At 44.0% G+C, this 57,360-nt stretch carries 53 protein-coding genes and 1 tRNA gene (2 of these 54 running past the window's edge); 24 read left to right on the top strand and 30 right to left on the bottom strand.

From position 1 onward, the window contains the following. The 4 genes in view from pglX to AAA938_RS00945 are tightly spaced (at most 6 nt apart) and all read right to left on the bottom strand, a layout consistent with a single transcriptional unit that may run on beyond the window. Positions 1 to 402 carry the start of a BREX-1 system adenine-specific DNA-methyltransferase PglX gene (gene pglX, locus AAA938_RS00960; RefSeq protein WP_338226772.1) on the bottom strand. 3,084 nt of this gene lie to the left of the window's left edge, so the window shows 402 of its 3,486 coding nt (coding positions 1-402); the start codon lies at positions 400 to 402; its stop codon lies beyond the left edge, outside the window. Between the two features lie 6 nt (positions 403 to 408). Beyond that, a complete protein-coding gene (gene brxC, locus AAA938_RS00955; protein WP_338226771.1) occupies positions 409 to 3,945 on the bottom strand; it encodes a BREX system P-loop protein BrxC in 3,537 nt (1,178 codons plus the stop codon). Beyond that, positions 3,938 to 4,528: a BREX protein BrxB domain-containing protein gene (locus tag AAA938_RS00950; protein ID WP_338226770.1), complete on the bottom strand. Its 591-nt coding sequence runs from the start codon at positions 4,526 to 4,528 to the stop codon at positions 3,938 to 3,940. The genes brxC and AAA938_RS00950 overlap by 8 nt, the downstream gene beginning before the upstream one ends. After that, positions 4,525 to 5,136, bottom strand: coding sequence for a BrxA family protein (locus AAA938_RS00945; RefSeq protein ID WP_338226769.1), 612 nt, complete (start codon positions 5,134 to 5,136; stop codon positions 4,525 to 4,527). The genes AAA938_RS00950 and AAA938_RS00945 overlap by 4 nt, the downstream gene beginning before the upstream one ends. 478 nt (positions 5,137 to 5,614) lie before the next feature. On the opposite strand from AAA938_RS00945, the gene AAA938_RS00940 reads away from it, so the two are divergent. Beyond that, positions 5,615 to 7,771, top strand: coding sequence for a DEAD/DEAH box helicase family protein (locus AAA938_RS00940; RefSeq protein WP_338226768.1), 2,157 nt, complete (start codon positions 5,615 to 5,617; stop codon positions 7,769 to 7,771). Between the two features lie 153 nt (positions 7,772 to 7,924). Here AAA938_RS00940 and AAA938_RS00935 read toward each other — a convergent pair whose 3' ends face one another. The 3 genes from AAA938_RS00935 to AAA938_RS00925 are packed head-to-tail and all read right to left on the bottom strand — an operon-like array spanning position 7,925 to position 10,344. Beyond that, positions 7,925 to 9,082: a hypothetical protein gene (locus AAA938_RS00935; protein WP_338226767.1), complete on the bottom strand. Its 1,158-nt coding sequence runs from the start codon at positions 9,080 to 9,082 to the stop codon at positions 7,925 to 7,927. After that, entirely contained in the window at positions 9,048 to 10,025 is a 978-nt protein-coding gene (locus tag AAA938_RS00930) for a hypothetical protein (RefSeq protein ID WP_338226766.1), read from the bottom strand. Before AAA938_RS00930 ends, AAA938_RS00935 begins: the two co-directional genes overlap by 35 nt. 40 nt (positions 10,026 to 10,065) lie before the next feature. Further along, positions 10,066 to 10,344 (bottom strand): hypothetical protein, encoded by a 279-nt coding sequence (locus tag AAA938_RS00925; RefSeq protein ID WP_338226765.1) that lies wholly within the window; start codon positions 10,342 to 10,344, stop codon positions 10,066 to 10,068. A gap of 652 nt (positions 10,345 to 10,996) precedes the next feature. Here AAA938_RS00925 and AAA938_RS00920 point away from each other — a divergent pair. Then, positions 10,997 to 11,335, top strand: coding sequence for a helix-turn-helix domain-containing protein (locus AAA938_RS00920; RefSeq protein ID WP_338226764.1), 339 nt, complete (start codon positions 10,997 to 10,999; stop codon positions 11,333 to 11,335). 442 nt (positions 11,336 to 11,777) lie between these two features. On the opposite strand, the gene AAA938_RS00915 is transcribed toward AAA938_RS00920, so the two are convergent. Further along, positions 11,778 to 11,850, bottom strand: a tRNA-Met gene (locus AAA938_RS00915). 67 nt (positions 11,851 to 11,917) lie between these two features. On the opposite strand from AAA938_RS00915, the gene era reads away from it, so the two are divergent. The 4 genes from era to AAA938_RS00895 all read left to right on the top strand — a co-directional run bounded on the left by era (position 11,918) and on the right by AAA938_RS00895 (position 15,159). Next, positions 11,918 to 12,811 (top strand): GTPase Era, encoded by an 894-nt coding sequence (gene era, locus AAA938_RS00910; protein WP_338226763.1) that lies wholly within the window; start codon positions 11,918 to 11,920, stop codon positions 12,809 to 12,811. Between the two features lie 2 nt (positions 12,812 to 12,813). Then, positions 12,814 to 14,127, top strand: a complete 1,314-nt coding sequence (der, locus tag AAA938_RS00905) for a ribosome biogenesis GTPase Der (RefSeq protein WP_338226762.1) — start codon at positions 12,814 to 12,816, stop codon at positions 14,125 to 14,127. Positions 14,128 to 14,203: 76 nt separating this feature from the next. After that, on the top strand, positions 14,204 to 14,386 hold the full coding sequence (locus AAA938_RS00900; protein ID WP_338226761.1) for a hypothetical protein: 183 nt from the start codon (positions 14,204 to 14,206) through the stop codon (positions 14,384 to 14,386). A gap of 152 nt (positions 14,387 to 14,538) precedes the next feature. Then, the gene (locus AAA938_RS00895; protein ID WP_338226760.1) at positions 14,539 to 15,159 is read left to right on the top strand and encodes a SprT-like domain-containing protein; all 621 of its coding nucleotides are present in this window, start codon (positions 14,539 to 14,541) and stop codon (positions 15,157 to 15,159) included. Positions 15,160 to 15,161: 2 nt separating this feature from the next. Here AAA938_RS00895 and scpB read toward each other — a convergent pair whose 3' ends face one another. From scpB to AAA938_RS00875, 4 genes are all read right to left on the bottom strand, one after another. Then, positions 15,162 to 15,722 (bottom strand): SMC-Scp complex subunit ScpB, encoded by a 561-nt coding sequence (gene scpB, locus AAA938_RS00890; RefSeq protein WP_338226759.1) that lies wholly within the window; start codon positions 15,720 to 15,722, stop codon positions 15,162 to 15,164. 116 nt (positions 15,723 to 15,838) lie between these two features. Next, positions 15,839 to 16,222 (bottom strand): TraR/DksA family transcriptional regulator, encoded by a 384-nt coding sequence (locus AAA938_RS00885; RefSeq protein ID WP_338226758.1) that lies wholly within the window; start codon positions 16,220 to 16,222, stop codon positions 15,839 to 15,841. A 193-nt stretch (positions 16,223 to 16,415) separates the two neighbouring features. Continuing rightward, positions 16,416 to 16,586 carry a hypothetical protein gene (locus AAA938_RS00880; RefSeq protein WP_338226757.1) on the bottom strand — a complete coding sequence of 57 codons (171 nt, stop codon included), beginning with the start codon at positions 16,584 to 16,586 and terminating at the stop codon, positions 16,416 to 16,418. 67 nt (positions 16,587 to 16,653) lie between these two features. Then, positions 16,654 to 19,164 carry a lamin tail domain-containing protein gene (locus tag AAA938_RS00875; protein WP_338226756.1) on the bottom strand — a complete coding sequence of 837 codons (2,511 nt, stop codon included), beginning with the start codon at positions 19,162 to 19,164 and terminating at the stop codon, positions 16,654 to 16,656. Positions 19,165 to 19,319: 155 nt separating this feature from the next. Between AAA938_RS00875 and AAA938_RS00870 the strand changes: the two genes are divergently transcribed. The 3 genes from AAA938_RS00870 (at position 19,320) to AAA938_RS00860 (ending at position 21,789) form a co-directional block, all read left to right on the top strand. Next, positions 19,320 to 20,312, top strand: coding sequence for an aspartate-semialdehyde dehydrogenase (locus AAA938_RS00870; RefSeq protein WP_338226755.1), 993 nt, complete (start codon positions 19,320 to 19,322; stop codon positions 20,310 to 20,312). Then, entirely contained in the window at positions 20,312 to 21,496 is a 1,185-nt protein-coding gene (locus tag AAA938_RS00865) for a class I SAM-dependent methyltransferase (RefSeq protein ID WP_338226754.1), read from the top strand. Before AAA938_RS00870 ends, AAA938_RS00865 begins: the two co-directional genes overlap by 1 nt. Before the next feature lie 164 nt (positions 21,497 to 21,660). Then, positions 21,661 to 21,789: a hypothetical protein gene (locus tag AAA938_RS00860; protein ID WP_338226753.1), complete on the top strand. Its 129-nt coding sequence runs from the start codon at positions 21,661 to 21,663 to the stop codon at positions 21,787 to 21,789. A gap of 226 nt (positions 21,790 to 22,015) precedes the next feature. On the opposite strand, the gene AAA938_RS00855 is transcribed toward AAA938_RS00860, so the two are convergent. Next, positions 22,016 to 23,275, bottom strand: a complete 1,260-nt coding sequence (locus AAA938_RS00855) for a YncE family protein (protein ID WP_338226752.1) — start codon at positions 23,273 to 23,275, stop codon at positions 22,016 to 22,018. Between the two features lie 184 nt (positions 23,276 to 23,459). On the opposite strand from AAA938_RS00855, the gene AAA938_RS00850 reads away from it, so the two are divergent. Next, positions 23,460 to 25,790, top strand: coding sequence for a TonB-dependent receptor (locus AAA938_RS00850; protein ID WP_338226751.1), 2,331 nt, complete (start codon positions 23,460 to 23,462; stop codon positions 25,788 to 25,790). A 13-nt stretch (positions 25,791 to 25,803) separates the two neighbouring features. Then, positions 25,804 to 26,736 carry a hypothetical protein gene (locus tag AAA938_RS00845; protein ID WP_338226750.1) on the top strand — a complete coding sequence of 311 codons (933 nt, stop codon included), beginning with the start codon at positions 25,804 to 25,806 and terminating at the stop codon, positions 26,734 to 26,736. 87 nt (positions 26,737 to 26,823) lie between these two features. Here AAA938_RS00845 and AAA938_RS00840 read toward each other — a convergent pair whose 3' ends face one another. From AAA938_RS00840 to AAA938_RS00830, 3 genes are all read right to left on the bottom strand, one after another. Then, entirely contained in the window at positions 26,824 to 27,081 is a 258-nt protein-coding gene (locus AAA938_RS00840; protein ID WP_338226749.1) for a DUF4834 family protein, read from the bottom strand. Between the two features lie 25 nt (positions 27,082 to 27,106). Further along, positions 27,107 to 29,926: a carbamoyl-phosphate synthase large subunit gene (carB, locus tag AAA938_RS00835; RefSeq protein ID WP_338226748.1), complete on the bottom strand. Its 2,820-nt coding sequence runs from the start codon at positions 29,924 to 29,926 to the stop codon at positions 27,107 to 27,109. Positions 29,927 to 30,128: 202 nt separating this feature from the next. Next, positions 30,129 to 31,268: an acyl-CoA dehydrogenase family protein gene (locus AAA938_RS00830; RefSeq protein WP_338226747.1), complete on the bottom strand. Its 1,140-nt coding sequence runs from the start codon at positions 31,266 to 31,268 to the stop codon at positions 30,129 to 30,131. Between the two features lie 219 nt (positions 31,269 to 31,487). Here AAA938_RS00830 and AAA938_RS00825 point away from each other — a divergent pair, with 219 nt between their 5' ends. Both AAA938_RS00825 and AAA938_RS00820 read left to right on the top strand, forming a co-directional pair. Next, positions 31,488 to 33,422, top strand: coding sequence for a tetratricopeptide repeat-containing sensor histidine kinase (locus AAA938_RS00825; RefSeq protein WP_338226746.1), 1,935 nt, complete (start codon positions 31,488 to 31,490; stop codon positions 33,420 to 33,422). A gap of 60 nt (positions 33,423 to 33,482) precedes the next feature. Beyond that, positions 33,483 to 33,776 carry a hypothetical protein gene (locus tag AAA938_RS00820; RefSeq protein WP_338226745.1) on the top strand — a complete coding sequence of 98 codons (294 nt, stop codon included), beginning with the start codon at positions 33,483 to 33,485 and terminating at the stop codon, positions 33,774 to 33,776. A 19-nt stretch (positions 33,777 to 33,795) separates the two neighbouring features. On the opposite strand, the gene AAA938_RS00815 is transcribed toward AAA938_RS00820, so the two are convergent. The 3 genes from AAA938_RS00815 to AAA938_RS00805 all read right to left on the bottom strand — a co-directional run bounded on the left by AAA938_RS00815 (position 33,796) and on the right by AAA938_RS00805 (position 39,955). After that, positions 33,796 to 35,226, bottom strand: a complete 1,431-nt coding sequence (locus AAA938_RS00815; RefSeq protein WP_338226744.1) for a M20 family peptidase — start codon at positions 35,224 to 35,226, stop codon at positions 33,796 to 33,798. A 184-nt stretch (positions 35,227 to 35,410) separates the two neighbouring features. After that, the gene (locus AAA938_RS00810) at positions 35,411 to 39,058 is read right to left on the bottom strand and encodes an ABC transporter permease/M1 family aminopeptidase (RefSeq protein WP_338226743.1); all 3,648 of its coding nucleotides are present in this window, start codon (positions 39,056 to 39,058) and stop codon (positions 35,411 to 35,413) included. 9 nt (positions 39,059 to 39,067) lie between these two features. After that, positions 39,068 to 39,955, bottom strand: coding sequence for an ABC transporter ATP-binding protein (locus AAA938_RS00805; protein WP_338226742.1), 888 nt, complete (start codon positions 39,953 to 39,955; stop codon positions 39,068 to 39,070). A gap of 226 nt (positions 39,956 to 40,181) precedes the next feature. On the opposite strand from AAA938_RS00805, the gene AAA938_RS00800 reads away from it, so the two are divergent. The 5 genes from AAA938_RS00800 to AAA938_RS00780 all read left to right on the top strand — a co-directional run bounded on the left by AAA938_RS00800 (position 40,182) and on the right by AAA938_RS00780 (position 44,487). Further along, entirely contained in the window at positions 40,182 to 41,420 is a 1,239-nt protein-coding gene (locus AAA938_RS00800; RefSeq protein ID WP_338226741.1) for a VOC family protein, read from the top strand. 94 nt (positions 41,421 to 41,514) lie between these two features. Beyond that, the gene (locus AAA938_RS00795) at positions 41,515 to 41,682 is read left to right on the top strand and encodes a hypothetical protein (protein ID WP_338226740.1); all 168 of its coding nucleotides are present in this window, start codon (positions 41,515 to 41,517) and stop codon (positions 41,680 to 41,682) included. A gap of 94 nt (positions 41,683 to 41,776) precedes the next feature. Then, positions 41,777 to 41,944, top strand: coding sequence for a hypothetical protein (locus tag AAA938_RS00790; protein ID WP_338226739.1), 168 nt, complete (start codon positions 41,777 to 41,779; stop codon positions 41,942 to 41,944). 260 nt (positions 41,945 to 42,204) lie between these two features. Further along, entirely contained in the window at positions 42,205 to 42,615 is a 411-nt protein-coding gene (locus tag AAA938_RS00785; RefSeq protein WP_338226738.1) for a GxxExxY protein, read from the top strand. Positions 42,616 to 42,804: 189 nt separating this feature from the next. Beyond that, positions 42,805 to 44,487 (top strand): DUF885 family protein, encoded by a 1,683-nt coding sequence (locus AAA938_RS00780; protein ID WP_338226737.1) that lies wholly within the window; start codon positions 42,805 to 42,807, stop codon positions 44,485 to 44,487. 218 nt (positions 44,488 to 44,705) lie between these two features. On the opposite strand, the gene AAA938_RS00775 is transcribed toward AAA938_RS00780, so the two are convergent. The 3 genes from AAA938_RS00775 to AAA938_RS00765 form a co-directional block, all read right to left on the bottom strand. After that, on the bottom strand, positions 44,706 to 45,461 hold the full coding sequence (locus tag AAA938_RS00775) for a Spy/CpxP family protein refolding chaperone (protein WP_338226736.1): 756 nt from the start codon (positions 45,459 to 45,461) through the stop codon (positions 44,706 to 44,708). A 31-nt stretch (positions 45,462 to 45,492) separates the two neighbouring features. Next, a complete protein-coding gene (locus AAA938_RS00770) occupies positions 45,493 to 45,813 on the bottom strand; it encodes a hypothetical protein (protein WP_338226735.1) in 321 nt (106 codons plus the stop codon). 87 nt (positions 45,814 to 45,900) lie between these two features. Further along, on the bottom strand, positions 45,901 to 46,386 hold the full coding sequence (locus AAA938_RS00765; RefSeq protein WP_338226734.1) for an RNA polymerase sigma factor: 486 nt from the start codon (positions 46,384 to 46,386) through the stop codon (positions 45,901 to 45,903). A 279-nt stretch (positions 46,387 to 46,665) separates the two neighbouring features. Between AAA938_RS00765 and xerD the strand changes: the two genes are divergently transcribed. Further along, complete coding sequence (gene xerD / locus AAA938_RS00760; RefSeq protein ID WP_338226733.1) at positions 46,666 to 47,562, top strand: site-specific tyrosine recombinase XerD; 897 nt, start codon at positions 46,666 to 46,668, stop codon at positions 47,560 to 47,562. Positions 47,563 to 47,620: 58 nt separating this feature from the next. On the opposite strand, the gene AAA938_RS00755 is transcribed toward xerD, so the two are convergent. The 8 genes from AAA938_RS00755 to yihA form a co-directional block, all read right to left on the bottom strand. Further along, a complete protein-coding gene (locus tag AAA938_RS00755) occupies positions 47,621 to 48,025 on the bottom strand; it encodes a RidA family protein (RefSeq protein WP_338226732.1) in 405 nt (134 codons plus the stop codon). 527 nt (positions 48,026 to 48,552) lie between these two features. Then, positions 48,553 to 49,080 carry a TetR/AcrR family transcriptional regulator gene (locus tag AAA938_RS00750; RefSeq protein WP_338226731.1) on the bottom strand — a complete coding sequence of 176 codons (528 nt, stop codon included), beginning with the start codon at positions 49,078 to 49,080 and terminating at the stop codon, positions 48,553 to 48,555. A gap of 107 nt (positions 49,081 to 49,187) precedes the next feature. After that, entirely contained in the window at positions 49,188 to 50,045 is an 858-nt protein-coding gene (locus AAA938_RS00745; protein WP_338226730.1) for a S41 family peptidase, read from the bottom strand. Positions 50,046 to 50,443: 398 nt separating this feature from the next. Continuing rightward, a complete protein-coding gene (locus AAA938_RS00740) occupies positions 50,444 to 51,112 on the bottom strand; it encodes a peptidoglycan DD-metalloendopeptidase family protein (RefSeq protein ID WP_338226729.1) in 669 nt (222 codons plus the stop codon). A gap of 181 nt (positions 51,113 to 51,293) precedes the next feature. Next, entirely contained in the window at positions 51,294 to 52,418 is a 1,125-nt protein-coding gene (locus tag AAA938_RS00735) for a sugar phosphate isomerase/epimerase family protein (RefSeq protein WP_338226728.1), read from the bottom strand. Between the two features lie 83 nt (positions 52,419 to 52,501). Then, positions 52,502 to 52,807 (bottom strand): hypothetical protein, encoded by a 306-nt coding sequence (locus AAA938_RS00730; protein WP_338226727.1) that lies wholly within the window; start codon positions 52,805 to 52,807, stop codon positions 52,502 to 52,504. A gap of 35 nt (positions 52,808 to 52,842) precedes the next feature. Next, positions 52,843 to 53,265, bottom strand: a complete 423-nt coding sequence (locus tag AAA938_RS00725) for a DUF5606 family protein (RefSeq protein WP_338226726.1) — start codon at positions 53,263 to 53,265, stop codon at positions 52,843 to 52,845. 38 nt (positions 53,266 to 53,303) lie between these two features. Continuing rightward, positions 53,304 to 53,915, bottom strand: coding sequence for a ribosome biogenesis GTP-binding protein YihA/YsxC (gene yihA / locus AAA938_RS00720; protein WP_338226725.1), 612 nt, complete (start codon positions 53,913 to 53,915; stop codon positions 53,304 to 53,306). 121 nt (positions 53,916 to 54,036) lie between these two features. Between yihA and ubiE the strand changes: the two genes are divergently transcribed. The 5 genes from ubiE to AAA938_RS00695 all read left to right on the top strand — a co-directional run. Then, positions 54,037 to 54,759, top strand: a complete 723-nt coding sequence (gene ubiE, locus AAA938_RS00715; protein ID WP_338226724.1) for a bifunctional demethylmenaquinone methyltransferase/2-methoxy-6-polyprenyl-1,4-benzoquinol methylase UbiE — start codon at positions 54,037 to 54,039, stop codon at positions 54,757 to 54,759. Continuing rightward, positions 54,708 to 55,508: a type IX secretion/gliding motility protein PorT/SprT gene (gene porT, locus AAA938_RS00710; RefSeq protein WP_338226723.1), complete on the top strand. Its 801-nt coding sequence runs from the start codon at positions 54,708 to 54,710 to the stop codon at positions 55,506 to 55,508. The genes ubiE and porT overlap by 52 nt, the downstream gene beginning before the upstream one ends. Positions 55,509 to 55,646: 138 nt before the next feature. After that, positions 55,647 to 55,859, top strand: coding sequence for a hypothetical protein (locus tag AAA938_RS00705; RefSeq protein WP_338226722.1), 213 nt, complete (start codon positions 55,647 to 55,649; stop codon positions 55,857 to 55,859). Continuing rightward, the gene (locus tag AAA938_RS00700) at positions 55,856 to 57,268 is read left to right on the top strand and encodes a sodium:solute symporter family protein (RefSeq protein ID WP_338226721.1); all 1,413 of its coding nucleotides are present in this window, start codon (positions 55,856 to 55,858) and stop codon (positions 57,266 to 57,268) included. The genes AAA938_RS00705 and AAA938_RS00700 overlap by 4 nt, the downstream gene beginning before the upstream one ends. Beyond that, on the top strand, positions 57,258 to 57,360 hold the 5' portion of the coding sequence (locus AAA938_RS00695) for a glycosyl hydrolase (RefSeq protein ID WP_338226720.1). It continues 1,277 nt past the right edge of the window; 103 of the gene's 1,380 nt are visible here — the first part of the coding sequence; it begins with the start codon at positions 57,258 to 57,260; the stop codon falls past the right edge of the window. Before AAA938_RS00700 ends, AAA938_RS00695 begins: the two co-directional genes overlap by 11 nt.

The following is a 57,360-nucleotide window of genomic DNA, read 5'->3' as shown; positions in this document are numbered from 1 at the left end:
GAGTCGGGATTTTTCCGCCGAGTTTAGAAAGTCCGTCTGTCCCCGTCTTGCCCGCACGAGGATGGTGGGAGTTTTGGAGTCTCCTTCGTACTCGAGTTGAGGTCGGTCGTAGCCGTTTTTGGCCAGGATGCGGATGGCCATGATGCGGTTAAACCAGGTGTAAGAAGCCTCTTCGATGACGGTTTCGATTCCTTTTTTGCTTACGGCATCCCGGAGTGCAGTCCACTTGGCTGGCACCGTAGGATCGTCATAAGGCTCCCCGCGCATCAGGTAGCCCCCATCCACAGGAAGCGGCTCCTCCAATACATTTCCTTTGGCATCAAATCCCCAAAACAACAATTTCTTCTCTACTCCTTTGATCAGGCTTCTGCGCGCCAGTTGGGAAAAAGTCTTCAGGTTCATAGGGGCTTATTTGATCAGGATGGTTTTGTTGTTTCGGAGCATTTCGCTCATTTCTTTTCGGATCTGTTGGAGGTATTCTTCCAGTTCGGATTCGGTGGTGATCCGTGCTTTCACCCGAGTCAGGTAGTATTCCTGGGGTTCGTTGACCAGCATCCCGGAACCGGTCTCGGTTTTTTTCTTGCTGGCAAAGCGGATGATCTTTTCGAGTTCGTCCTGCTTGAAGCTGCTGGATTCCGATTGCTTGAGCTTCAGCTGGGTAATGGACTGGATTTTTTTGATGCGATCCAGAGTCGCTTCCCGGGAAGCATAGACATTGGATTCGCTTACCTGAAGGCTTTGAGCTTCAGCTTCCAATTCATCAAAGATGCGATCGTACTCGTTTAGCACTTGCTCGCGGACTTGGTCCAGGTGGGACTTAAGGTCTTCCTTGAGTTCTTTGTAAGCCTTGATGATATGGCGAAGCTCCTGTCGGGGATCATCGCTGAGCAGGAATTCCCCAATTTTCTCCGACCGCTCGATGCTGTCGGGACCGAGTTCGCGTATATTTTCCTGGTTGTTTTTGTAAAAATCCCGGATGGCATCGTATTCCGGCTTGGCCCGGGACATGATGTCCGCCATGCCTTTGGCCAGATCGAAGGCATGCTTGAGTTCTTGACGCTGATCGCTCAGCCTGCGGAAAAGCGACTTGGGATCGCGGGCACCCTGGAGGTCATCCAGTTTTTTGCGCAGGTCATGGAAGGCGTTGCCAAAAGGATAGCTGCCATAGAAGGTGTCTTCCTCCCGTTCGAAGGAGTGGTAGTACTGATTGATTTCTTTTTTCAGGTAGTCAAATAGCTCGTTACCATTTGAGCTTTTGGGAAGGTCCTTGTTGAAGATCAGTTTGAAATGATCCTGTACCTCATCCAAGACTGACTGAGGAATTTCCTCTCCGGCACGGACGATGCACTTGACCCGCTCGGAGGTCTTCATGGCCTGCTCGATAAAGTCCTTGGCCGGATAGCGCGGGGTGTTGTGATATACAAACTCCCTCTTCTTCTTAGCTTCCAACTGCCAGATCGCCTGCAGGACCGCTTCAAACTTCCATCCGAAGGGTTCCTTTTCAAAATGCTTGATCAGGTCATCCACACTGACTTCATCCCCACGCAGGGTGATAAAGTCGTTGACTTCCGTTTCTACCGCATCTAGTTCCAGACTGGCTTGGACACCCCGCTTCATCAAGTCGCGGAGTTCCTGCTGGCTCTTCACATAGGATTGGGCGATTTGGTTTTTATGATAGACCCGCTCCAAGTGTTTGGTGATCGCGTTTTTCAGTCGATCCGGCGGAGTGGAACCGTTGATCTCCGAGGAGTCCACCACCCGCTGACCGAGGATGTAGTCCGTCTCGGCAAACTTGTCATTGAATTTCTTCTCGATCTTGAGTCGCAAGGCATCGTTTCGGACTTTGAAATTGTCAATGGTTCGGGCACGTTCACCGATGGCCGAATCGGAATTGAAGGCGAAGAACTTTTTGGTGCGAACATACCATTCGAAGTCCCGCTGTAGTTCCTTGTCAGCCATGAACCAGAGACTGACGCCCACCATCATGTCCATGGAGGAGTTTTGAAGGGCTTTCACATGGTAGTCGGCTTTGTCCGTGAAGAGGATCTTGATTTTGAAATCCCCGTTACGGAAGATTTCCTTATCATCAACCCAATAGGAGATCTTGAAGTCATTGATTCCAAAGCTGTGTTTGTTGCCCAGATTGGTGATTCTTCTAAAGATATTGTCAAACTCAGTCCAGCGGTCTTCCAGGCTCAGGCTTTGGTTTTTGATGTAGTTCTGGACGTCGATTTCGTCTTCGTTGAAAAAGAAATAAGCCCCTTTTTCTTCCCGGATGATACTTTCTTCCACCAGACGATCCACCACTTCCTTGATTTTGGTCTGGAGCTGAAGCTTGTTCTGATCCAGTGTATCCATCATCAAGATGGTCAGGTGATCCACGTTGGAGGGGAAAGTGACCTTGATCGAATCAGGTAGGTTGGAAATCATAAAGAGGGTCTTGACCACCCGCAGCGCAAATTCATTGTTTTGCACGTAAGGAAGTTGCAGAGCATTGGAGATAGCCCGCTGTCCCCGTTGGGTCAGGTTTTGCTCCAGTTGCTGATTATAAAACTTGTCGAAGGAAATGAACTCGCCTACGGGAAGCTTCGCATTTTGCTTCACTGTAAAGTGGGTGATTCCGAGAAGGGAACGCTCATTGTCCTTGACCTGCTTGATTACATAGCCCAGGTTTTGGAAGGCTTCAAAGACGTGGGAGATCAGCTTGAACTGATATGGGACAAAGGGATATGCCAGCTCAAATGAAGCCAGATCCACATAGCCTTTGTAGAGTTCGTGCTGGATCTTGAACTGGTTTTGAATGTAGTCTGTGTTTTCCCGGTAGATTTTGCCCAAGGCTTCGATTCCTTTGGAGTTTTTGTCCAGGATTCGCTTTTGGGTGATGTATGAGGCATCGTTGCTCTGTAGGGAAATCCGGGTATCGAAGCGGCCGAGGATCTTTCCAAACTCGTCCTTGGTGTCTTCCACACCATCGATGCTTTCGGAGACTTCTTCCAAGGTTTGCTGTGCGGTACAGGCGATCCAGACCTGATTGTTGAGGTCTTGGCTGACCCGCTCGATGATGTTTTGAAAGTTGAGCAGGATTTCCTTGTTGGTCCCGATGTATTGGGAAATCTCATCGACCAAGAAAAGCAGGCGGTAATTTGGGTCTCTATCTTTGAGGTAATCTTTCAATTCTGGAATGAGTACCCCCTCGATGTCGATTTTGAAAGATTCCGGTTCGGTGAGTTTGGTGTGCAGGGCTTTAATGTCCATCTCCGGCACCAGCCTTTTCCCCAATTCCAAGACATTTTCCAGTTCAAATGCAGCAATATTGGCGGCTTCTGAGGTCCAGTCCTCATGCCCAAGTTCCTCAGCCACCAGCTGTTTAAACTCTCCGAGTTTCCCCTTTTTGTCCAAAGGCTTTTCGAAGAGAATTGCAAGGGGGATATCATTGGCATTGTACCCGCGGGTTTTGTTGAGCATGTCCAAAAACACCCGGGTCAATCGCTGCTTGTATTGGTCATCGGAGGTGACATCTTCCACGTTGAAGAGGATGTCTTCCACCTCTATGCTGTTCACCTTTTTCTCAAGCAGCTTGATATTGCTGACCGTGATGGTTTCCAGGTTACCTGCTTTGGTTGTATCGTATTTGGCAGCTGCTTGTGCAAAGTGCTCAAAGGCTTCTGCCGAGGTATCCTTACTGAGGCAGTAGTGGGCGTATTTGATAAAGTGGGATTTACCCGAACCATAATATCCGTTGATCCAGATCCCGGTTTTTCCACTTCGTTTGTTGAGCACCGTATCGAGCAAGGTGTAGAGATGCTCCAGGATTTCATCGGTAAAAATGTACTCCTTGATTTCCTGATTGACGGTTTCTTTCTTTTGGTTGCTGACTACAACCGCCGAGTTGATCTCCCGGTCAATGTCTTTCTCAAAAATCTCATTAATGATCATATCACTCATTGATTAAAGTCGTGGCCCGGTAGAGATTTTCATCATTCACGAGCCCAAAAAGGTTATATCGAGGTTTTACTTTGCCGGGATAGAAGACAATGAGCTTATACTTCCCGACATTTTTTTCAAAGTTGTTTAAGAATTTACTGGTTCGCAGGTAAGGAAAAATAGCCCCCCAACCGTACAAGAAAACGTAGGCCACTTCAAACTTTTCGGATGCTTCCAAGTGATTCGAAATCCGCTTATGAATCCATTCCTGAAACTTGGCATCATTAGCATCCTTGAGCAGGGCCTGATGGACTTTGTCCGGTTTGGAAGATTCATTTTCCAAATAGAACTCCAGTTTGTTTTTCTTGCCAAAAGAACTTGCATCCAGAAAAGCAAGGAATTCCTCAAAGACATCGAGAGTCAGGACATTCAGATACGTGTTGGGCCGATGGAGTCGGTCCCGGATGTCCAGAATTTCCTGCCTGATTTTGTACTCATCTTTTGGGTCATAGCCATACATGTATACTGGCCAAAACAGTTTCGCGGTATTGTAATCCTGAAAGTCCTTATTGGCCAGTTTGGCGTAGAGTTCTGCGATGGTCATACGATCTGTTCACGTTCGTTTTTGGATAAAAGGCAGGCTTCCAAAAACCAGGCTTCATCGATTTGGTGGAAATACCCCCAAAACCATGAAGGCTGATTGGCTGGTTTGGTGAGTTTTCCGTCTTTCAGAAATCCCGTTTCTCGAAGGCAACGCAGAAAGACGGTGACTACCTTGAGCTGAGTGGACTCAGACCAACTTCCGATTTCCTCATTTTTTGATGCCAGTTCGTCCATTCTCATTTTCAGGTCCAAGGTATCCAGGGAGGTTTCGAGTCGCTTCCATTTCTGCAAGACAATCTCAAACTGAAAGTCCTTGGTGACCTCATAATTTTTCAGGACGATGAAAAATAACAAAATTCTTCGTTGGTCAAAATTACAAGTTGAATAGAAGTTCCAGAATTCGTTTGGAAGGTGAGAAATTCTTCTTTTGATTTCAGTAATAATTCTGGTACGGGCTGCCTCCGTTTTTACTTTCATATATCGGTTTTCCTTGGATTCGAGGAGGAGAGCCTCATGGATTCCAGGTTGGCTTAGGATAGGGAGCAGCTGTTCAAACTCATTGATTAGCAAAGCTCCGGAGGTAATCGCTATGTACTTTGGGGATTTCATGGTGATATGGAGTCTTAAAAATAGGCTTTTCGAGGGGAAAAGGAAGGGAAGATTTGGGCATTTCTTCAAAGGAAAATCCCTGGAAGGAAGTGTTTTTGAGATCCGACATCGATTGTCGGTTGATGATTGGACCTAGATTTAAAGAAACCAACTATTTGATAATTTGGAGGGGTAAATAAAATCCCATGGCGCTTTTAGTAATACTATATGCAATTGTGCTGATAGTGATTGGCACGGGAATGATCAAGAAGGGGATCAAAAGGTGATTGAGGTAGTAAGACGAACCCATTCAAAATATAGGCTCTGCTAACAGAGCATGACCTTTTTTGAATTGGGAAATAGGATTAATTCTTTTCCGTGAAAAAAATGGTAAAAACGTTAAAATTCTACCTTGATTGTTAACTATTCAAATTGTTTGAAATGAGAATTACTTTTAAATAAATTCAACAAAAAAGACAAATTCTTTAATTTATCAATAATGACAAGCCTAAGACCTTATCAAATTGATGCCATCAACTCAATAAATACTGCTTGGGAAAGATGCAATCGGGTATTGCTTCAAATGCCAACGGGTCTGGGCAAAACAACGGTATTCTCTGAGATAGTTAAAGATTTCAAGACAAATAGGTTCCCAAGCAAAAGAATTTTGATCCTTGTCCACAGAATTGAGTTATTGGATCAAGTCAAAGACCGATTGGCTCAATTTGGAATCAAAGCAACTTCGATCAGTTCAGATAGAGATTTTGATATCAATAATCAAGTTGCGGTAGCGACAATCCAAACACTGGTCAAAAGACTTGACACAATCGCCAATTTTTCGCTTATCGTAGTCGACGAAGCACATCACAGTACCTCTCCATCTTACCTGAGAATTTTTGAACATTACACTACGGAATCCTTAAAAATTCTTGGTGTGACAGCAACCCCTCAACGATTGGATGGACGTGGGTTCGATCAGATTTATGACGTATTAATCCCTTCTGGACAAATCCGAGATTTTATACCCCAATATCTCTGTGACGTCACTCAACGGGCTAGTTCACATCCAGACTTTTCAACAATAAAAGTTGATTCAATCACTAAGGATTATGAATCAGAATCAGCAAAAAGGATTATGTCTAATTCCAAGGTAATGGCAGATTTGGTCAAAAGCTTTAAAGAGTTTTGCATTGGAAAACGAACCTTAATCTTTGCGGTAAACACAGAACATTCAAAAGATATTGTCAGCAGGTTTCAGAAAGAAGGCATTAAAATCCAACACATTGACTATAAAACTCCAGGTTTTTTAAGAAAACAATTGGTTGATAATTTTAGAGAAGGCAAGCTTGACGCGCTGTGTAATGTGGAAATATTTACTGAAGGATTTGATTGTCCTGACATTGACGTTGTCATCATGGCTAGACCCACTAGATCACTTTCCCTTTACTTACAGCAAGCCGGAAGGTGCTTGCGACCAAAAGCAGACGGTAGAAAAGGCCTAATCTTGGATCATGCGAAACTGTGGATTGAGCATGGCTTAATTAAGGCCAATCGGTATTGGAGTTTGGCTGGCTTAAAATCAAATCAGGATTCTGATCAATTCCGATCTCGAATTAAAAAAATGTTTCTTTCCAAGGAAATTGAACTCCCTACAGAAATCCAAAGTCTAATTATGGAGGAGTTTCAGTTAGAAGAGTTGTCTACAAAAAGCAAATCATTTGATGATAAAATTGAAATTGACCTTCAATGGTGGAATTCTCTTTCCGAAGAGCTAAGAGATATTTTGAGTAGTAGTGCTGAGATTTCTCTATCAAATCAATCCTATTTATCTGATGAAGAACTACAGGCAATTTGGAGACTGGAAACTATTTACTTACAGGACCTATCTGTTAAATCCGGTTTAGTCCCCTTAAGAAAATTAAAAAACATCAGAAGGGCCGAATGCAGTATGCTTCACTATCATACCATCAGCACGTTCGAGGATTGGAAATCATTAGAATATCTTGATTTGAGCTTTTCCTCCATTAATGGATTAAAACCACTGATGGGCCTAAACTCTCTAACACACTTAAATATTTCCAATACCCAAATAGAGACGATCCGACCCATTTTGAATAACACTTCACTTCGTGAATTAGATATATCCTTCTCCAATGTCAATGATATTGGGTTACTTGAAAGACTACCAAACCTTGAATGGCTCTCTCTTGCAGGAATATCACTTACTAGCATAGAGTTTTTGAGAAATCATCGGAAATTGAAATATTTAAATGTAAGTCACACAAATTTGACAGATCTCAATTTTTTGAATAAAAATCATCCTATTACAAAACTAATCGCGCATGATTGTAAAAAACTCCAGTTTAAAAGAATAGACCTGACTAATCTTGAATCGCTGGATTGCTCCTACTCTTCATTTGATAGAATTAGAGACTTAACCAAAGGGTCTAGAAATGTGGAACTTGAATGGTTCAATATAAGTGGGTGTAAGTTGCATGATTTGGAAGAATTATTCTACTTCGATAACCTCAAAGTATTGATTGCTGATGATGTAGATATGGAAGATTCACTTATAAATGATCTTTTAATTAATAATCCTTATTTGACCATTTACAGAAATGGAGAATTAACTTACGAAAATCACGTTATTGCTTAGAAGTAGGGGGTATTTAGGATAAAAAAGTTATTTAACCTTAATTCAAGACTATTCGGATCTGTTTCTTTATGTGGTTACTAGACTCAATTAAATCCAACATCAAGGCAGATATTTTTTTAGGGGAACTTATTATGCCATAAAACTTCTGTTCTTTTATGGTATCAAATCCAAATTGAACAAAAATATATTTTTTAAATAATCATCAGCATTCAATTTGGATTTTTGAAATCTTGACTCCGAAAAGTGTTTATTCAGAAAATCCAGCCATTGAAAAAATTTATTGCTTAATATTTCATCCATATTCCAAGTTTCGAGCAAATTAATAGATTCATCACATGGATGAGAAAGCCACCAAATGTCTTTTTTGGAATTTTGAGGCTTAATCAATTTTCTGGCTTCTAATACAAATTCTCTAAATCTGGATAATTCATTTCCTAGATTACTAACCTTTCCCGGTTTTGTCTCAGCATAGGCACGACCGCATAGGAATAAAATTAAAAGCATTGTTTGACTTGAGTAAAGTTCAGGTTTGTATTTTATTAGATGAACTTTTATAAAAATTGACATCATTACAGCGTACCTAAATGATCGAGGGCTATAGTTCATAAATTGGTAACCTCGCAAAAAGGAACAAATACCATCTCTTGTCTCGTTTTCAAACCAAATCAAAAATCCAAGGGACCAATCCAGTTTCCAAGTATAAATTGGATCAGAACTTGGATCAACATCTAAAACAAAAGACCTATAGGGGGAATAGTCTAATATAGGATTCTGATACCGCTTCCCTCCCAGCCCAATTTTGGAATTCTTATACATATTATCCAAGTTAAGTCTTGAAAGAGCAGGGATAACTTTGATCAAAATATAGTCTTCTTCGAAGTCGGGATAATCAAAATTTGTAGTAACCCTAAAATCAAATCCATTATCAGAAAAACCATTATAGCTTATCCAAACATTATTTAATGTTGACAAATAGAAAGATTCACTTTCAAAAATTTTTGTAAATGTCTCAAAAGTCTCCTTTGGATCAACCTGATTATACTCTAATCCAGATATATCAAAAAAAATCTCAACAGGTTCGTAAATACTTCTTTCCTTGGTTTTAAATGTAGAAAACAATCTAAATGAACCTAAATGACTTCCATTAATCTCAAGGTTTGAATGAAAAGAATTCTGCCACTCCCGCTTAATTCCCCTCGATATTATATCGGAAGCCATTCGAGCCATAGTGTAAAATCCCCTTTCTGTCACATACTCATACATTAATTCCTTCAGCCTAATTCCCATCACTTTCACCCCATTCAAATCCATAATCCAAGATTTTTTTAAAAAAATGATCTGTAGGTAGTGAATCCTTTCCAATATACTTTTCGACCTTAGCCCAATCACTCTTTAGGTCCTTTTGATTTGAATTCCCAGTGTGGAAAATGAGCTGATTAACACCTGCTAATTTTCCAGCAACAATCTGCAACCAAGTCATCAGAACTCGATTTCCTCCATAAGCTCCACATCCCCAGAAGCCGGTATGAATAACCGTAGGGGCATTTCCAGATTCGATTACAGCCGCCTTAAAGCCAGAATATGCAGTTTCCAAAATATATTGGACCTCATCAAGGGTATATTTACCTTCTCCCCCATAAGGGGCAGATATAGCAATGAAATTCGTGAGAGTTGGTGGATTTAAAACCACAGTAGCCTTTTTGATGACTTCCTCTGAGACTCTTCCGAAAGCATTTCCATACAACCCAAAAGGCCTTCCTTCTTCTATATTGGGATCGGTTTTTACCCAACACCTTCTCTCAACTCCCGAAATCAATATTGGGGTAGGCTCACCATGTTCAACTGTATAAGGATCACTCCTTAATGTGTTTAGCTTTTGTTTCAAGGATGCTAATACTGGATGCTCTGCCACCTGCGTTTCATCCTGGGCAAATAGGTCACTTCCGTAGGCGATAAATAAATCTCCGTCTGCAAAATTCACATGCCATTCCTTCACTGGAACTTGACTTTCGATTGGCTCATAATCATAGTATCCCTCTTGTAGAATCGGTTTTATAGATTTATTTCCCAAATAGACCTCTTCAGGCAAATCCATTTTCTGCCATCTAGAGTACTCAATCTTTCCGTGGTAAACGGCACTGGGAGGGCAGGAAAGGTCATAGACTATTCGTTTGTTTTTTGAAAACAATTGAGCTGGCTCTTCAACCATTAATTTAGAAGCCTCAAAAGTGAACCTTTCCAATCCGTTATCCATATTATCATCTAAATTTAAATACTTCGTTTAAATATTCAGATTAACCTTCACTAAAAGAATTTAAAACTATACCACCATTTTTTAATGCTCGATTAGAGTCAAATGGATCATGCTTCTCCTTTACCCATTTCCTTCCATTAAAAACAAATTGATAGACTAAAAAGGCTTCTTCGACATCGTTCCTGTCAGGTTCACAGGTTAAATGAATTTCTAAAATGTCCCCTTTTGTCAGTTTAATGTCAAAATCGAAACAATTACCCTCGTTCAACATCTCTCTTAACTTTTCATGATTGTACCTATTATCATTTTTTCCGATCATGAATTTCTGCGGAGGCATTAATTCTCCAACTAATCGAAATTTACTTTCCTCAAATTGATAAAGTCGCCAATGGTGCTTTAGATCGAAGATGTCCTCAATTTGATTACAAGTACACAGCTTCAATTTGTCAGATATTTTGCACATCAAGTAGATGGTAAATTTTTCAATGTTTGATCACTATAAATCTCTTCTGCTTACCCAATGCATGTATCATTGGTTGGGGGGTTTGGGAAATTAAGAAAATATCAGATCGGACCAATAAAGTCTAAAATTGATAGACATTAATTGTCATTAAATCTATCACCTATTGTATTTCAACCAGCATATTATTCAAGTTAAACCTGATCCAGATAAATGAATATCTAAGAGTGGTTGAATAATATTTTTTAGCCTATTTAACAATTGGGTACGAAACCCTATGACATAGCAAAAACCCTTGATTTCTCAATTTAAGGAATACTTCGACAAATAATTGTTGACTGACTTAATCAGAACTATCTGAAGCGGAAAATAATAGCTTAGGAGAATTTAAAATAGACGGGCGATAGGATTAAATTGAAAAGATTTCTTTTTGGATAACTATCTGTTTCTAGAAGTCCTAGACAAGGATAAATTTTCCTAGGAAAATCAAAGGATTAAGCTAATTTTTAGAATGAAAGAATTGATCCTAACCACCTACACGAGAGAAGAATTCCTTGACCTAGTCAAAGAAGCTATAAGATCTGAGCTCTCTCAATTTCCCCCTAATACCCCCAAACAAACAGATAAGCCTTTAACTATCGAAGAAGCATCTGAATTTTTAAACCTCACCAAGGCGACTTTATACGGTAAAGTTTCGAGAAGAGAAATACCCGTGATGAAGCGAGGCAAAAAACTATATTTCTCTATGAGTGACCTTATTGCTTACCTTGATAAAGGAAGAGTGAAGACTTTCGAGGAGCTAAATGAGGAAGCACAAATATTCCTCAACAGACGGAAATTGAGGAGGTAAATAACTTTGTCCTAGACAGCTACAAAATCCATAATCATTTCATCAAAATTTTCCTCTTGATTGCTCCAATTGCGAAGAGTGAATCTTGAAATGGTCAAAACAACACTATGAACGGTAACACCAGTCCCTGTCCATAATACAGGGCACAGAATGAGGTTTTGTCATTTATCTGGATATGTGATTGGGGTTCTACACCACCAAAGACCCAAAACCCAACAAAGAAAAAACTGAATTTTCAAACCGGGTGGGGTCCTATTTTCGGATTTGGTTTTTGATTTTGGACTCTATGTCAAACTCAGTTAATTAAAAAATATATATGCACACCAGAATAAACGAGTGAGTCAGCTTCAATTAAATGTGGAGATCATCTCAGCAAAGTGTCCCCCAAACTGTCCCCCGGTAAATAAAAAAGCCCTATACTGTTTGTATAAGGCCTTTTTTGTAGCGGGAACAGGACTCGAACCTGTGACCTTCGGGTTATGAGCCCGACGAGCTACCAACTGCTCCATCCCGCGACATTGTGATGCAAAGGTAAGGACAAACTCTCAAAAATCAAGTACCTTTGCAAAAAATTCTTGGAAAATGAATCTCCAATCCCACAAAGCAGGATTTGTCAATATCATCGGTAAACCCAATGTAGGCAAGTCTACACTCATGAATATCCTTGTGGGTGAGAGACTTTCCATTATCTCTTCCAAAGCTCAGACCACTCGACACCGAATCGTAGGAATCACCAATACCGAAGACTATCAGATCGTTTTTTCTGATACTCCAGGCATGCTGAAGCCCAAATACGAGCTTCACAAAAGCATGATGGGATTTGTCAACCTTTCCCTTGAAGATGCCGATGTCATCCTCTTTGTCACTGACCTCTACGAAACAGAGGAGGAAATCGAAGAAGTAATCCAGCGAATCAATAATTCGGGGATCCCAGTCCTTTTAGTAATCAACAAAATCGACTTGGCAAAAGAAGGGCAGCTGGATGAGGTGACCTCCTATTGGACCCAACGCGTAAAAGCAGATGTGGTCATTCCCATTTCGGCCAAGGAGAACTTCAATACCGAAAAAATCCTTCATGAAATTCTGGAAAAGCTTCCGGTCCATCCACCATTTTACGACAAAGAGGAACTAACTGACCGACCTGAGCGGTTCTTTGCCTCCGAGATCATCCGTGAGAAGATCTTTACCAATTACAAAAAGGAAATCCCATACAGTACCGAAGTAGGCATTGAGGATTTTCATGAAGAAGAAAACATCATCCGAATCCGGGCCACCATCTTTTGTGAGCGAAACAGCCAAAAAGGTATCCTGATCGGTGATAAAGGCAAAATGCTCAAGAGAGTCGGCACAGAAGCACGGGAAGACTTAGAGAAGTTTTTTGGGAAAAAAGTCTTCTTGGAGACCTTCGTCAAAGTGGAGCAGGACTGGAGAAAAAACAAATTGAAACTTAAAAAATTCGGGTACGACACCCTTTGATCATGGCAAATATTGTAGCAATAGTAGGAAGACCAAACGTAGGAAAATCAACGCTTTTCAACCGCTTGGTAGAAGAAAGAAAAGCCATCGAGGACAACCTGAGCGGGGTCACCCGAGACCGTCATTATGGACATGCCCAATGGTCCGGCAAGTTTTTCTCCGTCATCGATACGGGAGGATACGTAACTGGGTCTGAAGACATTTTTGAAGCGGAAATCCGAAAACAAGTCAAACTAGCCATAGAGGAAGCTGATGTTATCCTTTTTGTGGTGGATTGCCACGATGGCTTGACGGACTTGGACTCCGAATTTGCCAATGAGCTTCGCGGAACCAAAAAGCCCCTCTACATCGTAGCCAACAAAGCCGACAACTTGGGCAAAGCCTTAATGGCCAATGAATTCTATGCCTTGGGACTTTCTGACCATGAGATTTTCCCCATTGCTGCAGTGAGTGGAAGTGGTACAGGCGAGCTTTTGGATGCCGTGATCACCCATTTTGAAGATGAGGGGGAAGAAGACCCGGATGCAGGAGTGCCCAAAATCTCCATCCTGGGGAGACCCAATGTCGGAAAATCTTCCTTTCTCAATGCTTTATTGGGGCAAGAGCGATCAATCGTTACGGATGAAGCAGGCACTACCCGTGATGCCATTCACACTAGATATAAGTTTTTTGGGAAAGACTTTATCATCACAGATACTGCAGGTATCCGGAAAAAAGGGAAAGTAAAAGAGGATATCGAATTTTACTCGGTAATGCGCTCACTGCGTACACTTGAGGAATCCGATGTGGTCATCGTCATGGTGGATGCTACACGTGGGCTTGAGGCTCAGGACATCAACCTTATTGGCTTGGCAATCAAAAACAACAAAGGGATTCTGATCATGGTAAACAAGTGGGATTTGATCGAAAAGGACCACAAGACCATGAACAAAATCAAAGATCAGATGATGGAGCGACTGGGTGAGCATAAGTGGATTCCGATCATTTTCACTTCAGTCACAGAAAAACAGCGGATTTTTCAAGCCATCGAACTGGCGGTAAAAGTCTACGAGAACAAAACCCGACGCGTCACTACTTCGAAGCTGAATGATGTTTTGCTTGCCGAAATTGAAAAATATCCTCCTCCAGCCTGGAAAGGAAAGTACATCAAAATCAAATATGTCACTCAATTGCCGACCAAAAATCCGGTCTTTGCCTTCTTCTGTAACCTGCCCCAATACATCAAAAATCCCTATACTCGCTTCTTGGAAAACCGTATCAGGGAAAATTTTGATTTTGAAGGAGTTCCGGTAAAAATCATTTATAAAAACAAATAAAAAATATTTGAACGGCGCTTGCACAATTGAAAATAATACTAGTAACTTTGCCCCGTAATTAAGAAAACCATAACAAATGAAAAAAGTATTTGCAATTTTCGCAATCGCTGGTTTGATCGCTACTGCTTCTTGCGGTAACAAGACCACTGAAGAAACTGTAGTTGAAGAGACTGTAGTAGTAGAAGAAACTCCAGTTGTTGAGGAAGCTCCTGCTGTTGACACTGCTGCTGTTGCTGCTGACACTACTGCAGTTCAGTAATCACTGACACTCAGAAGAAATTAAAGCCTCAACCTAGTTGGGGCTTTTTTTATGTCTTTTTTAGAAACCCTGAAATCAATCATTCAGGATGAATACAAATTATTGACCCGCGCGGCAAAAAGGAATTCCCAAATTCCGATATTTTTACCAACATGAAGATTCCTCCCGCCCTGATTTCCATCTTCAATAAGCATCTTCCTCCCTCTTCGATTTCTTATTGTGCCTTACTTTGGGAGGAGATCCCTTTTCACTTCCATGTCAAGGCCCCTAGAACCAGCAAACTGGGTGATTTCAGGTACCGAAAAGACCAAAAAATCCAAACCATTACTCTCAATTCAGATCTGAATCCTTATCAGTTTTTGCTTACCTACATCCACGAAGTGGCTCATTTGAGGACTTTTGAGAAGTACGGTCTGTCTCACGCCCCTCATGGCAAAGAATGGAAAAAGGAATTTCAGCAGCTTTTGGCTCCAATACTGGTAGATTCGATCTTCCCAAGGGACATTTTGGTTCCTTTGCGAATTCACATGCAAAATCCCTCCGCCAGCTCGGCAAAAGACCTTTTTCTCATGAAAGAAATGAGCAAGTACGATCTAAATGTGAAGGATTCAACAGAGAAATTCCTATCCGATTTGCCCTCAGGTCAAGCTTTTATTCTGCAGGGAAGAAAATTTACCAAAAAAGAAACCCGAAGAACCCGGGTTATGTGTGAGGAAGTCAGCACTGGGAAAAAATTTTTGGTCTCCAAATTAGCCAAGGTTACTCCAGCATAAGCTTAATCTCTCTCTTCCCCAATTTGGTTTTCAGGCTGAGAAAAGTCCTTAGGCTGGGGTAACTCCTGAATAGAATTGATCCCAAAATACTCCATGAATTTTTGTGAGGTCCCATACAGCAAGGGTCTCCCAATTCCCTCGGATTTGCCTTTGATTTCAATGAGCTCTTTTTCCAAAAGCTTCTGAATTGAATAATCGGAATTCACACCGCGGATCTGTTCCACATCTCCCTTAGTCACAGGCTGTTTGTAAGCTACTATGGAAAGGGTTTCCAACTGTGCAGTAGAAAGCTTTTTTTGGGATTGCTGTCGCAATAAGATACTGATGGAAGTCTGATAGGCTGGCTTGGTCAAAAACTGATAACCTCCTCCCAAATGCTCCAAAGCAAAGGAAAAATCGTCCTGATTGTACTTTTTCCTCAGGTCATAAATAGCCGATACCACATGATCTACGGGGATTTCTGCCTCAAACATCTCTCCCAAACACTTGACAATCTCAGAGACAGAAAGCGGTTCCGGAGCACAAAAAATTAAAGCTTCGATATGTCGATGAAGAAATTCCAAGATCGCTTCTGCTGATATTTGATCGGTAAAGCCTGATTGGACAGAATCACATTCTTTGATGAAATGCTGTTGTCAACCCTAATCAACAACCCAATAAGGCTTAACGTGAGAATAGCTTATTTTTTAGCCAGTTTGGCCTCTATAGAATGCATGGTATGAGGTACGGCTTTGAGTCTTTCTTTGGAAATCAATTTGCCGGTATCTACGCAGACACCATAAGTTCCGTTTTTGATCCGAATCAGGGCATTTTCCAAATTGATGATGAATTTCTGTTGTCTCGCAGCAAGCTGACTTAGGCTTTCTCTCTCGAGTGTGTCAGCGCCGTCTTCCAACAGCTTGGATGTAGAGGCAGTATAATCGGTCCCGCTATCGTTTTTCTTACTCAGGGTCTCTTTCAGTGACACCAATTCTTCTTTGGCCACTGCCAATTTCTGTAAGATGATAACTTCAAATTCCTTCAGTTCTTCGGGAGAGTATGCTGTTTTTCCTTCCTGACTCATAGCTTCTAGGGTTAAGAGATTGGAAAAATCCAATCGTTTACGTGGGTTAATTTCCCTAAAATACGTCGGTCTTCGATATTTCCAAAAAGTAAGAGGAGCCTGCAGAACAGAAATCCTAAAAGGCGAATTTTGGAATTTTTTTACCCGCTAATAGTCAGCTACTTATAGATTTCCATTCTAATTCAGGAATCACTTAGGCCACAGCCTGTTCGTCTTGCATTAGCTTTTGCAACCTCTTGGTAAGGCAGGTCAAATCCACGGAGATACGGAATCGCATGTTTAAGTAAGACTGGGCTTCAAGGAGTTCTTTTCCTTCCTTGAGGACGATTCTTTCGATGGTTTGGGTTATGAGATCGCGTTCCATGGGTTTAAAGCTTTGAGTCCTTTGAATATACAGAAAAAATGGCTTTAGGTTACAAAAATGTAGAAAATCAAAGCCTTATCCCGACCACAACAGTTTTTTTGATGACCACCAATTCCCCGTTGAGATTATACAATTCTGCCAAAAGCACATAATACCCGGGACGAACCCTCCTGCCTTCAGCATCAGTTCCATCCCAAACAAAAATACCCTCTCTGCCCAAAAGTTGATTTTGCCCCAAAGTCTCAGTCAACTGCCCCCCGGAAGTGTAAATTCGGAAGGTTCCCAACCACCCGGGTTGATCCAAGAGATAGGAAATGGTAGTAAATGAAGGCCCAAAACTTCCTTCAGGATCAAACACCTTAGGTTCAATTGTGACTCTGGATTCAATATCTCCAGAATCTATCTCTTGAGAGTTTTTTCTGCCAGGAGTGGCATAATCTTCCCCTGCTGAGGCCGATTGCCAGTTTTTGGATGTGCCCGATGGCGAAATACTGGAGATTCTTTCCAAGGAGACCCCTTTTGAATTACGCAAAAGAGGATGATGCAAGGAATTCGAGTAGGGAAACTCTTCCTCCACTTCTCCATCCGGACCGACTAGCACTACGGTACCTCCTGAGATCGGAAAGCTCGGCAAAGAAGGTATTTGAATCATCCTACCTAAAGCCGACTTAGGATAAGTAATTTTCAATCGAGTGGAATCGGTAGAAATAGCCAAATACCCTCCAGGAGGAAGTATTTGTCCTCTTTCCCCAAAAACCCTAAACTGTCCTATTCGCCCGTCCGAGGTTCTATTTGCCAAAGCCCATCCTTCAAGATTTAGATATTTCTCTGAGGTATTTCTGATTTCCACAAATTTGGGGTCTCCCGGAAGGGGATCAAAAAGCAACTCATTCAAGATCAAATCTCCTTTTTGAACTTTAGATGGCCATACCAGGCTGATTGGCCCCAATTCGGGTTGTTCATTCCCGAGGCAGTTTTGGAGTCCGATGAGGCTAAGCGAAAGCGGAAACCCTTCTTCTACCGGGCTTCTCAACAAGATGCGAATCTGCTTTCCAGACTCAATCCCAACAGAATCAACTGCTATCAGGGGTGATATCTTCACATTTTCCTGGCTGATAAAGGACAAAACGGGGTAGGTCAGCTCGATATAAATCTGGGTTGAATCCAAAAAATAGGCTGTGGTGATTTGAGGCAATGCAGTTCCAAACTCAGGATCAAACACAGAATTGAGCATTCCGGGAGTACCACGTTGAGGAGATTGAGAGGGAAGCAAAAAGTCTGAATTCCCGCAAAGAAACACGGGATTGATTACCTCCAAACTATATCCTCCGCCCGAAAATTCCGATCCTCCCCACGAAGTCGTAGTGTAGGAAAGCTCATCTACCAACTCGCCTCCTATTGTTTTTAGGCTTACTTGATCCCCGGAATTAAGGAGTGTAGGCCAGGAATTGATGTCCAAAACCTTTCCATAGGGCTGGAGCAGGCTAGCTTGATTTGCGGGGCAAAGCAAAAGGTATTCACCTCCAGACAACCAAAAGTCAGGAACGGAAACGGAGGTCCGGGAATTGGACAAAACAAGCTCTCCTAGTCTCCATTCCTTATTCCCTGGATTAAAAAGCTCTATGTATTCCACATTGGGCAAATCCTGATCATTTCGTGGCGCAGGCATGAGCTCATTGATCACTAAAGACTTGAATTCGAAGGCCGTAGGGTCAAAAAAGGTAAATGAAACCAAAGTGTCTTGAAGAAAATTGCCTTCCAAATCTGGGACTGAAGCCACCCTGATTTGGTAATTCTTCCCTTCTTCCAAAGATTCGGGAAAGCCCAGAATCACTGTAGAATCATTGACCAAGCGGACTGCTTCAGGGTTTTGACCTTCCAATTGATATGCTAAAGGAAGCTGCGCAAAGCCTGGATCCACTGCCTCATCAAAGCTCAAAAAAAGCTCTGAGGTCGAGTAGCCTTTAACAAGTCCAATCCCCGGAGGATCTTTGTCTTCCACGATTTCTCCAAACTCAAAATCATCCATCACCCAGCGGGCAGCACTACCCGAACCGGGACCATAGACGATTTCAAGCTTGAGAAAAAGCTCCTCTTCTGACTCCAACCCTTCCGGAAGGTCCAAAACAAACCTTCTGAAGTCCAAGTCTTCATTGGGAAATTCATTTTCCCCTCCAAGCAAAGCTCTTCCTTCATACGCTCCACTGAGGCTTTTTCCCCAGGAAAAATAAATCACAGCGGGCCGGGTTCCAGTCCCATTTTTGATTGATTTGGCCCAAAAGGAAACCTTGGAATCGGATACTCCCTCAGCAGAAAGTCTGACCCAAAGCACTCCATTGAATGTGCTTATCGGTTGAATTGCCAAAGCCCTGCTACCTTCACGGCCTACACCTTGAGCCTGAAAAATCCGGGAAGAAGTGCTCCTCACTTCATTTCCCCACCAGCCAGGAAGAAATTCCTCAGGAAAAGACTGAATCTGAAAAGGAGGTTCAAAAGACTGAATTTGAGCCACAGCCGATTCATGCCTAATCAGGGCAAGGAAAATTCCAAAAAAGACTAGGACTGCTTTTCTATTCATGGAAAAAATGAAAAAAGTAAGCTGAAGTTACAATTAAGTATTCAGTTTTAAAACAACCCGGCCTTTCCCGTTAAAATTTTGCGCTTAGCTCCTGAAAATGAATCAACAGTCCTTACTTTTGCAACCCATTACCATACAAAAAACCTATTTATACCATGAAACTGGCTGTAGTCGGTGCTACCGGACTGGTAGGCTCCGAAATCCTCGAAGTGCTTGATGAGCACAACTTCCCTTATGACGAATTGCTACTGGTGGCTTCCGAGCGATCTGTAGGTAAACAGATCGAGTATAAGGGTAAAAAACACACCGTTATTGGTCTTGCTGATGCGGTAGCAGCCAAACCCGAAATCGCCATTTTCTCTGCAGGAGGAAGTACATCCTTGGAATGGGCTCCCAAGTTTGCGGAAGTAGGAACCGTGGTAGTAGACAACTCCTCTGCCTGGAGAATGGATCCGACCAAAAAGCTGGTCGTGCCTGAAATCAATGCAAAAGAGCTGACCAAAGAAGATAAAATCATCGCCAACCCCAATTGCTCCACCATCCAGATGGTCTTGGCATTGGAGCCTTTGAGACATCGCTACGGGATCAAAAGAATCGTAGTTTCTACCTATCAGTCTGTGACCGGTACTGGAAAGGCTGCCGTAGACCAGATGATGGCCGAGCGTGCAGGCGAGGCAAATCCACCTAGGGTGTATCCACACAAAATTGACATGAATGTCCTTCCTCACATCGACGTGTTCCAGCCCAACGGCTACACCAAAGAGGAAATGAAAATGATCAACGAAACCAAGAAAATCTTCAGCGACAATACCATTCAGGTGACTTCTACCACCGTGAGAATCCCAACCATGGGAGGTCACTCCGAGGCGGTCAATGTGGAATTCAAGCAGGACTTTGATTTGGCAGAAGTGAGAAGTCTGTTGGAAAGTGCTCCGGGAATCGTGGTACAGGACGACCCGACCAACTTTGTTTACCCTATGCCCATCACCTCGCATAAAAAAGATGAGGTATTCGTAGGCCGTCTGAGAAGAGACGAATCTCAACCCAATACCCTAAACATGTGGATTGTGGCAGACAACCTGAGAAAAGGTGCGGCAACCAATGCCGTGCAGATCGCTGAATACCTTTTGGAAAATAAACTCGTCTGATGAATCTCAGCGAGGTCAATAGCGCTGAGTTCAGACAATTTGTGCAGAATCATCTCCGAGAAGATCCTGCACTTTTGCTTTTTAAGTATCAGGGAAAAGTTTCTTTTGACCTGAAAATGGCTGTGCAGCAAATCTCTGCGCGACAGAAAATTGCCAAAAAACTCCCTTCCTGGTCCGAAAATCCGGATTTGATTTTTCCGGCTAGTATTTCTCTGGAGCAAAGCTCGTCAGAAGAAACCGCACATTTCAAAGCAAAAGGATTGACCGGGAAAGTGATGATTGACCTTACAGGTGGCTTTGGAGTAGATTTTTTTCATTTGAGCCAAGGTTTTGAAACCGGAATTTATTGCGAAAGACTGCCTGAACTTTTCCAAATCGCAAGCCATAATCTTGAACTATTAAATCCCGGCAAATTTGAATTTGTCGAAGGGGATGGTTTGGAGTTTTTGTCGAAAACTGAACTTGAATTCGATCTGATCTATGCCGATCCCGCCAGGCGAGGAAGTGGGAATCAAAAGCTGTACAAGCTTCAGGATTGCGAACCCGATATGGTAGGTGCTTGGTCCCTTTTGCGCAGCAAATCCGACAAAATCCTCCTCAAAGTTTCACCCATGCTGGATATTTCTCAAGCTTGGTCCGAGCTGCCTGATATCCAGAAAATCACCGTGGTTTCTGTTAAAAATGAGGTGAAAGAACTTCTCCTTTTCTGGGAAAAGAGAAATACATCAAAGTCCAAATCGATTGAAGTGGTGGATTTAGGGAGTGAATTTGCCCCATTTGCTTTTGAGCCTAAAGAAGAAGATCAGGCTGTTTTTAATCTAGGAGAAGCCGAAAAGTATCTGATTGAGCCGCTCAGTGGTATTTTAAAGGCGGGGGCTTTTCATCTTTTTGCCCAGCGCTTTGGTTTGAAAAAGCTGGAAAGAAACAGCCACTTGTACACGGGAAATACTTTTCCTGAAGGTATTCCGGGACGAATTTTTGAAGTCATAAAAGAGGTATTGCCCAAAAAGCAGGGAATCAAGTCTCTTTTCCCCTCCGGCAAAGTCAATGTGATCTGTCGAAATTATGTCACAGGCGCAGAAGAATTGAAAAAGAAACTGGGGGTAAAGGACGGTGGAGAGGATTTCCTGATCGGGACCAAAACTCAAAGTGGATTCAAGGTTTTTTGGTGCAAAAGGATTTAGTGATCAGTAGGCAGTCTTAGATAATAGAGACAGAAAATGAATATTCTAACTGTTTCTACATTAGAGGTCATTAAGTCCCTTACAGAATGAGCACAGAAGAGAAGGAAATCTTAAAAGAAAAATTGAAATCAGCCATCCTGAATTCCGGGGAAGACTTTTTAAAAATGAAAAAGCGACTTGGTCAAAAGATCGTCGCCCAAATCGATGGCAAAATCGTAACTCGTACTCCAGATTACTTTTTGAGAAAAATGAAGGAGAAAAAAGTTTTGGAAAAATCTGAAGAGAGAAAATAAGGAGCTCAACAGGAAGTTCATCTTGGAAGATAGGTTTTCATCGCTTAGAAAATATGTTAGGTTTTAGAAAACTTGGAGGTTTTGAAACAAAATTGATTTTTGAATTTTATTGATGAAATGCTTAATAAATGAGAAGCCTTCGAGTTTTTGAAAGCCTCAAAGGATAAAAAAAACGCCCCCGAACATCAGGAGCGCTTTCGACTATTTAACCAAAGATTTACTTCATTTATTTTGTCTGAAAACCTACCCGCATGATGGTGAATGCCGGGCTTGAAAGGGTCATAGTTTTGACAGTTTTCAAATCAGCCAAATCCAATACATCGATTTGCGTACGAGAAGGACTCAGCACATAAAGGTATCTTTCTGAACTAGTCAGTACAGGAGGGTTTTCATTCATCAGTCTATAGGTCTCCAATTCATCTCTTGACTTCCTGGCACTGAAATCCTCAACAGCAGCCACTGGAATAGCAGCCTGTACTATCGTATTTCCGCTTGTAGCGTCCAAAACCAAGACTTCATTGGAAGCTCGCTGAACAATCAATTTGCTCCCGTCTGCACTGAAGAAATAACCAGCCACATCATCACCTGAATAGACATTTCGCATGGATTTGGCAGCAGGGTCGATGGCGAAAATCCCTTTATTTCTGGACCAACCGTAGAAAATTGCATTGTTGTCATGGGCTTTGATCGTACCCATCCAGTTGCCGGAGGTTGGTTCTAAAGGAGCCACATTGTCGATTTTGAATATCTCATTGTTAGCTCGGGCTACCAAAACAGCAGTAGTCCCGCCAAAGACGGCAAATTCACCATTGCTTGCGTCACCATGAATCCCGGACACGTTAACTGCTGCATTCTCAGCCAAAACAGACTTATTGGCATCCAGTAGCTTGATGGTTTGAGGAAGTGCTCCCGGGATATCCGGGCTTTTAAAGGTCACCGCAAACTTATTCCCGTTCAGCCAAGTGGCTGCCCCGTGGTGGACTTCATTTCCCAATCCCCCCAATACAACCGGCTGAAAGGAAGGTGTCTCCATAGTTGCTTCTCTAGCCCAAGTAATCGAGCCATCTCCGTCATTGAAAATCACGATATTTCCTTTGCTAGCCGAGTAGTGAGTTGGAAGCGGTGCTTCTGCTGTAGCACTGAGCCAGCGGATATCGTACTCATGGCCATGATCCTCATGATTGACAATTCCTGTATCGAAAAAGCGGACAACCCCGGGCCCTCGCTCCACAGAGGTGATATACTGCCCACTAGGACTGATGTAATTTCTGCTGCCTTCGGCAAAAGGATTAACAGAAGGGGTATTTACATTGCCAGTGAGTGGATTCATCATACTGAATCGACCTGATGCGTCCCAAGAGACGATGCGAATCCACTCGCTCTCCTGATTTTCAAAAGTAGGTTGTTCAATAATGGGTGTTTCATCTTCCTGGCAGGCGAAAGCCAAAAAGGAAAGGGACAAAATAGCTAATGCTCTTTTTTTCATAGAAAGTCGGTTTAATTATTTCCAGCCCAAAGAAAAGCCTCATTTTTCCTATTTGCAATATTGTTGCATTATTTTTGCAATAAAGTTGCAACATTATTTAAATAATTAATTCTGATTTCTACTTTTGCTTTTTGAAACAGTGTTGCATAAAGTGGATTTTCAAAATTCAATCGGGTTATGGCTCTTGCTTTTTTTTGGCTTGGGTTTAGGGACTGTCATAGCGCAGGAAAAGCTAAGCTTTCAAGTGGTAGACCAAAACAGGCAACCTCTGTCTGCTCATGTGTATGGTTTCTCTGATCAGAAAGATCCCTTATGGGTATTGGTAGCTGACCGGGAAGGCCAAGTGAGCATTCCTTTGAAATCTCCCCTTGAGAAAATTGAAATCAGTCACGTTGGCTTTGAAAAAAGAACAGTCCACTTCCCCCAACTCAAAAATCTTAAAGGAGAAATTCTGCTGATTTCTTCTTCTCAGGATTTGGAGGAAGTCTCAGTATTGGGCAGGAAAGAAGCCTTGGGAACTCTTTCTAGCTCCCTTTCTACCCTTCAAGTGAGTAAGGAACAAATGCTCAATCAGCAATCCATAACTTTTGCTGGAGCCTTGGAAAACCTCCCCGGAGTACAGGCCATGAATGTGGGCGTTGGCATCTCCAAGCCTATGATTCGAGGTTTGAGTTTCAACCGCATCCTCATCGAAGATTCCGGAATTAAACAAGAAGGACAGCAGTGGGGAGCAGACCATGGGCTGGAAATCGACCCACACACGAGTGGAGATGTGGAAATATTCAAAGGTCCTGTTTCTTTGATTTTCGGGCCGGATGCCTTGGGAGGAGTGGTCAAAATTCATCCAACCCCAGCTCCAGAGACAGATGGGATTACAGGAGCTATTACCCTTGATGCGCAAAGCAACAGCCGACTGATCGGCTCATCAATCAACCTTCTGGCTAGAAAAGGACAATATTTTGGACTAGGGACGCTTTCGGTCTTAGGTCATGGAGACTATGAAGTCCCTGCAGACCGATACACCTATGCGGGCTATTTATTGCCGATAGCAGATCAACGACTCAAAAACACAGCAGGACGTCAGCTTAACTTCAGCTTGGGAGGTGGTAAAGTGTTTTCCAATGGAGAAACCAGGCTAACTCTTAGCCGATTTGGACAGGAAGCGGGGATTTTCACCGGTGCAGTGGGAATTCCTACCGCCTACAGTCTCGAAGATGACGGAGACTCCAGAGACATCCAATTTCCACGGCAAATCAATACCCACTGGAAACTCATTTCCAATACTCATTGGACAATAGCTAAAAAAGAATACCATGTGAACTTGGGCTATCAAGCCAATCGGAGACAGGAAGAATCCCTTCCGCATGTGCATGGTGTGGGACCCACTCCCTCAGGAAATCTTGCTTTGGGCCTCTCCCTGGATACATACACGGCTAATTTCAGCATGAAAACACCCATTTCAGTGGGTTCTCTTCAGGTGGGCTGGATGAACCAGTTTATGAATAATACCTACGATGGGTTTGAGTTCTTACTACCTGCTTATCGAAGCCTTCAATCGGGAATTTATGGAGTTCTGGAATGGCCTATTTCAGAAGAAATCAGCTGGAATCTGGGTGCGAGAGTGGATGCACAGCGGCTGAGAATTGATGAGCATTTGCAGCCTATTTATGAACGGCTGCAGCCCACGGGTGAGTATGACCAGAGAAACCCCGATATCAGCCGGAATCCAGTCGCGCCAAGTATTTCTACGGGATGGGTTTGGCAGGTAGACGACCAAAAACTGATCAAGTTCAATTTAGGCTCAGGCATACGCTTTCCCACTCCAATCGAACTGGCATCCAACGGGATTCACCATGGAAATTTTCGCCACGAAAAAGGAAATTCAACACTGGCTACTGAACGCAGCTGGCAAGCTGACCTTGGATTCAGTCAGGAGTGGAAGACCATTTCTTTTGCTATTTCTCCTTTTGTATCCATTTATCAGGATTTTATCTACTTGGCCCCCAGTGGCAGATTCTCTCCTTTACCAGGCTCAAGCATGCTCTGGGAGTACCGGCAGGACAATGCCCTTTTTGCTGGAGGTGAAATCCAACTTAGCTACTACAGCCCATGGAAATTAAAGACTACTATCATCGGGGAATACGTCTGGAATCAAAATTTGGAAACCCTGCTTCCTCTTCCCCTCACTCCTCCTGCTTCCATTTTGGCAAGTTTGGATTACCCATTTCCCAAGTTTTCATCGGTATTCGAAGGCTTGAATATTGGGATGGATTTTAGAAATACTTTCGACCAAAACCGCGTAGCCCGCAACGAACAACCGACTCCTGGCTATTTCCTGATTGACTGGAGGATGTCCGGCAGAATCAATATTTCACAAAAACCACTAGAACTCAATTTAAGCATTAGAAACCTAGGCAATGTTCGCTACATGAATCACTTGAGTCGATATCGCCTGATCAATATTCCAGAACCCGGAAGAAATATCTCACTTTCCCTCACTTTCCCCTTGAATTAAACCAACAAAAAATATGAAACACCAGAAAATCAACCTAATCGCTCTTGCTCTTCTAGGCATAACCTACCTGGGCTCCTGCTCAGATTCGGGTGAGCCACAGGATCTCCAAGCTCCGGAGATTGGTCCAATTCCCGGCATGGCGAGTATCAGCCCAGGCGTTGGGCAAATCTTCTCCTTTGGGGAAAAAGCAGCGGATGTTTCCTTCAGGGTGGCTGATCCTCAGGGGATTCAAGAGATCCTTTTGGATATCCATGGAGGCTTTGACGGGCACTCCCATGGACGACTTTTGAACAGCTTTGAGCGATTGAATTTGCGAAAGATCTTCCAATCCAATGCTTCTGACCCCAGGCTAGTTATCGAATCTGGAAGTCCAGAGGTCAGGATCGATCCCTATCAGGTAATTTGGGAAGGCCAAGGCTCCGAAATTCAAGGAAATATCTTGGCTGGCCCTTATCACATCACCATTTCTGCCACAGACGTCAATGGAAATCAAACCAGTTTTGCAGATGGATCAAACTACCATACCACATTTTACATTCAGAGGCCCTACGCACCTTCCATAGAAATGGATGGAGGAGCTACTTCAATCTCTGGCAGAGCTGGATCTCCTTTGGAAATGGATGGATTTATTCAAACTACGACTCATCCCTTAAGCACTCCCTTGAAGTTTATCTGGATGCGATTGACCAATCAGGACCGTTTTGACGAAAAAGAAGGTGGGAACGCACAAGTACAGGTGTTTGGAGAGCAAATCTTCGGAGAATCCAGTTGGAGAAACCTTAAAGGAAATTCACTACCCTCCTCTGAAAGAGTAAACCTTCGAACCTTATCAGAGAATCAATCGATGATGATCCCCACCGGACAAAACCAATTGATTCTCATCATCTGGGCAGAAGATATGGCCGGAAATGTGACCAGAAAGGCTATTCCGGTAAGGGTAGGTTAATTGAGCACTACCCAATAAAAAAAGGGAGTTCAAAAATATTGGACTCCCTTTTTTTGACTTCGGAGAATTTTGATGAAAGGGTAAAAATCACTCCTTCACTTCCTCGTAATCCACGTACTCTCCCCCTTGGATATCTTTCTTTCGCTTTTCCAATTCCTCTTTGGGAATGTAATCTACGTTTACAGAATCTTTAGGTCGGGAGGCTCGCTGCTGTGCTCTCTGCTGCTCCATGGCTGCTTCATTTACCTGTCGGGCAAACTGGGCTAGTTTGGATCGGAGAAAATAGCGGATCAGCTGCCCAAGCAACCATCCCACACCTAAAATTATGATCAGAAATTTTACCAAAACTTTTTGATTTTATCGAACTGGATTATCTACTCAAATAGATGTTTCGCTCAGAGTAGATTTTCAGGAAGTAGTCATCCATCAGGTCGTCGATAAAGTAGATCGCCTCTCCGGTGGATTTCATTTCCGGACCCAATTCTTTGTTTACATTCGGGAACTTGTGGAAAGAGAAAACCGGCTCTTTGATGGCATAGCCTTTTTTCACAGGCTTGAAGGTGAAATCAGTCACCTTTTTCTCTCCCAACATCACCTTTACGGCATAGTTCACATAAGGTTCCTGATAGGCCTTACAGATAAAGGGAACAGTACGAGAGGCTCTTGGGTTCGCTTCGATCACGTAAACCTTGTCATTCTTGATGGCAAACTGGATATTGATCAAACCAACAGTCTTCAAAGCCAAGGCTATTTTCTCCGTATAAGTCTCGATCTGACGGATCACCAAGTCTCCCAAGTTGTAAGGAGGAAGGACGGCATAAGAGTCTCCGGAGTGGATTCCTGCTGGCTCGATGTGCTGCATAATCCCGATGATATAGACATTTTCCCCGTCACAGATCGCATCTGCTTCAGCTTCAATTGCACCCTCCAGGAAGTGATCGAGGAGAATTTCATTATTTGGAATGTCTCGAAGGACGTTTACCACGTGCTCTTCGAGTTCCTTTTCGTTGATTACGATCTTCATCCCCTGCCCTCCCAGGACGTAGCTTGGACGAACAAGTAGTGGGAATCCAATCGTCTTACAAAGCTCAAGGGCTTCGTCAGTATTGTGAATGGTGCCAAATTCAGGATAAGGCACGTTGTTTTCTTTCAAAAGGGTGGAGAACAAACCTCTGTCTTCCGCCAAATCCAAGGCCTCGAAGCTGGTTCCGATGATTTTGATGCCGTATTTGGAAAGCTTCTCTGCCAATTTCAAAGCCGTCTGACCTCCCAGCTGTACGATCACGCCCTCCGGTTTTTCGTGCAGGATAATCTCATAGATATGCTCCCAAAATACCGGCTCGAAGTATAGCTTATCCGCTACATCCGGATCGGTAGAAACCGTCTCTGGGTTACAGTTGATCATGATGGTCTCGTAGCCACACTCTTTGGTAGCCAGCACCCCGTGCACACAGGAATAGTCAAACTCGATCCCCTGACCTACACGGTTTGGACCTGAACCCAAGACCACCACTTTTTTCTTAGCTGAGCGCTCGGATTCGTTTTCTTCCCCAAAAGAGGAGTAGTAATAAGGAGTCTGCGCCTCAAACTCCGCCGCGCAGGTATCCACCAGCTTGTACACACGCTTGATGCCCATTTCATGGTAGCGTTTGTTGAACACATCGCTTTCCAGACAATCCAGCAAATGGGCGATTTGACGATCAGCATAGCCTTTTTTCTTAGCCTTATCCATCACCTCGTAGGGAATGTTTTCAATCGTGTATTTCTCGATTTCGGCCTCCACATGCATGAGCTCCTCGATTTGCTTAAGGAACCATTTGTCAATTTTGGTCAGATCCTGAATCGTACGGAAGGAAATGCCCAGTTTGAACGCATCGTACACATGGAACAAACGATTCCAGCTTGGATTGGCAAGTGAGTAAAGAATCTGCGCTTGATCTTTGAGTTCTTTTCCGTCGGCACCCAGACCATTTCTCTTGATTTCCAAAGACTGACAAGCCTTTTGCAAGGCCTCTTGGAAGTTTCGGCCGATACCCATTACCTCTCCCACAGCCTTCATGGAAAGACCCAATCGGCGGTCAGAACCTTTGAATTTGTCAAAGTTCCAACGCGGGATTTTCACGATTACATAGTCAATGGACGGCTCAAAATATGCAGAAGTAGTCCCGGTAATGGAGTTGGACAATTCGTCCAAGTTATAGCCAATGGCCAGTTTGGCGGCTACTTTGGCGATGGGATATCCGGTGGCCTTGGAAGCCAAAGCTGAGGACCGGGACACCCGTGGGTTGATTTCGATCCCGATGATTTCTGAATTGTCCGGACTTACGGCAAACTGAACATTACATCCCCCGGCAAAATTCCCGATGGAGTTCATCATCGTGATCGCATAGTTTCGCATGCGCTGATACACCGTGTCCGGAAGTGTCATGGCAGGTGCTACGGTGATCGAATCACCGGTATGCACACCCATGGGGTCAAAGTTTTCGATGGAACAGATCACGATCATGTTCCCGATATTGTCCCGCATGACTTCGAGCTCGTACTCTTTCCAGCCCAGAATACTTTGCTCAATCAGGACTTCATGGACTGGAGAAGCCTGCAATCCTGCTGCGAGAAGCTTTTCGAAGTCTTCAGCTTTTTCCACAAAAGCTCCACCGGCACCACCAAGCGTGTAGGAAGCTCTGATGATGAGCGGAAATCCGATTTCTTGGGCAATTTCTTTACCCTGAAGCATGGAGGTAGCAGTAGCCCCTTTGCAGACACCCACCCCGATTTTTTCCATCAGGGCCTTGAATTTCTCTCTGTTTTCGGCGGTATCGATCGCGTCGATATCCACCCCGATCATGCGCACGTTTGAGTTTTTCCATATTCCTGCCTTTTCGCAGTCAATGGCCAAATTGAGGGCGGTTTGTCCACCCATGGTCGGCAAAACGGCATCAATATCCGGATGCTCGGCAAGGATTTTCCGTATGGATTTCTTTTCCAGTGGAAGCAAGTACACGTTGTCGGCTGTCACGGGGTCAGTCATAATAGTCGCCGGATTGGAATTGATCAGCGTGACTTTGATGCCTTCTTCCCTGAGGGAGCGAGAGGCCTGAGAGCCTGAATAGTCAAATTCGCAAGCTTGACCGATGACGATGGGACCTGAACCGATGATGAGAACGTGCTTGATGCTACTGTCTTTAGGCATTAGAGAGGAGGGTTGAGGAAAATTTTACTTAAGTCCAAATTGGGGCAAAATTAGAAAAATTATCCGAAGGGGGAAGGGAAATGAGGGGAAGTTTCCCAAGAGACCAAGTCAAAAAAAGGAAAACCAAGCTCCGAAGACAGTAGGCAGTTACCGGTAGGCAGTAGATAAGACTACCTACTGGCAACTGACTGATGAAAACCGATCACTTCAATACTTCCCTCGAAATCACCAACTTCTGGATCTCGGATGTTCCCTCTCCGATAGTGCAAAGTTTGGCGTCTCGATAGTATTTTTCAACCGGATAATCTTTGGTAAATCCATAGCCTCCAAAAATCTGAACGGCTTCATTGGACACATAAACGGCCACTTCAGAAGCATACAGTTTTGCTTGGGCACCTGCAAGGGTCACTTTTTCACCTCGGTTTTTTAAGTCTGCTGCCTGGAATGTCAAAAGCTTGGCAGCTTCCACCTGAGTGGCCATGTCTGCCAGCTTGAAAGAAATGCCCTGAAAACTTGAAATTGGCTTATTGAACTGATGCCGCTCTTTGGAATACTGAATGGAAGCTTCCAAGGCACCTTCGGCAATTCCCAAAGAAAGGGCTGCGATGGAAATTCTTCCCCCGTCCAATATCTTCATGGACTGGATAAAGCCTTCTCCCACTTCACCCAAAACCTGGCTTTCGTGGACCCGGCAATCTTCAAAAATCATTTCGGCGGTTTCGGAAGCCCGCATACCGAGTTTATCCTCTTTCCGACCACCTTTGAAGCCCGGAGTGCCTCTTTCGACCACGAAGGCAGTCATCCCGTGGCTGTCACCCACTTCCCCTGTTCGGGCGATTACCACTGCGACATCACCGGAGTAGCCATGGGTGATGAAGTTTTTGGCTCCGTTGATTATATAATATTCTCCTTCTTTTTTGGCAACTGTCCGCATGTTCCCTGCATCAGAGCCTGTATTGGGTTCGGTGAGCCCCCAAGCCCCCAGCCATTCGCAGGTAGCCAGTTTGGGAAGGTATTTTTTCTTTTGCTCCTCGTTGCCAAACATCAGGATATGGCCCGTACATAGGGAATTGTGGGCCGCCATGGAAAGCCCCACGGAAGGGTCCAATTTGGCCAGTTCCGCGATCGCTGTCACATATTCGAAGTAACCAAAGCCAGAACCACCATATTCGGTGGGGACTAACACGCCCATCAGGCCGAGCTCTCCCAGTTTTTTGAAGACAGGCAAGGGGAAATGACTTTGATCGTCCCAATCCTTCCGAAAAGGAGTGATTTCTTTGGCTCCAAAGTCACGGATCATCTGAGCGATCATGCTTTGGTTTTCATTCATGGAAAAATTCATGGATACTATTTTGGGTTTAATTCTGATTAATAAACTCCAAGATGAAAAATTGGTTTGGCAGTACCAAATCGTCCAAAACCGATTAAAATTTCGATTAAAGGCGATATTTTTTCATAAAATTTGAGATTTCGCCCAGCCCCTTCTTTTTTTTGAGGCAAAGTTTGAGACCAATGAATTATTCTTATTTTCGGAAGTATCCCATTAAAAATTAATCACCTTATGCATCGAATCGGTCTACTTTTCGGATTTGCGATTTTTTTGACTACATACAGCCTTGCCCAAAGCCCAAGGCAAGTGATAGACAGCCTTCTTATCCGCATTCAAGAGCCACTTCCCCCTGATCAATTAGCGAATATGTATGGTGAAATAGGTTGGCAATACGGAAGTATCAATTTGGATTCTTCCATCTACTATGGAAAACTGGCTGTAGAAAAAGCAGAGTTGGCCGGGGATCCGAAAATCCTGGCCCAAGCGTATTCCGATCTGGGGAGTGGGATCTTACAAAAAGGGGATTTGGATCAGTCCAAGGTGCTTTATCTCCAATCGCTGCAACTTAGAAAGGAAATCGAGGATTCGCTGGGGATGGCCAAATCCTACAATGCTCTGGGTTTTATCCACCAAAGAAAGTATGAGACAGACTCGGCCATCAAGTATTTTTTGCTGGCTTTGCCCATCTTTCAAAAATCCGGCGCCCAACTCAATGCGGCCACTGTATTGAATAACATTGGGGTGATTTATCAAAACTTGTCCAACTACGAAAAAGCCAAAGAGGCATACGAAGAATCGGCTTCTATTCGAGAGCTACTTGGAGATGTCAGAGGCACCATCGCTTCCTACAATAATCTCGGGACGGTCCACAAATATTTGGGTGACTTTGAAAATGCGGAGCGTTATTTCCAAAAAGCGCTGGAAGAGTCCATCGAATTGGGAGACCTGATGAATCAGGCCATGACCTATCGGATATACGGGGCTTTTTTGATGGAAAAAGGGGATTTGGAAAAGTTGGAATCCATAGCCAGAAAAGGTCTAGAAGTGGCTAAACAGGTCAATTCTCAATACGATATCGCCTCCATAGAGCATGCTCTGGGAGTCGCTCTCAACGCCAAAGGTAAGTTTTCTGAAGCCAAGAAATATTTGCTCTCTTCAGCTTCCAGTTTGGTCAGTCAGGGAACGATCGAGGATGCGATGTTTCCTTATTTTGAGCTGATCTCGGTTTATGCAGCGCTGGGAATGCCGGATAGTTCCAGGTATTACGCTAATCTCTACCAACAAAATCTTAGAAATAAGCTGGAAAAAGAATCCAAGGAACTGGTAACTGAGCTGCAGACTCAATACGAAACCGAAAAAAAAGACCGGGAAATCGCCCAGCAGCAATTGGCTATTCGAAGTAAAAACCTCCAGCTTTACGGGAGTCTTGCTCTGGCTCTTGCCTTGGGAATAGTGGGATATTTGCTCTACCGACAGCAAAAGCTGAAAAACGCTCAGCTCCAACAGGAGGCAGATCTGAAATCTGCCTTGGCTCAAATAGAAACTCAAAATAAGCTTCAGGAACAGCGTCTGCTGATCTCAAGAGACTTGCATGACAATATCGGTGCCCAGCTCACTTTCATCATCTCAGCGATAGAAAACCTGAAATATTTTGATCCCATCAAAGAGAAGCTCAGTGAGCGATACGATTCCATAGCCAGCTTTACCAAGCAGACTATCACAGAACTTCGGGATACCATTTGGGCTATGAATAGTGGACAGGTGACTTGGGAGTCTCTGGTTGGTCGAATTCAGGACTTTTTGCAAAAAGCCGCGCAATCCAATCCGGATATCCAGTTGGAGCTCAATTTGGCTACATCTGTAGACCAGAATTCCGGATTGGGTTCTGCTGAAAGCATTCAAGTCTTGCGGGTCGTACAGGAAGCAGTTCAAAATGCAGTCAAATATGCTGCGCCAACTTTTATCCGCGTGAGCATAGAGCAGGAGGATGGAGAATTCCGCGTGGCCGTTCAGGATGATGGCAAAGGCTTTGAAGAGGCAGAAATCACTCCTGGCAATGGACTTTACAACATGCGAAAGAGAGCGGAAGAATTGGGAGGGGTTCTTGAACTTTCTTCCACACCGGGAGGGGGAACTTTGGTTCTTCTGGTGTGGGATTCAGAATAGGTAGTTTGGCGTATGGCTTGCACACCTTATTGAAGGTATTTTTGGTTCAATTTGGTGAGCATGTTGACATTTTTACACAATATCGGTGGTATTGGCATTTTGGCAGTTATGGCATTGGGGCTATTGCTTTTTTTTCAATGGCTATTGATTAGAGAAGTATTTGCAGAAAAAAAGATTGAAACCGATCGACTTCGTGAATTGGAAGTCTTGGTTCAGAAAGAAATCTCCCGATCTCAAAAAATGCTCAGTCAGGTAAATAACCTAGACATGCTTAAGGCCGAAACGGAGGAGAAATTGGGATTGATCCGGATTTTGATGGAATTGATGCAGAAGGATGAAAAAAAGGGCCCCTGATTTGGAGCCCTTTTGCTGTTTATTCCTGAAAATTTTTGATCAAATGATAGCTAAACTGGATGATCTCGAGGTAATTATCCTTGCTGATTTTTTCGTCAATTCCATGAAACCGGGTCATGGATTCATTATTTATCCGGATGGGATAGAATCTGTAAACCTGTTCGGAAATTTCCTGGAAATACCTAGAATCTGTGGCTCCTCCCAATAATCCAGGTACCACCAAGACCTCGGGATGCAATCCTCGAATGGTCTTTTGGACGACTTCGTAGGCCTCAGAGTCCGTGCTGGATACTCCCGATGGATTGGTCAGAAAGCCTACCGGCTCTACTTTCACCGTATCGGAAACCACGCTTTCGATATGAGCTTGGACAGATTCGATGGTTTCGCCGGGAAGGATTCTAAAATTGATGGTCGCCTCAGCCACAGTAGGAATTACATTGTTCTTTACTCCCCCATCAATGATGGTGGGTGCAGTGGTGGTGTGGGCATTGAGTGCCTCAAGGATCGGTTTTTTGAACAACCAAGGATTGGCAAAAAAGAGACGATTGGGGAAGGGAAGTTCCGGACCCAAATACTCCAACTGCTCTATAATGGGAGGAATGAGCTTGTAGGGCAACTGATTGTTTTCCAAATCTACAATGGCTTTTGCCAAGATTCCGATAGTGTTTTCCTTGGGCGGAGCGGAGCTATGTCCTCCATTGGTACGGACGATCAGGCGAAATGAAGCAAAACCCTTTTCTGCCAAATTGATCATGGCCACAGGATTGTTCAGTCCCGGGATCATTCCCTCTGCAAAATATCCTCCTTCATCCAGTGTCATCAGCGCCTCCACACCCTGAGTTTTCAAGTGCTCGGCAATTTTCCCTGCTCCTTTGGGTCCTCCCACTTCCTCATCGTGGCCGGAAGCGATGTAGATGGTCCGCTTAGGCTGGAATCCTTCGGAAAGCAGTTTTTCTACCGCCTCCAAGACGCCCATCAGCGTACCTTTATCATCCATAGTTCCTCTTCCGATAATGTGTGTGTCGGTGATCTTTCCTGAAAAAGGCGGTGCTTCCCATTGGCTGAGTGTGGGGGCATCCACAGGAACTACATCTTGGTGAGACATCAGGATGATCGGTTTCAGACTGGGGTCAGAGCCTTCCCAAGTGTAGAGCAAGCTGTAGGTATTGATCTTTTCCAGCTTTAGATTGGAATGGATAAGAGGGAATGTCTCTTCCAAAAAGCGGTGAAAACCAAAGAAAATCGCTGAATCAGGGGGAGTGTCTTCGCTAAAGGAAATGGTCTGAAATTGAATGGATTTTGAAAGGTTTTCAAAAACCTGATCAGAAAAAGCTACTTTTTCAATAGGTTCTGAATCGACTTGTCGAGAGCTCATTCGAAACGTATTGAAAAGTAAAAACACTACCAAAAGGATAATTCCTGAAAACAGATAAAGCAAGAGTTTCTTCATGGGAGGATTTTTTTCTGAAAGTAAGAAAAAAAAGAGGCTGTCTCAAAGGTGAAGTTTGTCACATTGAGCGAAGTCGAAATGTCGTCCGGAAAGCTGAAATTGGCCTTCGACTCCTGTCACCCTGAGCGAAGTCGAAGGGTCAGGCTGACAACGAAACGATTTACGAGGCAACCTCTTTTTAGGCTTATTGGATCTCTACTTCCTTGGTGTTGTCATCGGGAATTCTGTCAATCAGCTTATTGTAGGGATCAATTCCGGCTTTGGCAGGCTCACCTTTCACTCTGACCGTGAGGGAGGTCTGCCCGGGTTTGATTTTGTGCTTTTGGATGTAGAGGGGATTTACACGGGTTCTTCCGTTTTCATCCTTGTCTTCAGCAGCAAAAACCCCAACGTCAATGTAGTCTGCTTCATAGTTGGCATTTTCCTCCCGCCCGGTCTCATCTGCATACAGCTTTTGGGACCGGATATCCAAGGTAATCTCATACTCTCCCTCGGCTACTTTTTTGGCTACCGCCTTTTCGGCCTTGTTGTCATACAGCGTGATCTTATTCCAGGTATCGTCCAGGTAATACTTCACGCTGTCGGGAGTGACTGCATACAGGTGGTCATAGAGATCATAGCTGCCGGGAAATGGAGGAGCATCTCTTAGCCCAAATTCCTGATTGAAAGCATAGAGTGCTGAATCCATGGCTTTTGCCCCGATCAAATCCCTCAAGCCATAGAGAATCAAGCTTCCCTTATTATACCACTGATAGGCTCTGTTGGTATTGATGAAGGTGTTTTCCTTTTTGCTTTCATTGGATCTGCCAAGAAGATATCGATCGAGTTCATCCTTTAGGAATCGCTTCATATTGTCTTTCCCATATCGTCTTTCGGTAAGGATTAAGGCAGAAAATTCCGCTAAAGCTTCCGAAATCAGATTCGATCCCCGGGTATAATTGGGGGTGATCTGATGTCCCCACCACTGATGGGCAAGTTCGTGTGCCGTCACATAGTAGACATAATCAAAATCATCCGGATCCTTAAAGTCCGCGACCCAACCGAAGGACTCCGAGAATGGAACCGTATTGGGAAAGGACTGGGCAAATCCGGCATATCGAGGAAACTCCAGAAGTCTCATCTGACGAAACTGGAAGTTTCCATACGTCTCGGAGAAATAGGTCAATCCATCTTTGTATGAAGCTAAAAACCGATCCAGATTATAGGGATGAGAAGGATCGTGGAATATTTCGATATTCACCTTTTGTCCATCGGGAAGGAATGCCTCATCTTTTAGCACCTCATACTCTGCAGAGACGAAAGTGAAAAAGGATTGAATTGGGGTATCCTGAATGTAGTGGAAATAGCGGCGTCCGTTTTCCTCCCACTCCCGCTGCAAATACCCCGGGGCAACAGCTATCTGTGAAGGGACAGTACTTACTACGGCTTCAAACTGAATCAGATCGGCGTCATCCTGAAACAGCAAAGTAGACTGCCCATAGGGGTCTCTATGCTCAGGTAGGTCCTCCGGCTTGGCAGGAAGGTCGTATTTCTTCCGGTCTTCATCACTGGATAGCTCCCCATTGGCACTGTATCCGATCTCTGGAATCCCCCCTGAGAAAAAGGTTCCGTTATACACAATCTCCCGTCCATAGCCAGAATTGGGGAACCCCGTGTATTCTTTGGTGCTGACAATGGTGAAATTCAACGTGTCGCCCGGCATCATAGGTTGGGGCAAAGCGGTAATCTGATACCATTCTCTCTCCGGCTTTTTTCCGAAAATCTGAAACTTCCGGGGCTCATATTCCAAAGGAAACCTATAGCTGAGTGTGTCACCTTTATGGATGACCTTGAAGGTGTTTAGATCGGTACTGTTGAAGTGAATGGAGTCGATAGGCTGGTCGGTTTTATTGACCATCTGGACCTCAGCAAGAAAATCAGCCCTTCTTTCCATAGGGAACAGGTCTGCATTGATTTTGATTTTGGTGATTTTTGGCTGAGGAATTCGCTCGTATTTTTTGAGCTGCTTTTCATAAGCCACACTTCTAAGCTTCCCTTCTTCGGAAGTCAGGTATCCATTTTCATAGACCACAGTCTGGAAGATGTATACTCCGCAAAGAAGAGCAATGGTAAGGAAACCAAATGAGATCCGAGTGGATGGGTTTTTCATCCTTCCCTTGGCGGTATTCCAACGGCTTTTCCAGGAGTTTTCTGCGCCTCGGCTAAAGAAAATACTGAAAAACAGCACCAGAAATACTCCCCAAGCGGTCCAGTAGATATTGAACCAAATCAGCGGCTCGGCAAAATGCCCCAGCCCATTCATGTCACTCCAGGTGTAGGAAGGCTTATAGCTGTAGAAAAACAAATTGAAATTGTAGCTGGCAAAGCTTTGTAGAATGATCATCACCAACCAAATCCCAATCGCAGCAGCATGCCCGGCAAACTTATTATTGACCACCAAATGGACCGCAAATACAAGCATCACCATCTGAATGTAGTCCGGGAAAGTAATGAGGTAGCTGTCGACCAGATACACGGAGAGATCATAGTTGTAGAATCCTTTCAGCGTTTGCACGATCAGCCCCACCACGATTGGCAGAGAGACCAAAACGAGGGAAATCAAAGCCATCCCCAAAAACTTGGAAGCAACGACTACCCCATCTTTCACTGGAAAAGTATCATTGATCACCGAATAGCCCGTACTTCTGTCCCGATGGAGTGCTTCTCCGGTGAAGAAGACGATGATGATAAAGACAAAGAGATTGTAATCGTAACCTTTGTATTCCATCAGGAAGGAGGTCGAGGGCAGGTTGGGTACGCTGTAAATCGAGTTTCCAATCCAGAAGTCCAAGACCAGAAAAATCATCCCTCCAAGCAGGATACTCCGGAAATAAACATCCTTGAGCACATTTTGCATCTCGATTTTGGTCAGCGTTAGCAGGCTGTTCCATTGATAGCCGGAGGAAAAATCTGGAAGAACTTTTTTGAAAATACCGGTAGGTGCTTCTTGTTGTTCTGCTTTCTTCTCAACCTTTTTCTGAGCGGTCTGAAAGAAATAGGTAAAATCAAAGCGGAAGTAGGAAGCCAAGAAGAAAACAATTCCAACGGCCACCCACAGGATACGATTGAGCAGGAGGTTCCCCGTCACAGAGAGTAAAAAGGTGTTTTGCTCAAAAGGAGTCAAATAGCGAGTCTGAATATCAAAGGAATTCAAACCAAAAGGGTCGATGATTTGCACCAAATCCTTGTTTTCGATATCCTGTGAAAGAAAATTTGCCAGCAGGTAACCAATGAAAATCACGATACCCCCTGAATAAATGGATCGGATATTTCGGGTGAAAACGATCAGTGCAAAGAAAAGGGAACCGGCCAACCAAAGATTGGGAACCACCAAAGTCAACCAAGGGTGAAGGTAATTGATCAGCAAATTAGGCCCATAGCGCTCTGCATCCGTGCCAAACAGAGGCCCCAAAAGGCTTCCTAAATAAACTCCAATCAAGGCTCCCGATGAGATGAACAGCAAGGTCACAAAGGATCCCCAAAACCGGCCCATGAAGTAGCCGAACTTGCTGATCGGATAGCTGAAAAGGAAAGTACCTGTCTTATGCTCCAAATCCCGATAAAGAGGCACCCCCATAATTGCCGAAGCGATCAAAATCCCAAAAAGGGATACTAATACCAGCAGATTGGCGATAACAATCGGGGAGTTGTGGTACACCTTCTCTGATCCTGCGGGCGTATTTCCAAATCCGATTAAAAGCAGAGGAACCACCAACAATAGCGCAAAATAAATCCAGGTGGCCGGTCGGCTAAACCTGTATTTCAATTCTAATAGAAAGATATCCTTGAACATGACTCCGGATTAGATGGTGATAGGATCGACTTTTTTGGAAATAAAGCTGAAATACACATCCTCCAAATCTGCCGGAGTAGCTTCGAATCCGTTTCCGGGATTGTCTTCACTTTCAATTCTCAGACTTAGTTTGCCGGCAATAAGCTTGGTGGAAATCACCTGATATTCTTTTCTGTAAGTATCCAGATCTGCCTTGTCAATGGATTTTTGGAAGATTTTCCCTTGGACCATCTCCAGTCCGTCTTTGGGCTTGCCCTGCATCAGCACCTCGCCCATACAGATGATGGCCATGTTGGAGCAAAGGGTATTGACATCTTCCACAATGTGCGTGGAGAGAATGACGATGGTGTTTTCTCCGATTTCGGAGAGAAGGTTGTAAAAGCGGTTTCTTTCCGAAGGATCTAGACCTGCAGTAGGCTCATCCACAATGATCAAAGAGGGATTTCCTACCAGAGCTTGAGCTATTCCAAATCGCTGTCTCATCCCTCCGGAATAGGTGCCGAGTCCCTTTTTCCTGTCTTTAAAGAGGTTGACTTTTTGCAAAAGAGAGGCAACGACCTCTTTCCGCTCGGCTTTATTGCCGATTCCTTTCATTTGAGCGATATGATCCAGCATGGTTTCGGCATTGATCCGGGGATAAAGCCCGAAATCCTGTGGCAGATAGCCAAGCCTTTCTCTGACTGCTTGCTTATCTTTCAATACGTCGATTCCATTGAGTGAAACACTTCCGGAGTCTGCATCCTGCAGGGTGGCAATCGTCCGCATGAGAGTAGACTTGCCGGCACCGTTTGGACCAAGGAGTCCAAACATGCCCTGGGGGATGGTCAAGGAAACCTCATTGAGGGCTTTGACTCCATTGGCATAGGTTTTTGAGAGCTGATTAATGATCAATTCCATAGATAGTGGGGTTAAGAAAATGATAGGTTCGAAACTTGATTTGGTGCTTTTTCAAATTATCCAAAACAATATTCAGGGAATTTCAAGTTAAGCATTTGATTTAAAAGGCGTTTCTTAAATAATGATAATCGAAGCCTCTGCCCTCTAGATGAAGATTTTCTGAGGTTGGTTGCGGGAGAAAAGGAAAAAATCCTCTACTTCGAGACTCATTTCCCCAAAATCCAAAATGAAAAAGCTGAATCTTTCCTGCCTGTTTCTTCTCCTTTTCCTGATTTCCTGCACGGAGCGGGAGTTTTCGAAAGAATCAGGGCAGATCGAATCCTTTGCCGAAATGGTCAAAGCGGGTGTCAAACCTATTGCCCTCAGCCCTCCCCTAACACAGGCGGAAATGGATCTTTTCATGCCCGAGGTGGAACGAATCAGCGGAAAGTATGGAATTTCTTTCCTTCGTGAGGCAGAGCTAATCGAGACAGATTTGTTCCCGGCAGGGGTGGTGAAAGACCGAGAAGTGATTCTTTTTTTCAAAGAAGCAGCAGGAAAGGCCTATCAGGACCTGAAGTCGGAAATTGAATCGCTAAAGGCAGACGGAAACTATTCCGGAAGCAAAAGGAGGGAACTCAGCCGGAGATTTGGAAGGCTTTTAGGCTATCCGGTGGAGTACATCAATGAACTTCTGGCGGAGAATTCCGGATTCCGGGATTTGGAAGACTTTGGCGTTCAGGCTTTGGAAGTGCGCTGGTTTTACCGGGACTTGGGCAAAGCCAAGGAATTTTATCAAAATATTCTGGGCCTGGACCTGGTGGAGGAAACTGACAATACTGCCAAATTTCAGATCGCGGGAGATTCATTTTTGGTTTTGCAGGACTTAAAGGGATCTGGGTATTCAGGTTCCGAACCCAAATCGGTGGCCTTGGCCTTGCTCACCGACCAACTGGAGGAGTGGAATACTCACTTGCAAGAGCAAAAGGTTACGATCAAATATCCACTCAAGCAAAATCCTGGCGGTCCTCATGACGGGTTTGTGGCAGTGGATCCAGAAGGATATCTCTTGGAGTTTGAAACCTTTTTTCAACATCCTGAGAATGAAGTGCTAATGCCTGAATTGGCTGAGTTGCAACCTAAATCCACGGAGCATGGAGATCAATTACAATTCAAAGGCTCGGTAGTTTGGCTGTACTACAAGGATATGCTACCAGCCGAAATTTTTGTAGAGGAAAGTTTGGGCCTCACCAAGAGTGCTGACCAAGGCTGGGCAAAAGTGTATAAGTTTTCCAAAAATGGATACTTTGGTTTGGTTGACGGCCTGAGAGGAATGAATAGCTTTTCTCCAGAAAAGTTGGTAGAGGTAGCCATAGATCTAAAAAACCCCGGTCCTTGGGAAAACTACCTCAAGGCCAATGCTACCGACACCACTCGCCTGACCAATACCTTTAAAGATGCTGGCGGGTATCTGTTTCGCTTTTGAATTCTCTTACAAACAAAATTCTTAAACCACATAGGCACATAGAAAACATAGATTTTTTTAAAAAGTGAGCATCCTTTTAAAGCTTGGTGATTCAATGTCTCTTAGAGGAATGAATAGCTTTTCTCCAGGAAAGTTGGTAGAGGTAGCCATAGATCTAAAAAACCCCGGCCCTTGGGAGAACTACCTTAAGGCCAATTCTACCGACTCCACTCGCAAAGCCAATACCTTTAAAGATGCTGGCGGGTATCTGTTTCGCTTTTGAATTTCTCTTACAGACAAAATTTTAAACCACATAGGCACATAGAAAACATAGATTTTTTTAAAAAGTGAGCATCCTTTTAAAGCTTGGTGATTCAATGTGTCTTAGAGGAATGAATAGCTTTTCTCCAGGAAAGTTGGTAGAGGTAGCCAAAGATCTAAAAAACCCTGGTCCTTGGGAAAACTACCTCAAGGCCAATGCTACCGACACCACCCGCCTGACCAATACCTTTAAAGATGCTGGTGGGTATCTGTTTCGGTTTTGAATTTCTCTTACAGACAAAATTTTAAACCACATAGGCACATAGAAAACCTAGAAATAGGCATATCCTCCTAAAACTATGTGTCTCTATGTGCCTATGTGGTAATCTTTTTGTTTGAATTGGGTCAATTAGTTTAACCAATCGAAAATTCAACCCATTTAAAAACGGACCCCATCCTTCCAACCCATTGGAAGTCAATCAAAATTCTGTTTTTTTATATCTGTTAAATAAATTGAGGTCATAGGTTTCAATTAGGTTTTTTTATGAGTATTACTAGAAAACAAATTGATGAGCTTTCCTATCAAATCATCGGGGCAGCGATCGAGGTCAACAAGCATATCGGACCTGGGATGCTCGAAAGCGTCTATCAAACTTGTATGAGTATTGAGTTGACTGAGCGAGGGTTATCTTTTAAACAAGAACTTGAAATACCTATTGAGTATAAAGGGAATCATATTCAGGGGCAGTTCCGATGTGATTTTTTTGTGGAAAACCTCATTGTGGTGGAACTGAAGGCGGTTTCTGAACTTTTGCCTGTCCATGACGCGCAGGTGATTAATTACATGAACTTGCTGAAGATTCCTAAGGGTATCCTATTGAATTTCAATGTGACAAATTTATTCAAGCATGGGCAAAAAACCTTTGTAAGCAATTTCTATAGCTCACTATGGTGATATTTTTTCAACCACATAGGCACATAGAAAACCTAGAAATAGGCATATCCTCCTAAAACTATGTGCCTATGTGGTGTTATTCTTCTTTTTGAAATCCCTTTTGGCTTTTGCGGATTTTGCGATTTTTTTAAGTCTCAGAATATTCTATGTTTAGGTTCCTTCCACTACTTTCTTGAAAAAATTAAACTCATGAAAAAAACAGCGCTACTCGTTTTCCTAGTTTTCTCCTCCCTTTGGGCAAATGCCACCGAACTGGTCAATCTGATTACCACATACCAAGCCGATCGGGGAGCTCTTTCCAGATTGTACACCAACCGGCTTTCGGAAGAGTATTTCACCCGAATGCAGCAGTTCAATCAAGACTATCTGAAGACCCTTCAGACCCAAAATTACGAGGCGCTGTCGGAGGATGGGAAAATTGACTATGTGCTTTTCCGAAATTACCTGGAAGAGGAACTGGCGGTATTGGACCTGGATCGGAGGGATTTTGAGCAGATCAAATCCGTGTTGGCGTTTGGAAAGCCTTTGGAGGACTTTGTGGTCGCCCGTCGTCGAGCCAAACAGCCGGATTCTCAGGCCTTGGCTGCTGCCTGGAACCAAGTAGCCAAAGCGGTCGACGCTCATCTTAAAGCCATGCCCTCCACTCCCAAATACACATCCTGGCAAACCGCCGATCTGGCAGCCTCGGCCGTGGAAAGTCTAAATCGCGTAACCAAAGAAGCCTATGATTTTTATTACGACTATGATCCTTCTTTTACCTGGTGGATGCCGGAACCTTGGAAAAAGCTCGACGCAAGCATGAAGGCTTTTGCCAAGGCGTTGCGCGAGCACTATACGAATTCGGTCAAAGATGACGGAAGCGGAATCATCGGAAAGCCCATCGGAAGAGAGGCTTTGGAAAAGCAGTTGGGATTTGAAATGATTGCCTACTCTCCGGAGGAATTGATTGCCGAGGCCGAGAAGCAGTTTGCCTGGTGTGAAAAAGAGATGTTGAAAGCCTCCAATGAACTGGGATTTGGCAATGACTGGAAAGCCGCTTTGGAAATGGTCAAGGAAACCTACCTCCCTGCGGGTGCCTGGCCGGAGGAAGTAGTCCGACTGGGAGAAGAAGCCATCGAATTGATGGAGAAAAACGACTGGCTGACTGTGCCGCCCTTGGCCAAAGAAACCTGGAGAACAATTATGATTTCACCGGAAAGACAGCGAGTGAGTCCATTTTTCTTGGGTGGTGAGGTGATTCAGATAGCATATCCGACATCCGAGATGAGTCACGAGGAGAAGATGATGTCCATGCGGGGAAACAATCCTCATTTTTCCAGAGCCACGGTACAGCACGAACTGATTCCCGGCCACCACTTGCAGCAGTTTATGAATCAGCGGAACATGACTCATCGCCGGATGTTTGGCACCCCGTTTTGGACAGAAGGATGGGCGCTGTATTGGGAGTTTGTGCTCTGGGACCGCAACTTCCCTAGGGATGCCAAAGACAAAGTGGGCATGCTCTTCTGGAGGATGCACCGATGTGCGCGAATCATTTTCTCTCTCAATTATCATTTAGGAAAGATGACTCCGCAGCAGTGCATCGACCTGCTAGTAGATAAGGTCGGCCATGAATACGCCAATGCGGAAGCGGAAGTCAGACGCTCATTTGAGGGGAATTATGGTCCGCTCTACCAGATTGCCTATATGATCGGAGCTTTGGAAATCTATTCCCTGAGAAAAGAAATGGTCGAGTCCGGCAAAATGCCAGAGAAGGAATTCCACGACCTGATCCTCTCCCAAAACGCGATGCCGATCGAAATTCTAAGAGCGAAAGTGACAGGAAGGCCTTTGGACAGGAATCACAAAGCCAGCTGGAAGTTTTTTGATTAAAGATTTAATCCTATCTTGATCCTTCAACTTTAGGAACTATGGACTACCTAGAAACTTTTGGCTATTTGCTTTTTGTCGGGGTGCAGCTGGCGTTTATTGCATGCATATTTTGGCTGGTCTTTTATTACAGTTGGAAGACCTTTAAAGACTTTCGAAAAAGCAAGAATTAAAAAAAGGAAGGCTAATTGGCCTTCCTTTTTGGTTTAGTAGGTTTGGGTTTATTCCGGCATGTTTTTGAGTTTGATAATGATTACTCCGTTTGATCCTTCTTCGCCATATTTTTCAGTGGCCTGATCCCCTTTTAGAACAGATACACTTTCAATATCCTTGGGTTCAATAGATTCAAAGGATTTGACTTTTTTCAACCCAGATTTGGTTTCCAAAAAGTAAAGTGGCTGCTCACCATTGCCATTTACCGTTACGGCCACTTTTGGGGAGGTAGAAATCGCAGTGCCGTTCAAGATCACGTTAGAAGAATTTTGACTATAGCCAGAGAGTCTATCTCCATTTATAGTAGTTCCATTATGGATGAAAAATTTCTTTGGAGCCTCCAGCTTTTCGATTTGCTCGGGAGTCAGTTCATTTTTGATAGCAACCATGGTATTCATTTGGATCCGCTTCATTTGGTTTTCCAGCCTTAGAATCTCGTCCAATTGTCGGGATACCTCCGCGGCATTGATTTTGGGCTGGTCGAGCATCTTTTTCATCTTGGAAGTGGCATCGTCCAGGTCCCATTTGAGGGTTGAAAATTGTCCAGAGTTTTCGGCATGAAGTTTTTTGATTTTAGCCACTTGAGCCTCGGTTAGGCCTATTGCCTCCCGCTCTTCCATGAGATTGGTGGTGGTGTAGATTTTTCCTTTAAAAATATCTTGGGCTAAAGGGCTAGTGGGTGATTGCACATAGGTATAGCTCTTTTGAGCCTGGACCAATCCTGCAAATAGGGCAAGGAAAAGAATCAGAATTTGTTTTTTCATGAGAATAAAGGTTTGGAAATAGTTGGTTTAGTTAATATTCGGTCAATAGGGAAGCCGTGGGGGATTCCCAGATATCCATTTCGTTGGTTTCCTGGATGTGAAACTGCAATTCCTGATTAGGGCCTTCTTCCAGTGTGATGATCAGCACCTCCGGAGCAGTGGGCTCAGCTGACTTTTCTAACGGAAGGAAAAAAGCCCCCAAAAGCAAGGTGGCTGCAATACCTGCAGGAATCCACCAAATGGACCTGCTTTTCTTTTCCACCTCCGGAAAAGGAGGAATGATCAACTGCTCATCCTGCTTGCGGAGTTCTTGAAAGAAGGTTTTTAGTTCGGGATCTTTATTGATGTTCATATGTCTCACAGATGGCACTGAATTTCACAGTTGATTTTTTTGGCATTTTATTTTAGGATGGTCCTTAACTAAACCTTCGAAGGTTCTTTAAACCTCAAAGGTTTTTCGGGTTTCAATCCACTCTTTCAATTTCTTTTTTCCCCGATCGTAATGGGTCCGAACGGTTCCAATATGCAGCTGGAGCACCTGAGCTGCCTCTTCCAGAGTCATGTCGTGGTAGAAGACCATCAGCAGCACTTCCTGCTGCATTTTAGGCAATCGGCGGATTAGGCTTTCATGGCTGTCCGATTCTTCCGGTTCGGTTTCCCAGGCCATATCTTCCTCGATCTCCACTTCCTGCCATTTGCCTTTTCTTCGAAGTTCGTCTATGGCTGTGAAGCGAATCACCGAAAAGAGCCAGGTTTTGGGATGGGCCTCGGTTTTCATTCGGGCTTTTCCTTCCAAAACTTTCAAATAAACTTGCTGGATCACATCCTTAGCCAGCTCCCCATCAAATCCGCAGCACTGCCGGGCCCAAAGAAATGCCTCTTGGTGGTGCTTTCGCAGAAAAGTATCTAGCTGGTTTCGGTTCATGTACACTACTTAATCGTAAATCGGGAGTATTTATATGACGACTGAAATGAAAATTCTTAAAAACCAAGAAAAACTTATGAAGTAAGAATTAGAGTTGACAATTCAAGTGCACCCTTAAAAACCACATAGACACATAGAAAACATAGGAAAAAGACAAAAAAAAACTATATGAGCCTATGTGTCTATGTGGTAGAAATTTCAATCTCAGTGATGTGTTGCATTTGAAAATTTAGAAACTGGTCTGTTGTATGCTTGGAACAAGTTTTACACTTTGCAGTTATGTGGCCCCAACTCATCCGCCAATTCCGTCATCACCTCAAGCTGGAGCGATCCCTGAGCGAAAATTCCATCGAAGCGTATACAGCAGATGTAGAGAAGCTGGCAGACTATATCGAACGGGAATTCCCCGGGAAAAGTCCGCTAGAACTGGAATTGGAGCATCTCCGCCGATTTGTCAATGCCTTGGCCGCCCTTGAAATCTCGGCCTACACTCAAGCCCGAATCATTTCTGGAATCAAGGCTTTCTACCGCTTTTTGATGTACGAGGATCGAATCAAAGAAGATCCTTCGCAGCTTTTGGAAGCCCCCAAACTCGGACGCAAACTCCCCGATACGCTTAGCTATCCTGAGATTGAGCAGCTTCTGGAAGCCATTCCTCTCGGCGAACCCGAAGGCCATCGCAATCGGGCCATGCTGGAAATGCTGTACAGTTCAGGATTACGTGTGAGCGAGTTGGTAGAGTTGAAAAAAAGCCAAGTATTTGCCGATGCGGGATTTCTTAGAGTAGTGGGAAAAGGAAATAAGGAGCGATTGGTACCGATCGGGAAAGATGCCTTGAAGTATCTGGGAATCTATCAGGATGAAATCCGAGTCCATCAGAATCCCGCCAAAGGCCACGAGGAATTTGTTTTTCTCAACCGTCGGGGACAAAAGCTCAGCCGGGTGATGATTTTCCTGATTATCAAAAAGACTGCGGAGCAAGCAGGAATTAAGAAAAATATCAGCCCGCATACCTTTCGGCATTCCTTTGCCACGCACCTGATAGAAGGAGGGGCTGATCTACGTGCTGTTCAGGAAATGCTCGGTCACGAGAGCATCACCACCACCGAGATCTATACCCACTTGGACCGGGATTATTTACGGCAGGTGTTGACAGAATTTCATCCGAGGAAGTAGAGAGTAAAGAGTAGGAGGCTGAAAAAAGTCTCTTGGCCTAGTTGGTGGAAGATAGTTTCTATCCGCTTTGAGACCGATCTTTTTTACTCCAAATAGCCGTCACCTCAATTTCAAGTTTTATCCGCTTATCATGAAGCTGCGCTCCAACAGCCGTCAAGGTAGGCCTGATATTTCCGAAGTGCTTTTTGAATACTGGCTTGCATTCGTTGAAAACAAAGGGATCAGAAAAGTAAAAGACTGTTCGCACCACATCTTCAAGATCAGAGCCTGACATCTGAAGGGCATTTTTGATGTTCCAAATAGCTTGTTCACATTGTTCTATTGCATCATCGGATATTTCGGAGATTTCGTAATTGAACCCTGTGCATCCTGAAAGAAAGATAAAATCCCCCACTCTTACGGCCCTCGAATAGCCTACTTCCTCTTCGAAAGTCGACCCTGTGCTAATCAGCTTCTTCTCCATATTTTTTAATTTTTGGCTGGCCACCAAAGTGGCCCAACTGCGAATAAAAGTACAACAACATTGAATAAAGCATTGGATGGATTTCCAGATGTAATAGATCCCAAACTATCCAAGAAGAACCAGGACAAAACACCGACTAAAACTGATTTTCGAACTTCTTCGGGCGCTTTGTCATATACCCAGTAGGATAAGCAACCAACCATAACCCCCCAACCGAAAAGAAATCCACCTGTGAGCGCTGACAAAAACCTGGTTGTAGGTTCTTCAAAAGTCTGCATTCCATCAATTGGCCAGGAAAGAAGGTCCAGTGTCCAACTTGCAGGTCCCGAGGTCGAAAGCATGGTCCCCAGAAAAAAAATGGGGCCAAAGGAGCCTATTACAATGGCCGTAATCTTCAAATACTTCTTATGGAATTTTTGTGTTCTAAAATAGGATGTCTTCATTTTGGCATTCTTTATCTAGCCAAACCTAGATTTATTTCTTCATCCATTTTAGACGCTACCGCTCATAATAAACAGAGAATTGGTTCATTTGAATAGCTTGACCATTTCTCTATTTTTCTCAAAGAAGGATGTAATCCAATCCCTGTTTAAAGTATTTTCGGTGATTTGAAGAAAAAAATTGTCAATACTGAGCATCAATACGACTTCAGCTAAATGACTGTTTTCATCGAGGTTGATTATTTTTTTCCAAATCGGGATAAATCCAGGAAGAGAAATCTCATTGGTTCTGGTAAAGCATGCCTCAAAATCCAACCTTTCTCTATGAATCCTTAATTGTCTGTTAAAAAGCAAATCGAGTTTATGATCCAGAAATATTTGTGTCAATTCTGATTGATTTTGGACACTTGATTCTTTGATGCTCATGACTTTGGCTTGTTCCAGATGATAGTCTAATAATCGGCCAATAAAAATCTCCATATCAGAAAAGAAATGATAAAAAGAAGACTTATTCTTCTTTACTTTTTTAGCCAACTTCTCAATCCGCAATGCTTGTGGACCTTCATACGCAAAGGTATGGTATCCCGCTTCAATCCAGATTTGCTCTTTGGTCATTGTTTCTTTCGGTCCTTTTTGCTGGCTGAAATTGGGAGTGGTTGCTGATCTCGAATTGATCTTCTCCCAGCAATAACAACTCAGCCAATCAAATATAGTACTTGGTTCTACTCAGTTAACCGCCTTGGCTTTTTCCGATTAATGCCTGCAGGCTTTCTCAACTTTGAATCGGTGTTTTTTTCAATCCATTTAAATGCTTGCTCAAACATTAAAAGCGGATCCCATTCAATTATATCTGGAATAATTCTCCCCCCATCCCCCTTTTTATTTCTATCTACCATGACGCCATTGGTAACACAGATTTGGGTCCCATCAGGCATCAGAAAACCCTTAAGTCCTGTGCTAAACCCAGCAGTAGGAGTTCCTATTATTGTCGTATTTGGGTTTCCCCTAAAAGACAAAGTGAGGAGTTCTCCCGCACTACCAGTTTTTTCAGATACTAAAACAGCAAGGGGTAGCTGCTCTTCAAAAAACCAAATACTATCGGCAAGTAACAAATAGTCGGTTGAATCTTTGTAGAAATAATACTCTTCCAGGACCTGATTACCTGACATTTCAAATGCTTTTGTTCCAGAACCGAGAATCGGGCCTAATCCCGCAAGCATGGGATATATCCATCCTCCAGAATTGTTCCTTAAGTCAATGATCCAACCTTTAGGTTGCTGATGGTATAGATATAGAATGCTCCTCTGTAGACTATCCGAAAAATTTTTGGATGAAATAGAATCCACTCCGATAAATCCTTCCAAGCTTAGGAAAGCGTATTTGTTTTCCAGTATTTCATATTGGAAGGGATAGGGATTTACCAGTACTTCAGGGTTGGTTCCAGTCTCCATTTGATGGTACTTTTCAGGAGACAGGATATAATTGTGTTTGTCGATAGTTTGGACAGCATATTCCAATAGCTCAATTACTTCTTTATGGGAGGAGGAAGGAAAGACTTGTTTTAATACCTGAGTTTCCAAGGAATCCAAATTGAAAGTCAAGCTGTGACTGAAATACACCTCGATACTGTCAAAGGCTTGAATGACGTATTTTTCATTGTCGGAAACTTTCTCTTTGGAGGTACAACCTGAGACAAGCTGAGAAAGGATTACCATTAATGAAATGAATCCCAAGAAATATATATTCCCTATTCCAATTGATGCAAAGCCAAAAGTCTGGCTAAACTTCGACTCCATGCAGATTGGGTTTGATTCAAGTCTTTTCTTATGCAAATACATCTATCCCAATAGTTAATTCCTCACCATTCTCGACTGTTGGCATTATTGCGAATTAACAATTTATCTCAAAAAACAATACTTTTTCCTGCTCTCACTTTAAAGCAAAGCCAGGACAAAACCAGTTCACAAAAAACCTGATTTCACTTATATCTAAACCTCAATAGCCCATTCGGATCCGGGCAATTCTCCTGATAAAACTCCAAATCCTTCTCTGCTGCTACTCCGGGATAATCGCCCCAATAATCGCCCAAATCCCACATCAGCTGAAAGTGTAGGTGAGGTGGCCAGTCTCCGTTCTCCGGAAAAGGACCCACATGACAAAGCAAATCACCGGGACGGAATTCCTTCCCCACTTCCAATCCATCGAGATCTCTGAGTGCCAAGTGTCCATATAGGCTAAAAAGGGGCTTTCCTCCCAGGTCATGCTGGAGGATGATGGTGGCACCATAATTTCCAAAGCCGGAATTATCCTGAAAACTGTGGACTTTTCCCGCCAGGGGCACAAATACCGGCGCACCAGCCCTTGTCCAGACATCCACCCCCAGATGGATATTCCGATAAGCTTCTGCTTCAGTCAGGAAGTTATCACTGCGTCGGTAGATGGCTCTTTTTTCCAGATAGCCTCCGATTCCGTACTTTTTACCGGCCTCTTCCAGCTGTGCAAAAACAAATCGGTCAAACTCTGACGTATCGCTGAGATTCACCGTCTCCAAGGCCTGATTACCAGCAGTAAAGTCAAGAGAAAGCGTATTATCATGGGTTAATTTCTCTCCCATAATCGGTGAGAAATTCAAAGAATTCCAGTTCATCGGGTGAAATTAGGCATTTCGATTTCCATTGATGAAATGGTTTCCCTTAGACCTGCTTGCAGCAGGCAAGTTTTCAAAGAAAAATTCACAGGTTTCCATAGATCTCCCCTTACCAGTTCCTACTCCAGACATCCGACACTTGTGCGGATCTTGGTGAAGCATCGGTCTACCCACTCTCTGCCTATTCCAAATCCCCGATCTTAACTTCAGGCAGCTGCCTTCGATTGAGGTCTAAGAGGGGGCGATACTCCGACTCCGGATAAGCCCAACCCTCTTCGCTCAGCTCCCAAAGCAAAGGAGCCAAGTTTTGGACAGCTGCCTTGCAACCTTGGACAATGGCTCCCATTTTTCCGGTTTGCTTGGAAAGTACAGCTTCGTTTTCGATCTCAAATGGTCCATTAAACCCCTTTTCTTTCAGAATCCCCACAAAGGCTCTCCAATCCATAGAGTCTCCCAGGCCAAATCCCGGAAGCGTGGCTTCGTAATGGTGCCGATCCCAAGAGTTGGTGCTGGAGGGGATTCCCAGTTTTTCAGCCCATTCTGGGCGAATTTGCTGCATGGGATACATATTGCCCCAATACGGATCGGGGATATTCCGGGTGGATTTGACATGAATCCGCTTCAGTCGGTCCATATCGGTATGCTTGATGACCTCTACCGGATCGGTATGCTGCCAAACATCGTGGGAGGGGTCGTAGATTTCTCCATGATTCTTCAGGGGAACCAATTCGTACATCAACTTTCTGGCTGCCAGTACCCCAGTCAGGTTGTTGAAAGTACCGGTGAAGCCTGAGCTTCTCCAACCTTCCATGGGGCAGTTTTCATACAGCACAGTCACTCCCAAATCTGCTGCGTATCGGATAATCGGCCCAAAAATCCGCTGGTATTCCAGCAAATTTTTCTCAAATCCACCCTCTTCGTTGCCCAATTCATGATTGTAGCCTACGAAAGTGCCCACCTTGACATCATTTTCATCTCCACCCAGGAGATATGCCATGCGGATAAGCTTGAGGAGGTGATTTTGGTTTTTGACGCGATGGACCGGGTCTCCCCCGATGAGGTTTTCAAAAGCTCCGATCGATAGCCGGAGTTGGGCACCATTGAACTGCTCGATCAACCGCTTGGCCTCCTCGGGGCCGAAGTTTTCGTAATCCAAGTGGGTCGCTACAAAATCATCCCGAGTTCCGTCTTTTCTGAAGACGCAGAGATCCAGTCCCTGAACTCCTATTTCTTTTGCTTTTTCAATGGTTTGATCCAAGTTAAGCTGATCAAACGCCGAAGTCATGATCCAAATGGGGTTTGCCATGGTTTTTTGGGGATTTGACTTTTAAAGTAAAGGGAAAAAAACAGAATCCAGAGGGAATTGGTACAAATGGTTTGGGAGCTGTTTTAGCTCTCAGAGTATCTCCTTCGGATCTCGATTTTCAGCTTTTGTCTATCCCAAAGTGCCTGAGCCAAGTCAGCGGCCACAAAATCAGGGTCGGAATGATGCAGGATGCGCTTCAGTTTGTTTTCATCCAAATCTATGCGGTAGCAGATTTGCAGCAGCTGCTCCATGTTTCGGTCCATCAGGCGGCTTACTGCCCGAGTAAGCAGTTCCACGGCCTTTTCCTCCGAAAACTCTTCTTTTACTTGGGGTAATTGAAAGTCTTTGGATACCAGCTGAAATGTTTCCTGTGCGATCGATTCATTCATAAAAAACAAGGCCCTGAGGGACTCAGGGCCGGATATTAGGCTTCTTTTTCTTCGGAAGGAGTATCCTGAAGGACTTCAGGAGCTTGCTTTCGGATGATCTGATACCAGGCATTCAGCTTTTTGATGTCAGATGTGTACACTCGGGCTTCGTCAAATTCCGGAAGGATGGACTTCAGAAATGCACGGAGCTCAGCATCAGAAGAGCTGGCATCTACTCCGGTATCTCCCTGATATTCGGCTTCGATTTTTTTCATCACTGACTCCAGAGGCTCGGCACCTTCTTCAGTGAGGGTGTAGATGGAAATATCACTCAAAATGGATACTCGGGAAGACATTCCCGCCACAAATTTGGTTTTTTTCTCGTCGAGAGACTCCAGAATCACCCCGGAACGGGTAGGCTTCAATACTCGGTAAAGTCCGGGTTTGCCGGATACGTTTGCAATATCTTTAAAATTCATTTTGGATTATTTTCAGCGTGCAAATATAGGATTATCGCTCAATTTGTCGGGTTTTCTTCGTATTCATTGACCAGCTCTTCGATGAAAGTAGTAAGCTCATCTTTTCCGGTACCTTTTTCTGCTGAGGTCACAAAGTAGTCAGGAGCCTCCTCAAAGATCTCCTCGGTTTTTTTCAGGAAAGCCTTCACGTTTTTGTCCACCTGAGATTTGGAGAGCTTGTCCGCTTTGGTAAAAACGAGGACGGCGGGAATGCCTTCTGTCCCGCACCAAAGGAGAAATTCCAGGTCGATCTCCTGTGGCGGAAGCCGACTGTCAATCAGGATAAATACCCCACAGAGGTTTTTTCTTCCGGTCAGGTAGCCACTGATCATGACTTCCCATTTGGCCTTGGTGTCTTTGCTGACTTTGGCGAAGCCGTATCCAGGCAAATCCACCAAATACCAGCGGTCGTTGATATTGAAGTGATTGATCAATTGGGTTTTGCCTGGCTTTTGAGAAGTTTTTGCCAATTCTTTTACCCCAGTGAGCCGATTGATCAGCGAGCTTTTGCCCACATTGGATCTGCCGATGAAGGCAATTTCCGCCCGGTCCGGCTTGGGGCATTTTTCAGGTTGGGTGTTGCTGACGACAAATTCTGCTTTCTGGATCATAATCGGTAAGTTGGTTGCAAAAATAGGGCTTTATTTCCAAAGGCTTTTCTGTCCTGTATTTCAACAATTTTCTTTAAGTCGGGTTTCTGTAGTAAGTTTGCCCCCTTAAAGAAGATTCGTGATGACCGTAGTACCCTACAAAGACAAACAAGATCCCAAAAAAGCTCAAGTGGCTGAGATGTTCAACAACATCAGTCCAAAATACGATTTACTCAATCATGTGTTGAGCTTGGGAATCGATATCATTTGGAGGAAAAAGGCAGTCAAGATGCTCAAAAATGATCATCCTAAGCTTATTCTTGATATCGCTACGGGTACCGGAGACTTTGCTATCGAAGCCTTGGCCTTGAATCCTGACAAGATCATCGGAGTGGATATTTCAGAGGGGATGCTTTCCGAAGGCAGAAAGAAGATGATCAAAAAAGGTCTTCAGGACAAAATCGAAATGCAATTGGGCGATTCGGAAGGTTTGCTGTTTGAAGATAATAAGTTTGATGCCGTGATCGTTTCTTTTGGAGTCAGAAACTTCGAGAATCTGGAAAAAGGTCTAGCGGATATGTATAGGGTACTAAAGCCGGGAGGAAAAACGGTCATTCTGGAATTCAGCAAGCCCCGGGCTTTTCCAATGAAACAGGCCTATTCTTTCTATTCCAACACTATTTTGCCTCAGGTGGGCAAAATTGTATCCAAGGACAATTCTGCTTATACTTACCTTCCCGAGTCAGTTGAGGCATTTCCCGATGGAGAGGATTTTCTGGCCGTATTGAAAAAAGTCGGATTTCACAGCACCGTATGCAAACCACTCACTTTTGGTATCAGTTCCATCTACGTAGGACAAAAATAGGGCTACTTGGCCTGTTGATTTTTGGATGGATTAATGCGGGAAATGCTCAGGGTCTGTTTGGACTTACGAGCACCTCCGGATCAGACGACAGGACTCTTTCCTATGGTTTTTTTCTGGCTGGACATACTGCTACCTACCAGATTCGCTATGCCGACGCGTTTTTAGCTCCCACTAGTCCTGCCACTGCCGAGGTTCAGTCCATTTTCCCAAAATACACCCCTGGATTTTCTCTGGGCTTTATGGGTATTCTGAGATTTCATGATCAGATGAACCTCCTTTTTACTCCAAAAATCGGCTTTTACGAATACCGGGTTGATGTCAATTACTTCAATCCTCCCTTGGGCAATCTTCCTCCTGATAATACCACCGGGGAAAGTAATCTGGGAATCCGTACAGAAGAGTTGGTGACAGAGGCTACTATGGTCGAACTGCCCTTGCTCTTCAAATACCGCTCTCAAAGATTCAACAACACCCGAATGTATTTCATCGGCGGGGGCAGCTATCAGTTTAGGACCAAATCCCAAGACGAGGCCAACCTGGACCCGATCGTGACTACCGGACAGGATTTCACCATCGAGGCAGGAATGGGCTTCGAGATTTATTTTCGCTTTTTCAAGTTTGCTCCAGAAATCCGCTTTTCCCACGGGCTGAATAACCTATATGTGGTTGAAAAAACCGATCCTGCATTTGCCTCAGCCATAGAATCCATCAGGAGAAAGTCGGTGACCATCTATCTCAACTTCCAATAATTCCTCAGATGTACGGAATTGTTTCCGTAGATTCTTGAGTATTTACTTTTTCATTCAAAAAGGCTTTTGAGTGGAATTCGCTACTTTAAGCATGCCTGAATTGGTTTCAGGGGATTTCCTATCCAACCCAAAATGCCTATGAATTCCAGAAAATGGATACTTCTCGTATCTGCTGTTGTCTTCCTGACTTTGATTTCCTTCCTTTTTCTTTTTACCCAAGGAAAATCCCAACCCATGCTGGGCTCTGTACCCTATGTGTTTTGGGTGAGTTTTTTGGTGACTTGCCTCTTGGTCCTTTTCACCTTTTTGGGATCAAAAGTATTTCCACATCTTGATTCCAAAGGAAAATGATCGGTTGGCTGCTCTTCTTTTTCCTGCTGTTTTTGGCATCCTTGGCTTATGCATCTTATAAGTCCTACCGCAAAAACAGAAGCTCCGAGGAGTTTATGCTGGCAGGCTCGAATATTGGGACGATTTTGGGATTTTTGACTTTCTCGGCTGCCCTATTCAGTGCGTTTACCTTTATGGGTATGCCGGATTTCTTCCGGGTGCATGGTGTAGGAGCCTGGATCTTTCTGGGCTTTTCGGATGCCTTGATGGTGTTTTTTATCCTTTGGTTTGGCTATGCGCTTCGCAAAAGAGCTGCTGAAGTCGGCTACCAGGGGGTGGCTGGTTTTGTCCAAAGCTGCTTTCGAAATAAATGGGCAGGATATCTCGTCTTTGCGAGCTCCTTCTTGTTTTTGATTCCTTACGTTGCGATTCAGATTCGCGGGATTTCCATATTTCTCAATGCTTCCTTTCCGGATTTACTGCCCTATTGGGGCTGGTCAGCGCTCTTGGTCATGATCATGCTGGTCTACTCTGAGATCGGAGGATTGAAAGCTATCATGTACTCCGATGCCATTCAGGGGGTAATATTGCTGGTCGTGATTTGGATCATCGGAGTTACCTGTCTGACTATGGCAGGAGGAGTGGAGGCGGGTACCCAAGCCGTCATTGAAAGCAATCAGGCGCTCCTATCCTTGCCCGGACCCAAAGGGCTTTTCAGTTCTGCGTTTCTGATTGCCTCGACCATTGCCATTGTGATGATTCCGGTCTCGCAGCCTCAGTTTACCACCCGCCTAGTAGTGATGAAAAACCTGAAATCTGTCCATAAAATGGCCTATGCCGTAGGCATTTTCGCGATTTTGGTGATTTTGCCCACGGCATTTATCGGACTCTATGGGGCGGTGAAGTATCCTGACTCCACCACCGCAGACTTCCTTTCCTCAGCCTTGCTTTTTGATCAGGCCAATCCGGTGGCGGCCTTGGCTGTGGTCGGTTTATTTGCAGCTTGTCTGTCTACCACCAATGCCCAGATTTTCGCCTTGGGCACTGAGCTGAGGTCGCTTTTGAGCGGAGATGACAAGCGAAACATGCGCATTACCAAATTGGGAATCCTGATTTTCTCCCTGATTGTCTTGGTGTTTTCTTCCTTGATTAGCGATGAATTGGTGCTTTTGGCCCGGGTGAGTTTTGCCGGAACTTCTATGATTGCTCCGGTGGTCCTGAGCGCCGTGATATTCAAAAATCCCCCCAAGTCGATTCTGATTCTCTCCACATGTGCATTGGGATATTTTGTGCTGAGCCTTTTGGGTTGGGTTCCTGCTGGCTTTGCCGGCTTGCCTACCGATGCCGCCATGTACCTGATTTTAATTCCTACCTCAGCCGCTTTAATGTTGGTTCATCATTCTAAAAACAAGAAACTCCATGCAGCTTAATTCCGCAATTGACCTTCAGGCAGTACAAGGCCTGCTTCCAAAATTCTGGGAGCTTTCCGGCCAAAAAATCAGGGCTATCGAGGCGAGTTTTG

The organism is Algoriphagus taiwanensis, assembly GCF_036245645.1.
Lineage (GTDB): Bacteria > Bacteroidota > Bacteroidia > Cytophagales > Cyclobacteriaceae > Algoriphagus > Algoriphagus taiwanensis.
This window is presented reverse-complemented; position numbering and strand designations above follow the sequence as displayed.

What these genes read in the sequence shown, in the direction of transcription:
- brxC (WP_338226771.1), bottom strand. Translation starts at nt 3,945, where the DNA reads ATGAGTGATATGATCATTAATGAGATTTTTGAGAAAGACATTGACCGG.
- AAA938_RS00950 (WP_338226770.1), bottom strand. Translation starts at nt 4,528, where the DNA reads ATGACCATCGCAGAACTCTACGCCAAACTGGCCAATAAGGACTTTCAG.
- AAA938_RS00945 (WP_338226769.1), bottom strand. Translation starts at nt 5,136, where the DNA reads ATGAAATCCCCAAAGTACATAGCGATTACCTCCGGAGCTTTGCTAATC.
- AAA938_RS00940 (WP_338226768.1), top strand. Translation starts at nt 5,615, where the DNA reads ATGACAAGCCTAAGACCTTATCAAATTGATGCCATCAACTCAATAAAT.
- AAA938_RS00935 (WP_338226767.1), bottom strand. Translation starts at nt 9,082, where the DNA reads ATGGATTTGAATGGGGTGAAAGTGATGGGAATTAGGCTGAAGGAATTA.
- AAA938_RS00930 (WP_338226766.1), bottom strand. Translation starts at nt 10,025, where the DNA reads ATGGATAACGGATTGGAAAGGTTCACTTTTGAGGCTTCTAAATTAATG.
- AAA938_RS00925 (WP_338226765.1), bottom strand. Translation starts at nt 10,344, where the DNA reads ATGATCGGAAAAAATGATAATAGGTACAATCATGAAAAGTTAAGAGAG.
- AAA938_RS00920 (WP_338226764.1), top strand. Translation starts at nt 10,997, where the DNA reads ATGAAAGAATTGATCCTAACCACCTACACGAGAGAAGAATTCCTTGAC.
- era (WP_338226763.1), top strand. Translation starts at nt 11,918, where the DNA reads ATGAATCTCCAATCCCACAAAGCAGGATTTGTCAATATCATCGGTAAA.
- der (WP_338226762.1), top strand. Translation starts at nt 12,814, where the DNA reads ATGGCAAATATTGTAGCAATAGTAGGAAGACCAAACGTAGGAAAATCA.
- AAA938_RS00900 (WP_338226761.1), top strand. Translation starts at nt 14,204, where the DNA reads ATGAAAAAAGTATTTGCAATTTTCGCAATCGCTGGTTTGATCGCTACT.
- AAA938_RS00895 (WP_338226760.1), top strand. Translation starts at nt 14,539, where the DNA reads ATGAAGATTCCTCCCGCCCTGATTTCCATCTTCAATAAGCATCTTCCT.
- AAA938_RS00885 (WP_338226758.1), bottom strand. Translation starts at nt 16,222, where the DNA reads ATGAGTCAGGAAGGAAAAACAGCATACTCTCCCGAAGAACTGAAGGAA.
- AAA938_RS00880 (WP_338226757.1), bottom strand. Translation starts at nt 16,586, where the DNA reads ATGGAACGCGATCTCATAACCCAAACCATCGAAAGAATCGTCCTCAAG.
- AAA938_RS00875 (WP_338226756.1), bottom strand. Translation starts at nt 19,164, where the DNA reads ATGAATAGAAAAGCAGTCCTAGTCTTTTTTGGAATTTTCCTTGCCCTG.
- AAA938_RS00870 (WP_338226755.1), top strand. Translation starts at nt 19,320, where the DNA reads ATGAAACTGGCTGTAGTCGGTGCTACCGGACTGGTAGGCTCCGAAATC.
- AAA938_RS00865 (WP_338226754.1), top strand. Translation starts at nt 20,312, where the DNA reads ATGAATCTCAGCGAGGTCAATAGCGCTGAGTTCAGACAATTTGTGCAG.
- AAA938_RS00860 (WP_338226753.1), top strand. Translation starts at nt 21,661, where the DNA reads ATGAAAAAGCGACTTGGTCAAAAGATCGTCGCCCAAATCGATGGCAAA.
- AAA938_RS00855 (WP_338226752.1), bottom strand. Translation starts at nt 23,275, where the DNA reads ATGAAAAAAAGAGCATTAGCTATTTTGTCCCTTTCCTTTTTGGCTTTC.
- AAA938_RS00845 (WP_338226750.1), top strand. Translation starts at nt 25,804, where the DNA reads ATGAAACACCAGAAAATCAACCTAATCGCTCTTGCTCTTCTAGGCATA.
- carB (WP_338226748.1), bottom strand. Translation starts at nt 29,926, where the DNA reads ATGCCTAAAGACAGTAGCATCAAGCACGTTCTCATCATCGGTTCAGGT.
- AAA938_RS00830 (WP_338226747.1), bottom strand. Translation starts at nt 31,268, where the DNA reads ATGAATTTTTCCATGAATGAAAACCAAAGCATGATCGCTCAGATGATC.
- AAA938_RS00825 (WP_338226746.1), top strand. Translation starts at nt 31,488, where the DNA reads ATGCATCGAATCGGTCTACTTTTCGGATTTGCGATTTTTTTGACTACA.
- AAA938_RS00820 (WP_338226745.1), top strand. Translation starts at nt 33,483, where the DNA reads ATGTTGACATTTTTACACAATATCGGTGGTATTGGCATTTTGGCAGTT.
- AAA938_RS00815 (WP_338226744.1), bottom strand. Translation starts at nt 35,226, where the DNA reads ATGAAGAAACTCTTGCTTTATCTGTTTTCAGGAATTATCCTTTTGGTA.
- AAA938_RS00810 (WP_338226743.1), bottom strand. Translation starts at nt 39,058, where the DNA reads ATGTTCAAGGATATCTTTCTATTAGAATTGAAATACAGGTTTAGCCGA.
- AAA938_RS00805 (WP_338226742.1), bottom strand. Translation starts at nt 39,955, where the DNA reads ATGGAATTGATCATTAATCAGCTCTCAAAAACCTATGCCAATGGAGTC.
- AAA938_RS00800 (WP_338226741.1), top strand. Translation starts at nt 40,182, where the DNA reads ATGAAAAAGCTGAATCTTTCCTGCCTGTTTCTTCTCCTTTTCCTGATT.
- AAA938_RS00795 (WP_338226740.1), top strand. Translation starts at nt 41,515, where the DNA reads ATGTCTCTTAGAGGAATGAATAGCTTTTCTCCAGGAAAGTTGGTAGAG.
- AAA938_RS00790 (WP_338226739.1), top strand. Translation starts at nt 41,777, where the DNA reads ATGTGTCTTAGAGGAATGAATAGCTTTTCTCCAGGAAAGTTGGTAGAG.
- AAA938_RS00785 (WP_338226738.1), top strand. Translation starts at nt 42,205, where the DNA reads ATGAGTATTACTAGAAAACAAATTGATGAGCTTTCCTATCAAATCATC.
- AAA938_RS00780 (WP_338226737.1), top strand. Translation starts at nt 42,805, where the DNA reads ATGAAAAAAACAGCGCTACTCGTTTTCCTAGTTTTCTCCTCCCTTTGG.
- AAA938_RS00775 (WP_338226736.1), bottom strand. Translation starts at nt 45,461, where the DNA reads ATGAAAAAACAAATTCTGATTCTTTTCCTTGCCCTATTTGCAGGATTG.
- AAA938_RS00770 (WP_338226735.1), bottom strand. Translation starts at nt 45,813, where the DNA reads ATGAACATCAATAAAGATCCCGAACTAAAAACCTTCTTTCAAGAACTC.
- AAA938_RS00765 (WP_338226734.1), bottom strand. Translation starts at nt 46,386, where the DNA reads ATGAACCGAAACCAGCTAGATACTTTTCTGCGAAAGCACCACCAAGAG.
- xerD (WP_338226733.1), top strand. Translation starts at nt 46,666, where the DNA reads ATGTGGCCCCAACTCATCCGCCAATTCCGTCATCACCTCAAGCTGGAG.
- AAA938_RS00755 (WP_338226732.1), bottom strand. Translation starts at nt 48,025, where the DNA reads ATGGAGAAGAAGCTGATTAGCACAGGGTCGACTTTCGAAGAGGAAGTA.
- AAA938_RS00750 (WP_338226731.1), bottom strand. Translation starts at nt 49,080, where the DNA reads ATGACCAAAGAGCAAATCTGGATTGAAGCGGGATACCATACCTTTGCG.
- AAA938_RS00740 (WP_338226729.1), bottom strand. Translation starts at nt 51,112, where the DNA reads ATGAACTGGAATTCTTTGAATTTCTCACCGATTATGGGAGAGAAATTA.
- AAA938_RS00735 (WP_338226728.1), bottom strand. Translation starts at nt 52,418, where the DNA reads ATGGCAAACCCCATTTGGATCATGACTTCGGCGTTTGATCAGCTTAAC.
- AAA938_RS00730 (WP_338226727.1), bottom strand. Translation starts at nt 52,807, where the DNA reads ATGAATGAATCGATCGCACAGGAAACATTTCAGCTGGTATCCAAAGAC.
- AAA938_RS00725 (WP_338226726.1), bottom strand. Translation starts at nt 53,265, where the DNA reads ATGAATTTTAAAGATATTGCAAACGTATCCGGCAAACCCGGACTTTAC.
- yihA (WP_338226725.1), bottom strand. Translation starts at nt 53,915, where the DNA reads ATGATCCAGAAAGCAGAATTTGTCGTCAGCAACACCCAACCTGAAAAA.
- ubiE (WP_338226724.1), top strand. Translation starts at nt 54,037, where the DNA reads ATGACCGTAGTACCCTACAAAGACAAACAAGATCCCAAAAAAGCTCAA.
- porT (WP_338226723.1), top strand. Translation starts at nt 54,708, where the DNA reads ATGCAAACCACTCACTTTTGGTATCAGTTCCATCTACGTAGGACAAAA.
- AAA938_RS00705 (WP_338226722.1), top strand. Translation starts at nt 55,647, where the DNA reads ATGAATTCCAGAAAATGGATACTTCTCGTATCTGCTGTTGTCTTCCTG.
- AAA938_RS00700 (WP_338226721.1), top strand. Translation starts at nt 55,856, where the DNA reads ATGATCGGTTGGCTGCTCTTCTTTTTCCTGCTGTTTTTGGCATCCTTG.